Raw genomic sequence first — 57,671 nt, 5'->3', positions numbered from 1 at the left:
GAATCTCTTTGACAACAGTGTGAGGTACAGCGGGAAGGGGGTGTCCATCCTGGTCGGTGTCAGGGAGGACGGTGACCGGGTGGAGGTCATGGTCGAGGACGACGGGCCGGGGATTCCCGAGAAGATATGTGAGGATCTTTCTTCAAAGGTGCGCGGGCACGGGCTGTGTATTGTCAGGGATCTGGCCGCCTGCTATGGGGGTGGGGTCTCGATCGGAGACCGGGTGCCCGGGAGACCTAGGGAGGGTGCCGCCGTCGGGATCACCTTCAGGAAGGCGGAGGGAGGATGGTCTTCTTCTGTCGGGTTGTCGGGAGAAGATGTGGGCGTGCCGGAAACTCGCGTATGACATGGGAAGGGGCTCTCTTGAAATCTCTTCTTGAGTGTGAATCCGGTGCTGCCCCTCCCCTCCGCCCTGTCGCGAGGAGAAGGAACAAAGATCCTTCCACACCCCGAAGAATTGTGATGAGAGATTTTTACCCCTGGGAGTCAGAGAATTAATTCCATTGGAAGTTATTTTTTTCATAATATTTATGATGACTTACGCAAATTGAATGATACAACAAATTGTCCGGCGTTGATAAAATGACCGCACGGAGGCCTGTATGATCATAAAATCTCGATATATTTTACTTGCCCTATTGATTGTAATTATGGCTGCCGTACTGATTTCAGCCACCATCAAAGAAGACGATACCTCTGAAATTATAACGGTCAACAAAGACATAACCCGGACTACGGGTTTCAGTGTTCATTCCGATTCCACAGACCTGAATACATCAGCAAGAGGAACGATATTTGTCGGGGGGACCGGAGAAATTCCAGAAAATATCCGAATTTTTGCCCGGATTGAGGTAGACCCCGATGATTGGGGCGGCGTTGCCTTCTATATCCCTGCCGGGTGGTATGTTTCCGCTATTATGAGCAGTTATCCGGAAAACGATGCCCCGGCCATACCTGCGGACCATGTAACGACATGGACTGCTGCAGAACCGGAATCTGAATGGAGTGCGAGGGTAGAAGTCGGAAGAGATCGCGGTAATTTAACCGCAGGGAGAGGTACAGGGACTGTTGTAATTGATCTGTTGCCTGATAAAGATGCAATAGGTCAAACCGGGACATTGGATATTATGGTCGCAGTCGGCTCAGATGAAAAAAACGGTGTAAAGATATGCGGGACTGATTATATTGAAATACCCGTGTCCTGAATGGATGACAGGTAGTCTCCGCAATATAATTCTTAACAGGCGGCTTTTTTAGCCCCGGCACGGTGGCCGGAGGATGTGCTGACAATATACAAAAAACGGCTCTGTAGAATTTTTCATCCCGTATGCTTGAGCCCGGGGTTCATGCTGAATTCTACAAAGCCGAAAAAAGAGGCCGGGGAAAACCCGCAGTGGTCATCCCACCGCCGCAGGAACCTCTTCTCCCATCTCGGCCGGCACTTCCTCTTCCTTCACCAGGAACGAGAACCCGAGCGCCAGCACCGCGAGCGCCGCCCCGACCCAGAAGGCCATATCGAACCCGGCCGTGAGGACCGCGAGTTTCTGGTCGATGGTGACGGAAGCGAGCGACGAGGAGGTCACGCCTGCATGCGAGACGATCGAGAGGACGCCCTGGATGAGGACCAGTTCGAAGAGGACGATCCCCAGCGACTGCCCGCCGTAGCGTTCGGTGTTGAGGAGACTGGAGACCATCCCCCGCTTCTCAGCCCCGACCTTGTTCATCACCATGGTGTTGTTGGGGGCGACATAGAGGCCGATCGCAAAGCCCAGGAGGCCGAGCGCCCCGGCGACCACGATGACGGAGGTCTCGGGCTGCAGGCCGGCGAGGACGACGAACGCGAGGGCCGCCAGGACCGCCCCGACCAGCGTGAGCCGCCGACCGCCGACGCGGTTGAAGAGCGCCCCGGCCACCGGGCCGCCGATCATCATCGCAAAGGAGAAGGCGGTCATCACCATCCCGGCCGAGAAGGTCGGCATCCCTTTGACATATTCGAGGAAGAAGGGGAGGAGGAAGGCGGACCCGGCAAAGGCGATCATGATCAGGGTGACCGCCAGGTTTGCATAGAGGAAGGTGCGGTCCCTGAAGAGGCGGAGGTCGAGAAGCGGGTCTTCGACGCGCCGCTCATGGAATACGAAGAGGGCGGCACAGACCAGGGCGGCGCCTGCGGCCAGCAGGATCAGCGGCGAGGTGAAACCCATCGCGGTCCCCATGTTGAGGGCGAAGACGCCGGTCATCATCCCGGCGAAGAGAAGGGCCGCACCGGGTGCGTCGAACCCAGCCGTCCGCCCGGCGTCGGGCTGGTGGTGGGGGAGGACCCGCGCGCCCAGGATGACGGCGCCGATCCCGACCGGGACATTGATGAAGAAGATCCAGTGCCAGCTGAGGAACTCGGTCAGGAGCCCGCCGAGGAACGGCCCGGCTGCCGCGCCGAGGGAGGCGAAGGTGACCACCAGGCCCATGCTCCGCCCCCGCTCTTCGATGGGGATGAAGGTACTGACCATGGCCGGGGCGATGGCGGCGAGCATCGCTCCCCCGATCGCCTGGACGACCCTCGCGCCGATGAGGGCCCCGAAGGAGTTGAGGGCGACCGGCAGGAAGCCGCAGAGAAACGATCCCAGGGTGAAGACGACGAACCCGACGAGGAAGATCTTCTTGAGGCCCCTGATATCGGCGATCTTCCCGCAGATCAGCAGGCTGCTCGTCACCACCAGCAGATAGGCCGTCGAGACCCAGGAGACGAGGCCTGTTGAGATGTCGAACGCTTCCGAGATCGTCGGGAGGGCGATGTTCACGATGCTGCCGTCGAGCGCGGACATGAAGGCCGCGATGGCGATGGCAGAGATGATGAGGAGGGTGTGGTGTCCCTGTGCCGGAGGCTGACTCGGTTTCACAGAGTACCATGCCCTTTTCGGAAAAATAAATTTGTTTATATCTACTTTTGGATCCTGGATTCAGCAATCTGATCTGAAAAAAGGGAAAGGGGCCGATTTTGAAATTCCAGATTTCAGAATAGGCGAGATCTCGGCCCTGTTGATTCTCAGGATCAATCTCCTGCGTACATCAGCAGATGCCTGTTCCCCACCTCCACCCGTGAGAGATACCGCTTCGCCGCTCGCTCGCACGCCGCCACCTGCGAACGAGGAGTAATCGGGAGGTCTGCCATGGCGAAGTCGGGATGGAAGACCAGGAGGGAGTACGGGATCTCCGGGTCGATCGCCGCGATGAAGCGGGCGATTGCCGTCACCTCCTTCTCGTCGACATAGGAGGGAACCAGGAGCGTCGTCGCGGTCAGCACCTCCTTCTCGGGCACCTCCCTCGCAACCATTGCGAAGTTCTCGTACGCCCGCCTGTTCCCGACACCGCTGAGGGCGTAACCGATGTTCGGGTGGTACGCCTTGAGGTCGAACTTCACCGTCCCCCCGCTGGCGGCGGAGAGCCGGGCCGCCCGCCGCACCAGCGCGGGGTGGCCGCAGCCATTCCACTCCCAGCAGATATGGCGGGAGTTCTCGCTCTCCTCAACCACCCGACCGGCCACGCGGAGGGCGAAGGGCAGTTGAGGTTCAGGCGACCCGCCGAAGAAACAGACGCACCTGACATGCGCTGCACACGCCTGCTCGACCATATCCTCCTCCCGGACCGTCGGCGCCTCGCAGACCCGTTTGTGCGAGGCGTTCTGGCAGAAGAGACAGTCGAAGTTGCAGCCATAAAAGAAGACCGCGAGGTTGGAACCCCTCTCTCCCGACCCCTGGCAGAACCAGGCCGCACAACAGTTGGTGGGGAGCGGGTCGTAGTACGTCGCCGCAAGGGCAGCCCCTTTCGGCGCCGCCGTGATCAGTCGCCCCCCCTCGTTCCACCGCAGCCCGCAGAACCCTGTTTCACCGGGGCCCATCAGGCACTCGTTGGCACAGAGGGTGCAGGGCACCCCGCCGCGGCTCTTCGGCGGCCTCGCCGGAAGGCCGAACTTTTTCCTCACCGGCGAGTGGACGTCAGGCACCTCTCCGACGGGAAGCGCCCGGAGGCACTCGGCACAGAGCCCGATAACCTCCGCCGCCGGTCGTACCCCGCACTGCCGGCAGGGGATCATCTTCTCCTCCGTCCCTGCAGGCGGTCTCTTCTTCTTTTCACTCCCCGACCTGAATGATCTCCACCGGGCAGCCGTCGGCGGCGTCCGTTGCACAGTCCTCCATCTCGTCCGGAACCTCTCCTGCCTCCGGGCCGTCGGTCTGATACTCCTCCCTGATCTGCACGCGTCCGTCAGGACTCTCCTCGAAGATCTCCGGGCAGGTCTCCCAGCAGAGCGCACAACTCGTGCACTCCTCCCTCTCGATCGTGACCAGCACCATGGGGAGGCGAGTTGTCGCTCTCTCATATAGACCTATCGCACCGCGCCATAGACCGGGTCTCCGGGATGGAGGAAGGATGAGATCGATCGGTGTGAGGATAAAGTGCAGCGCAAGATCAGAGGAACGTCCCCCATCGCAGCATCTTCACCGCCGTCTCGCGCCGGGGGAGACCCCCGAACCCTCCACGACGAGGATAGGTGGGGGCGGCGATTGAAAAAGAGCGATCAAGCGGTGAGAAATTTTCATCCCATATGCTTGAACCCAGGGTTCATGCTCAACTCTACAAAGTCTATCGCGCCGCCATCCCGCGGCCGAACCGCCGTCCGAGTTCATACGCCGCGTCCATGATCTCGTCATGCCCTTTCACCGCGCCCCGCTCGAAGATCCCGGTGACCGGGAACCGTTCGACCACCTGGTACCCCAGGGCCTCGAGCGGCATCGAGAGCGCCTCCAGGGTGAACCCCTGCTCTCCGATCTCCGCCTGCTCGCTGACTGAAAAGACCAGCGCCCGGCGCCCTTCTCCGGCGAGCCGGCTTGAATATACTCCGGGCCGCTCTTTTGTGAAGATATAGTAGGGATACAGACGGTCGATGAACGATTTGGTCATGCTGGTTACATTGTAGTTGTAGGTCGGCGACCCGATCACCAGGCCCCCCGCCCCCTCCAGTTTCGGATAGAGCAGGTGCATGCCGTCCAGGAACCTGGTGCAGGTCAGGTCCCTCCGGCAGCGTTCGCATCCGGTGCAGGCCTCGAGGGTGTAGTCGCGGAGATGCACGCCCTCCACCTCCGCACCTCCCGCCGCCGCGCCCTCGAGGATCCGGTCGAGCAGGATGTCGGTGTTCCCCCCGCGGCGCGGACTGCCGCCGACGCCGAGGATGCCGTGGGGGTTATGCGGAGGCATCGATCCTCCCGGTCAGGGAACGCGTGCGGAACAAAGATCTGATGAATGCCAGACAACGGATAGATTGGCCCTGGCGGGCGGTTCGGTGCCAGAGTAGAGAGGAATAACCTGATGCCATATTCTCACCGCACGATGTGTGTCGGCGGGGGCAGGGAAATAGGGTTCCCTCTCTTCTGCTGCTTCGTCGACCGGGGGGAATCGTCTTGAGCGATCTCGTCGCCAGTATCTTCCGCGTGGCCTTCCTGCCTCAATTGCTATCACGGACGGATTCTGGAGAAGTCGCCTCTCCGACGCGAGCGTGTGGGAAGGCACATCGATCAGACCGGCCGCCCCCAATCACAGAATCTTCCCCGCCATCTCGCGCCGGGGGTTTCACCCCCGGACCCCCCCACGGACCGAAGATGGGTGGGGGCGGCGATGGAACAAAGTTTCCGCCAGTTCTCCTGTCTTGAAATAGAGCGATCAGGCGACGAGAAATGTTCATCCCGTATTTTTGAACCAGGGGTTCATGCCCGGTCCTACAAACCTGGTTTCATCACCCATTCTCAAAACCCGCTGAAGAAAAGATCAGAAACGCCCGCATCACCTCTCTAAGGTGAAGGGGCGCACGGGCGCGCCCCCAGGGTTATTTAAATTGTCTATGGACAAGTCACAGCCCGGATCGCGGCGCGATGTGGCGCATACACGCTGGGGATCTGGAGAAGTGGCTCGAAGATCACGACATCTCTTTCAAACGTTTGAGGGAACGTGCAGAAAAAAAAGAAGTCGTGGAATCTCAGTTCCTGGCTGAGATGATGAGCGAGCGCTCGCCTGCAGGCTCGAACTCGCGGATTGCACCCTTTGCGAACTCCTTCCTCGGCTCGGCGAAGTCGAACTTGAGGGACGGGTCGGCGAAGGTGATCTTGACCAGCGGAGCGTAGCAGAACGCGTCGCCGCGGCCGTAGTGGGCACCGCCGACGATAGCGGCGTACTCGCCCTGGTGACCGACGTTCATGGCGTAGTTCGGGTAGTTCGGGCCACGGAGTTCGCCCATCAGACCGCGGTCGGGCTCGATGGAGAGCGAGTTGGCGGAACCACACTGGTCCTGCAGGTCGTAGCCGAAGAACCCGAGCCTCGACCAGGCGTCCTTGTGCAGGAGCATGGAGAGGTACCAGCCGTTGAGACCGGCGTTGGAGTTTCCGGTACTGATCGAACAGGTCAGACCACAGGCTGCGGCCATGACACCGGCACGCTGGGAACCGCCGAAGTGGTCCTCCATCATGGTCGGGAACTGCTCATACTGCTCCATGGCATTGAGCGAAACCTCGGTGGCGAGGTCGTTGACAATGTCCTGGGTCGGGGTGAGCATGTTCTGGCCTGGCTGGGTGTAGTCGAAGCCGTACTTGTCCTTGACGTAGTCCATACCGTAGTAGGTGAACTCGTCGAGGATGTTGTCGGTGTACGCCGCGGTGGCGTACTGGGTGAACCCGACACCGCCGGACATGTAGGAACCAAGCCAGATCTGGTCGAAGAGCATGGTACCTGCGCCGACAACCTCGAGGGATGCCTTGGCGGGGTCGTTGGGGTACTTCCGGTTCGCCTGGACGATATCGGAGAAGAGACCGAACTTGATACCGCCCGGCTCGTTCGGACCACGGGCACGGCGGGCCGGCAGGATGGATGCCATCTGAACGACACCGGCGTGCTTTGCGGCGAAGGACAGGTCAGCGACGGCTGCCTCACCGGCGCACATGCGGTACGCGGCGATGAAGGACATACCGATCTGCATCGCAGACCACCTGGAGGTGGTACCGCCGTCGCACGTCCTGGAGACGATGGTCGGGATGTGGATTGCCTGGTACATCGACTTGCCGACTTCGGCCTTCAGATCCTCGGCCTGATCGGCCGGGAAGAGCTTCTCGATGTTGATGAGGAACTGGGGCTCGATGTCGTCGGCGAGTTCGTCGTCACCGGTGAAGACCTTGACGTAGCAGTCGTCGACAAGGCCCGGGTGGGTCTCGACCATGTGCTCCTGAACCACGGCTGCGCCCGGCATGGCGTGGTTGAGGGTGTGGAGGTACTCGTTGATCGTCTCAGGGGTGACCTCCTTGCCCAGCCTCTTCTGGAGGGTGGCGTGGGCCATGTCCATACCGACGATAACGGTCCTGCGGATGTCGTCCCAGAACTGCTGCATGGCAGAGTTGTTGACGAAGTGCAGGTCGTCGCCCTCGACGAAAGTGCCGGTGCCGGAGACCTCGTAGGTCATCAGCTGGCGCTGACCCATCGGGATACCGCCAAGGTGGCAGCGCTCGGGGTCGTACATGGAGATACCACGCTTGGCTTCGATTGCCTTGGTGGCTTCCATGAACTCGCGCTTTCTCGGGGACTGGCGAACACCGTCGAACTTGTAGAACTCGGTCTTCTCAGACTGGACGTCCTGTCCCTGGAACTTCTCTTTCAGTGATTTGAGGAAAAGCTTCTGTGCTCTCTCGATCTTTGCCATTGCAATCACTCCTCTTTGGGCATGAAGCCGTACTTGGTCCTCAGCGTGTGGATGCGCTGGATGTATTCGATGTATTCCTCGTCCTCGCGGAACCCGGTCCCGACAAGGGAGTGGAACATGGTGGTGTGCTCCTTGAGCCAGGCCTCGTCCATCGGCTTACCGACTTCGACCGGGCGGTCGAGGGGGACGCCGACCTGGTCCTTGACGTACTTGACGATACCGTCGTCGCCGAGGACACAGCGCTGGAGAGCGTCGAACATCATGCCGTCCTCTGCAAGACGGAGGGAGTGGCCGTGCACCGTCGCACCGCGGAGGCCCACGGTGGCCGGGTCGAACATCTCGGTCTCGATAAGGAACTTCGCGTACTGGTCGAGGTCACGCTCGCGGCACTCGACGATCTGACGGCCGGAGAGCGTACCGGGGTCGATAGCACGGAAGCGGTACATCTCGGCGTAGGTCCTCTGGTACGGCTGCGAGGGCGCGTTGAACATGGAGTCTGCAAACTGGACGTACCTGACACGGTCGCCGGCCTTGGCACCCTCGGTCGGCTTGACGAGCTTGCGCATCGGGTCTGCGGGTTCCTGCTGCTCGGCCAGGGGCGGGTGGGCGGTCGGGTATGCCGCACCGGGAGCGCGGTGGCCAAGGACAAGGACGACGTCCTCATCAGTAACTGAACGGAGTTTCTGGAGGTCGTATTCGGGGTTCATCTGGTTGCGCCGGTTCTGGGCCACAATCGAAGTTCCCGGACCATACTGTGGTGTGTATGCCATTTTGTCACCTCAATTGGAATAATTTGAAGTATGTTCTGTCTGCGTCTGATCAGACAGTCTTCCCCCATCGGTGTCGGGTGTTGCGGTCGGGATGATGACGGGGCTGTCCTTTCTCCTCGGGTCGGTGAGTCCGATGATGAACTCGTCGGCGTTGGGGCCGTACTTCGCGTAGTCAACCAGGGATGCCTGGCTTTTCATGAACTGACGGCCGGTCTGGAGGGTGTACGGGAATGCCGTAAAGACCTCGTCGCAGGCCGTGCGTATCTTCTCAACTACGGTGTCGTCTTCGACTTCGAGGGTGACCATGCCGGTCTGGACCCGCATCTCAAACTCAGTGCCGCGAACCTGGATCGTCCGTCTGTTGGTATTCGGGTTCTCTGTGCCCCGTGCCGGGCCGTATGGGACGGTGGCCGGGAGGGCGGGGCCGTTGATAACGGCCCGGCGCACGCCCGGAACCCCCGCGACCTGGTTGAGGAGAAGCTCCGTCGTCTCGGGGGAGAGGAGCCGCAGAGGGACAATCCTGCACTGGGGGAAGGCTGAATCAGGCAATAAGATCAACGCCCTTGGCGATCTGGTCAATCGGCTTGTTGAAGACGTCGATCTGGCCGTAGGTCTCGCCCATGACCTTGGAGGAGCCTTCAGGCGAGAACATCTGGGTGCCCGCATCGAGTGCACAGGCGGCAACGACGCACGGGATAGCGACGCCGTTTGCGTGCCTGGTCACAACGTGGTTCCCGTTGAAGATACCCGGACCACCGCCACCGTAGATGGAGTGGCTGAAGAAGGAGAAACCGACGGCGGTACCCATCATACGACCGAAGTCGCAGGACGGCAGGCCGGTCTCGTGCTCGATGAGGTCGTTGAAGTACAGGAGGGTCGAGGAGACCGCCTGGGCGAACCGGCCGGCACCACAGTTGACGACGGATGCGGCAAGGGAACCGGCTGCGACGTAGGCGTTCCAGAGCATCGGGTCGCTGGTGTTGTAGAACTGGAAGTACCCGCCCTTCTTGCCCGGTGCGATGACCTTGTCCTCGATCGCACGCTCGACCAGGGACTGGACGACCGTACCGACGGTACCGGTCTCGCCGTTGGCCTTGACCAGGTCGTAGACCATGTTGTTGGCGTTGAGGCCCTGGTAGGCGTAGCAGAGAAGCTGGTTGCGCTCGAATGCACCGATGGCCTGGCCCATCTCGAACTCACCGGCGGTCTCGAGGGTTGCCGCGAGGGCGGCGCCCTGGAGGGAGTTCCTGCCGGTCATCATCACGAAGTGGTTGACCGGGATGTTCCTCAGGGCAAACCCGAGGCCTTCGTTGTTCTGGGGGATGTTGAGGATGGAGGTGACGTTGCTGCCCTTCGTGTCCATGGTGTGCGGGTACCCGCCCCAGCATGCCGCCTTGACGGTGGACGCGTTGAACATGTCGACGTCGAACTCCTCGACGATCGCGTAGGTGGTCGCCGCAGAGACTGCGGTGATCGCGGCGTCGTAGGTGGCGGCGTTGTCGAGACGCTTTCTCGGCACCTGGACGAGGAGGAGCTGGCCGTTGTTGAACTCGAGGATCTCGGTGTCGTCACCCTCCTCGACCTGGACCATTTCCTTGATCCTGGCAACGATGGCTTCCTTGTTCTCCATGATCGGGAGGTTGAGCTCACGCCCCCTGATCTTCCCTCCGCCGAGCTTGCCGGCTTTGAGGGTGTTCTCAATGCCAGCGAGGTTGACATTGATCGTACGCTTGGTCAGGTCGATGATCTTGCTGGTCGCAGGGTTCACCAACGGGCTGACCTTATCGAGGGTAACACCGCTTTTCAGCAGTTTACCGTCATCTGAATAGAGATCGATGGTTTCTGAATATGCTGCCATATCAGTACATCCTTTTACCCTTTGTGTAGGAAGGTATCTTCACTAAGAATTCCACCCGGTAAATGGTATGGAATTCCTGAGAGTCACTACTGCAAGCCCCAATCTGGGACTATATATCTATCCGGCGAGGCTCATATAAAATTTCCTAATCTTTTTTAATAATTTAACATGATATTTTACATTAAAATAGAATATTATAACATTGTACTATTATTTCTGTACAAATTTTGTACTGAATATACGCTTTCCTCAATATGTTGGATTTCCCGGGTTTTATGTCTATTTCTTTTGATTTTAGAGAATAATTAATAAGAATATTGTTTCGAGAAATAATAATGTGTGTTAATATATTGGCCGGCAACGAAGGGTGGCGAGGAAAAAGGGGTGTCACATGGTGATGTTCGCAGGAGCATGGGCCTGTGTCGGCACTTTCTGGAATGCTCCAGAATAATTTGAGGTGACGATATAATGGCTTTTCGCAGGGAAGGGATCAAAAAAGGGTGTGAAGGAGGGGCGGCAGGGGAGAAATGGTCTGTTCACGCAGGGCATGAATGAACGATAGTATCAAGACGTCCCTCGCAGAGATCAGGGTGATCCTCATGAGAATTCTTGGCATCAACGGGAGTCCGAGGGGTGCGGCGAGCAGGACCCGCCGTCTCCTCGAGGCCGTCCTGCAGGGGGCCGCCGCTGCAGGGGCGGAGACCGGGTACATCGACATCGCCGACCACGAGATCAGACCGTGCACCGGCTGCACGCTCTGCTACCGGACCGGCGAATGCCCGAAGTCGGACGACTTCGCCGCGGTCTACGAGAAGATGCTCGCCGCCGACGCGATCGTCCTCGGCTCTCCCAACTACATCGACAATGTCTCGGCCCAGCTCAAACTCCTCCTCGACCGGATGGCCGATGCAATCCATTGCCAGCGGTTTGCCGGGAAGTACGGGTGTGCGGTCTCGACCGCCGGGGGCTCGGGTGCCGACGAGGTGGCCGCCTACCTGAACCAGACCCTCCGCGTCCTCGGGGCCACCACCGTCGGTGCGGTCGGCGTCGTCCTCGGCCCTGACCCGGACGCTCTTTTCCCGGCTGAAGAGCAGGCCTACCGGCTCGGCACCGACCTTGCAGCCGCCGTCCGCGAAGGGCGGCGGTACCCTGACCAGGAGGCCTTCCACCAGGGGATGGAGGAACGGATGCGTTTCCTCGTCGAAGCACACAAGGACGAGTGGACGCACGAATACGACACCTGGGCCGCCCGGCCGAAAGCGTGAAGGGGGCGGGTCATCCCCCGCTCTTCTCCATCTCCTCCCGCATCCGTCTGGTGTGCGAGCCCATCCAGTAGAGACGGTGACAGACCGGGCACCAGAAGAACGAGAGCCCGTCCCGGTTCCGGGGTGCGTACTCGGCCCCCTCGATCTCCCGGCGGCGCGCCGGCCTGAGCGGGGTGTTGCAGAGCGAGCAGCGGTCAAAGGAGAGGGCCGGCCTGACCAGGTCCAGGGCCAGGAGTTGCGCCACCTGTTCCTCGACCCGTTCAGACCTGATCCGCACCCCCTGCTCCCCGGCCCTTCGTGCGAGTTCGGCGTCTCTGGTGAGGAGTATGCGCCCCTGCGTCACGGCGATCTCCAGGAGCACCGTATCCTCCCGCCTGCTCCCCGGGAAAAGCGTGTTGGCACTGAGTGTGTCATAGCCCATCAGCCGCAGCCGCCTGGTGAGGGTGCCGAGCATCCGGTCCGCAAGGAACCGCACCTTCCGCTCTTCAGACCGACCTGACAACCGCGATCCGCTCCCCGCATTTCGTGCACCGGTCCCTGTCGAGCCCGACGATCCTGCTCGAAAACCCGAACCGCTCGATGAGCAGCGCCCCGCACGCGGGGCAATAGGTGTTCTCGTACGGGCCGGGCGGGACGTTCCCGAGATAGGGATAGCGCACCCCGAGGTCCCGTGCCATGGTGTAGATCTTCTCGAGCAGCGGGAGGGGCGTCGGGTTGCGGTCGGTCATCTTGTAGTCGGGATGGAATCGGGTGAAGTGCATCGGGGTGTCGGGGCCGAGGTTGTCGAGCACCCAGGTGATCAGCGCTCTCATCTCGTCCTCGGAATCGTTCAGGCCCGGGATGACCAGGGTCACCGTCTCGATATGCATCCCGCGCTCATGGGCGGCGAGGGTGGCGTCGAGCACCGGCTGGAGCCTGGCCCGACAGATCTTCCGGTAGAAGTCGTCGGAGAAGGCCTTGATGTCCACCCTGAAGGCGTTGAGCATGGGAGCGAGTTCGTCGAGCGCCTCCTCCGTGGCGTAACCGTTGGTGACATAGACCGTCCCGAGCCCTTGCTCGCGCGCCAGCGCCCCCATCTCCAGGGCGTACTCGTGCCAGATCGTCGGTTCGTTGTAGGTCCAGGCGATGCTCGCCGACCCCGAGGCCAGTGCCCGCTCGACGCCCCGTTCCGGGCTGATCTCCATCAGGGGCATCGCGTCCAGGGACGCCTGCGAGATATGCCAGTTCTGGCAGTGCCGACACCTGAAGTTGCACCCCACCCCACCGAGCGAGTAGGAGAGGGTGCCGGGAAGAAAGTGGAAGAGCGGTTTTTTCTCGATCGGGTCCACCGCCTCTGCGGCCACTCTGGCAAAGTTCGCCGCGTAGAGCGTGCCGCCCCGGTTGATGCGCACCCCGCAGATCCCGTGCTTCCCCTCGGCGATCGTACAGCGGTGGGCGCAGAGCGAGCACCTGACCGCGTCCCCTTCAGTCCTGGCATACTGGTGCGCCTCGTACATATGCCCGATAATGCACCGGGGTATAATTGAAGATTGTGGGGAAATGGGATGCGTCAACAAGATATATCAGAGGCCCGAAGAAACGAATAAGCTTAGATCTATATGGCGAAGATAGTACTCTCCCTGGGAGGTTCGATACTGGTGCCTTCCCTTGAATCCCATACCGTATCCGAGTATGTGGCAGCGCTTACCGAGATGGCAACCCGGGCACAGGTCTTCGTCGTGGTCGGCGGCGGGGGTGAGGCGCGCCGTTACATCAGGGCCGCCCGTTCTCTCGGGATCAGCGAGGCTTCCTCCGACGAGATCGGGATCATGGTCACCAGGATCAACGCCACGCTTTTGATGCTCGCCCTCGGCGATGCCGCCTATCCGGCGATCGCCACCTCGTACCGGCAGGCGCGGGAGTTCGGCGAGTCAGGCAAGATCGTCGTGATGGGCGGGGTCACCCCCGGGCAGACGACCGACGCCGTCTCGGCCGTGCTCGCTGAGACCGTCGGGGCCGACGTGATCATCAACGGCACCTCGGTCGACGCCATCTACAGCGCCGACCCGAAGGTCGAGAAGGACGCCCGTCGCTACGACCATCTCACCCCGGCCGAACTCCTCGGCATCATCTCGTCGGCCCGCCTCGACGCCGGGTCCAACACGGTCATCGACATCGTGGCCGCCAAGGTCATCGAGCGCAGCGGCATCCCGCTCGCGGTCATCGACGGCAGAAACCCGAGGAATCTGGTTGTGGCGGTCTGCGAGGGGAAGTTCGAGGGCACCATCGTCAGCGAGGGCGCCTGCAGCCCGTTCCCCCTGTGAGATCGCGCAAGCGTTGGACGATCCCGCCCTGGAGGGCGGGTCATTTTTGTTTTTTTCTGTTTTTGTTGGGGTCTGTAGAACCCGGCATGTTGTGGGTTTTTGTGGTGTGCGTGGATCCGTGCTCCTCCCTCGGAACCGGATACCCGGTGGGACCCTCGCCGGGACCCGTGCCCGATTGCCGCCCCCTCTTCACTGGATCTGGCCTGTCGTCTCGCGAGAGGATAGGGGGGACGGCACGGCGCGGGGTTCTCCCGCTGAAAAAAGATCGTCGCTCTCCCGTCCGGGTTCTATCTCCAGGGTCATGACAGCGGGACGGCGTGATGATCAGAATATGCCGTCTTTGATCAATGAATCTGTTCTGCCTTCTCGCGAGAAGATAGGGCAGTGGACGGCACCACGTGCGATCTCTCTGAAAAAAGATCGTCGCTCTCCCGTCCGGGTTCTATCTCAGGGGTCACGACAACGGGACGGCGTGATGATCTGAATGTGCCGCCCCCTATCACGGGATCTTTTCTAACGTCTCGCGAGAGGGGAGAACAGGGGACGGCACGGATGCGTGATGCTGCTGAGAAGGGATCGTCACTCTCCCGTCCGGGTTCTATCTCCGGGGTCATGACAGCGGAACGGCGTGGTGATCTGAATGTGCCGTCCACTATCACGAGATCTTTTCTAACGTCTCGCGAGAGGATAGGCGGGGGACGGCACGGCGCGGCGTGCTCCTGCTGAAAAAAGATCGTCACTCTCCCGTCAGGATTTTATCTCCGGGTTCATGACAACGGAACGGCGTGGTGATCTGAATGTGCCGTCCTCCTGTCACTGAATATTTTCTGTTCTTTCGCGAGAAGATAGGGCGGGAGACGGCACAGCGCGGCGTGCTCCTGCTGAAAAAAGATCGTCACTCTCCTGTTCAGGGTCTATCTTCGGGGTCACGAAAACCGGGCCGCATGATGATCAGACCATGCCGCCCCCCCGTCACTGAATCTTTTCTGATATTTCGCGAGAAGATAGGGCGGAGGGCGGCACGGATGTCTGATCTCGCCGAAAAGAGATCAGCCATCTTCCCGTCCCGATTCTATCTCATGGGCCATAAAAACAGGACGGCGTGACGATCAGAACACGCCGTCCTCATCACTGAATCTTTCCTGCCGTCTCGCGTGAGGATCGCCGGGGAACGACGACGAGGCGATGTTCCCCCGGTGCCGCGTCATCTCCACACCGGGTTGCCGTGGCCTATCCCCGCCGCAAGATAATTATTTTAGCCTGGAAGACCGATATAGTGGTTCAAGCACGGGGTAGTAGGGTAGCCTGGTCCATCCTAGAGCGTTTGGGACGCTTTGACGGCAGTTCGAATCTGCCCTACCCCACTTTTCTTATGATGGACAGAAAATCCGCCTGCGCCATCTATCAGGCACTCAACGCCAGATATCCTCGCATCATCGAAGGCGGGATCAGTTACGGCGGTCCCTTCGAGGTGCTGGTGCTCACCATCCTCTCCGCACAGACCACCGACCGCACCGTCGCGGCGGTCGGGCCACTCCTGTTCTCCAGGTACCCAACGCCGGGTGCGCTTGCCGCCGCCGATCCCGACGAGGTGGAGGAGATCATCCGTCCGACCGGGTTCTACCGGGTCAAGGCGCGGCATATCATCGGGGCCGCCAGGATGATCGTGGACGAGTGCGGCGGGGAGGTGCCCCGCACCCTCCAGGGCCTGACCCGCCTCCCCGGTGTCGGGCGCAAGACCGCAAACATCGTCCTCTCCAATGCCTGCGGCACCGACGAGGGGATCGCCGTCGACACCCATGTGCGGCGGATCAGCAGACTGCTCGGCCTCACCGACGAGACCGACCCGGAAAAGGTGGAACGAGACCTGACCGCGACCTTCCCGCGGGAGGTCTGGGGCGATATCAACGCCTTCCTGGTCCAACACGGGCGGGCGATCTGCATCGCCCGCCGGCCCAGGTGCGAGGAGTGTATGCTCACGCCCTGGTGCCGATATTTTAGAGAAGAGGTTCAGGGGAGCAGGGGTGCGAAGACCAGATAGCACCCCCAGGCCACCGCCGCCGAGGCCGGGACGGTCATGACCCACGCGGCGACGATGTCCCGCACAATCCCCCACTTTACCGCAGAATACCCTTTTGTCGCACCGACACCCATGATCGACCCGCTCATCGCGTGCGTGGTCGAGACCGGCACACCGAAGGCGGTCACCACCGAGAGGACGGTACCCCCCGCTGCCGAGGCGCAGAAGCCCTGGTACGGCTGCATCTTGGTGATCTTGTTGGCCATCATGTCCACGACCCGCCACCCGCCAAGAAGGGTGCCGAGCGAGATCGCGGTGCATGAGAGAAGGATGACCCAGACCGGCACCTCGAACTCGGTCAGGAACCCGGCGGCCACCAGCATCGCCGTGATGATCCCCATCGCGTTCTGCGCGTCATTGCTCCCGTGCCCGATCGCCTGGAAGGCAGCGGCCACGATCTGGAGTTTTTTGAAGGCATGGTCCAGAATCGGCGACTGCGATCTCGCAAACCGCCTGATGATGATGATCCCGAAGAGGTAGGCGACCATGAACCCGAGCATCGGGGAGACGACCATGAAGACCACCACCGCCAGGACCCCTGAGAGCGGGAGGAGGCCGGCGCCCACCATGATCGGAATGAGCACGGCAACTCCCGAGAGGGCGCCGAGTCCCAGGTACCGGTCCCATGCCTCGTCGAAGTGGGTGGCAAGATAGACCGCCACCGCCATCCCCCCGACGGCCCCGATGACGAGCATCACCAGAAGTTTGAGGACAAGCATCTCCGAAGGCCAGAGGATGGCGCTGATTCCGCAACAGGCGGTCGCGGCCCCGAGCAGTCCGCCGATCAAAGCGTGGCTGCTTGAGACCGGGATGCCAAAATACGAGCAGAAAAAGACCCATATCACCGCGCCGACCATGGCCATCAGGATGATCTGGGGGTTGAGCAGGATCGGGTCGACGATGCCGCGCCCGATCGTCTGGGCGATCGCCGTCGTGAAAAGAAGGGGGCCGACCAGGTTGAAGAACGATGCAAGCAGGACGGCCTTGAAGGGAGAGAGCACCTTGGTGGCCACGACCGTTGCGATCGAGTTTGCGGCATCGTTGAGCCCGTTGACGAAGTTGAAGAGGAGCGCCAGGACGATGCCGAGGATGATGACGATTTCCATGCTCCTCACGAGTGCCTGATCGCGATGTCCGAGAGGACATTTGCCACGTCTTCGCACTTGTCGGTGGCTTCCTCAAGGTTCTCGTAGATGTCCTTGAGTTTGATGATGGTGATCGCGTCGTTGGTGGAGAAGAGGTTCTTGATAGCGTCTGCAAGGACCGCATCGGCAAGGTTTTCAAGCCGGTTGATCTCGATGCAGTGTTTCTCGACGGCCCTGGGATCGTCCATCGTCCTGATCAGCCGTACAGCCGTCTGGATCTCCTGCGTGGAGAGGTAGATGAGCCGGGCAAGTTCTCTCATCAGGTCGTCGGTCTCGGTGACGCCGTAGCCGTACATCTGCTGTGTCGTGCCATCGATGTAGTCCAGAACGTCGTCGAGCGCAGTGGCGAGCCTGGAGATCTCCTCGGGCTCGAGGGGCGTGATGAAGGTAAGGTTGAGCTGCTCGTAGACCTCGTGAGCGATCTCGTCGCCCTTGTGTTCGATCTCTTTGATCTTGTGGCACTGATTTTTAACGTCCACATAATCATTGACGAGGGCGTGAAGGAGCATAGCACCCTCGTTAACCGTATCTGCCTGCTTTTCGAACAAGTCAAAAAAAACCTTGTCTTGCGGCACGATCCACTCTTTAAGACCCATTGCACCCAAGTGTTATCGGTTCTCACTGGACAAAAACCATTCCATCTTGCGGGAAGCGCCGGCCGTGGCGACACTTCTTGCCTATTTTTATTCCCGGTGTCTCTGTTGCTGGCCGTATGGTCCGTTTCATGGCGTTCAGATCACGTCGCGCCGGAATTTTCACGAAATTATATATATATGCTGAAGGCCGAGGATGACCGTCTCGTCGGGAGCGGGTGTGCTGATTGCGTGCCTGCTCTCCGGGATTCATGGGGGGATGAAGAATGAGAAGATTGTTGGTTCTTCTGATCGCAGCCGTACTGAGTGTCGGTGCCGTCGGCCTGGCCTCGGCGGTGAATGAGTCCGAGAATGTCACCGCGCCGGAAGACGGGATCGAGGCCGAACCGATTGCCGAGCCGGAGAATGGTAATGAGTCGGAAAATGTAACGCCGCCGATACCTGCATTCAGCTTTGCCCGACTTTCGAGCAGCATCACGCAGCAGCCCAACAGCACGGCCCCGGTCCCGGTCGTGATGGACCAGACCGATGCGGCGTTCGGGGTCATGCTTGATGAGGAGAATATCACGGTTGAGAACGACGGGGTGTACTTCGTCGTCTTCACGCCGCAGGTGGGCATGCTGAATGCCACCGAGAATGTGACCGAACCTGCCTATGTCGACTTCTGGCTCACGGTCAACGGGGTGGACATCCCGAACAGCAATATCCGCTGGCAGTCGACGAAAGAGGACGAAGGCCATAGGACCGTGATCGTCGGCCAGATGGTCGTCATGCTCCAGGCGGAGGATGTGCTCAATCTCAGGATGGCGGTCTCCGACCCTGAGGCCGGCATCGGTATCGAGGCGGTCCAGCCTGAGGAAGAACCGCTGGTGCCGAGTATCAGTCTCTCGATCTTCGGGTTTGGCCAGTAGGCCGGATCCTGCGCTCTTCTTTTTTGAGTGTCCGGGTGGTCGGAGGGTACATTGGGGTCTGCACAGACAGAAAACACCTGATCAAGACGTCGCAAAACAGTGATGGACCGAGCGGGAATTGAACCCGCGGCCTCTTCCATGCCAAGGAAGCGATCTTCCCCTGATCTATCGGCCCGATGCTACCCTATACTATTGATCGTGATCCCATAATAAAGATTGGGGCCGGCCGCTCCCCGAACCCTCCCTCGTGAGGTCCAGGAGTCGGGAGGGCTCCTGATCCCGCGCATCATCCCGGTTCGGACGCGCCACAAAGGCGCCCTCCCTGACACCGGGGGCGAAGAACGCCACCGCGACTCCCGACCATACCTTCAATTGCGCTCAATGAAAATCTCTAACGATGTCAATCCCCGGCCCGTTTCAGGGGCATCCTACGGCTGATGAGAGGGAGCCCGCTCACGAGATCGGTGCAGGAGGCGGGGGCTATCGAAGGCTGAACCGGAAGTGCATGGTCTCGATGTACATCGGGTACGCCATATCATACGCCGTACTCCTGGTGGGCTACCTCCTCCTGAAGACCTTCTCGCAGGAATTCCTGGGTCAGTTCTACGATCTCGTTCAATACGCCGGGCTGGTGGTCCTGGCGGTCGCCCTGGTCTATATCGTGGCGGCCCCGCCGGTCTACTACGCCCGGTACAGATACCAGATCACGGCGGACAAGGTGGATGTCCGCTACGGAATCCTGGTGATACGGCACATCCTGGTACCGATCGAACGGGTGCACCAGGTGGAAGTCTCCAGGGGCCCGATCAACACCATGCTCGGGCTCGGGGATGTCACCATCACCACCGCAGGCGGAGATGCGACCATCGAATACCTGGAGATCGAGGAGGCGGAGAAGGTCGCGGACCGGCTCAACACCCTGATGGGCCGGATGCTCCAGGGCCGGATCGCAGGGGCGAGTGAAGAGGGGAACTGAATATGGGCGGCGATAAAGTCAGGTGCCACCCGAGTGTCATCTTGGAAAATTCGGTCAGGTCGTTCATCTCGGTCGTGGTGCTGCTGATCTTCCTCGGTGCATGGATCGATCTCTCCGCGCTCCCGGCCATGCTCGCGCTCGCTCCGGTCGCACTCCTGCTCTTCTACTACCGGCAGTGGAAGAGAACGACCATCCGGTTCAACGAGACCGATGTCGTGGTCGAGAGGGACACCCTCTTTCAGATGAAAAAGACCCTCCCCTACGCGAAGATGGCATCGGTCAACGTGAACCGCGACGTACCGAACAGGCTCTTCGGGACATCGAAGGTGCTGATCAATATCAACTCGGGGACCAGCGCCATGGCACCGGAAGCGGTCCTGACGTTCAGGCAGGACGTGGCGGAGAGGATACGCTCCGAGATGTCGCAACGTCTCTATGACCATGCGATCTCCCGGGACGAGGAGGAGACGATCGAGTCCCTGGCAACGTTCACCCCGCTGGACGTGATCATCCACGGTCTGTTCAGCGTTTCGACTTACCAGACCGTACTGGGCTCGATGTTCCTGGCCTACTCGGTCTTCGTACTCTCCCTCTCGATGGTTGCGGGGGCCGGGGTGGGGGCCGGAGCGATGGTCTCACTCTTGATGTTTGTCACAATCCAGATCATACCATCGATCTCGCTGATGCTCAGGTACTATGACTACAAGGTCTACCGCCGGGGCGACACGATCTATCTGCAGCACGGTATGATCAGGACCTACCGGACATCGTTCAACGTCTCGCGGATCAATGCCGTCCGCGTCAAGCGCACGCTCGCGGCCAGGCTTCTGGGGCGCTCGTGCATCGAGGCTGAGGTGGTGGGGCTGGTCTCGGAAGATGGCGAGGGTTCGCGCCCTGTCCTCTGCCTGCTCAAAGACGATGCAACCCAGCGGAGACTCCTCGAGGAGCTGGTACCGGAGTTCGTCTACGAACGCGATCCCGAGACACAGCCGGAAGGCGCAAAGCGCGTGCTCATGATCAGGGCGGCCGTAGCGTCCCTGGTGGTTGCCGCGGTGATGGTCGTCCCTTCGCTCTACGTCTTCCGCGAGGCTGCCGCCCTGACCGGGATCACCGGCATCCCGGCCGTGGTCGTGCAGTACGTGCTGCCCCTGGGTACGGCGCTGGCGGTCCTCGCGATTGTCTATGCTGCGCACGTCTCCTACAGGGTCACGGAGTTCGACGCCGGTGAAGACCTCTTCACGTTCGTGAACGGCGCCGTCGACCGCGAGACCGTGGTCATGAACTACGATAAGGTGCAGATGGTCTGGATCGCGGAGGGCCCGGTCGCCAGGGTGTTCGGGGTCTCCAGGGGAAGCGTGTATATGCTCTCCTCGACCGGGAGTTCGAGCATCATGTCAGGGTATTTCCCCGAGAGTCACCTCAACAGGATCAACGAGATCGTGATGGGCCGTATCGCCGGTGGGCGGTACGATTACCGCCTGAACAGTATCTGATCCTCGCCCGTTGCAGGGCCGTCACCGCCATCTCGCGACGGGGGGTGAGTGCCCCCCGCCCTATCCTCTCGCGAGACAGCAGAACAGGTTCGGTGATGGCGGGACGGCATCCTTTGATCACCATGCCGTCCCATCGTCATGACCCCGAAGATAAAGCTGGGATGGGAATGGGGCGATCTATTCTCGTCGGGATCACGCGTGATGCCGTCCCCCGTCCTATCTTCTCGCGAAATCGCGGAACAGATCTGGTGATAAGGGACGGCATCCTCTGATCACCATGCCGTCCCATCGTCATGACCCCGAAGATAAAGCTGGGATGCGAATGGGGCGATCTATTCTCGTCGGGATCACGCGTGATGCCGTCCCCCGTCCTATCCTCTCGCGAAATCGCGGAACAGATCTGGTGATGAGGGACGGCCCATTCTGATCACCACATCTTCACCATCGGCATGACCCCGAAGATAGGAACGCCCGACCGCTTCCGTCACAGACATACAGCAGTTATGAACGCCGCCCCATGCCGTCCCGCCGGAGAAGAGAACAATCACAGGCTCTGTAGAATTTGGCATGGGGCGAGCGCGCGCCTCAAGCATACGGGATGAAAATTTCTCGTCGCTTGCTCTCTCTTTTCAAGACCGGAGAATTGGTGGAGACCTCAATCCATCGCCGCCCCTCGGCTATCTTCTCGCGAGACGGCAGGAAAGATCGTGCGATGAGGGCGGCACGCCTGATCGTTCTGAGGGTGGTTTTGTTCTCCGTATATCGGGTATGAGGGAAATTGATGTCTTCGAATTCTCATCCATAACTCCAGAATTGAACGTCTGGATCATTTTCATGGTAAATCATCTTGATGGTTCTCTTCGACGGGGGTTGAGGTGATGAAAAGAGGATGTTTTCTACAGAGCCCAATCACGAAGATTTTTCCAGAGCCGTATCAGCGCATTCTCAAAAAAATCATGCGCCTGAAAAAAATTCAAAAACGAGTGGACCGAGCGGGAATTGAACCCGCGGCCTCTTCCATGCCAAGGAAGCGATCTTCCCCTGATCTATCGGCCCGGTGCTACCCTATACTATTGAATGCCATCAGATAAATGGATTTGGGCCGGGATACTCCGCAGGTCATGCTGATCCTGCGATCCCGGCAAGATATGCGAGGACGCGCGCCCTTGCCGCCGCGGTCTCCGCAGCCATTGTTATCGTCCCGTCCCGTATCGCCGGGACCAGGAGCGGTTCGGCCCCTGCAGGGGCGGGCGCGGCACGAGGGAGGAGTTTCCGCCCGCCGTCAGGGAGGGCATAGACCTGCTTGACCCCGCTCCACTTGCCGCGCTTGGCGACGCCCCGCCCCTCAACCTCGACGATGTCCAGGGAGAAGTCGATGACCGGAGCATTGGCGATCGATCCGCCGACGCCGAATGCCTCGACGATATCCCGGTAGGCGAGGATGTCATCCCTGGTGATCCCGCCGGAGAGGAAGATCTCGATGTCCTCGTGGCCGTGGCTGTCGAGTTCCCAGCGCACCTCCTCCAGAATGGAACGCATGTCTCCCCGGCGCGAGCGCGGGGTGTCCAGGCGCACGCCCTTCGTGAACCCGAGTTCGGCCGCCTTGAGACACTCCTCCTTCTCGTCGCCGAAGGTGTCGCAGAGCATCAGGCGCGGCACCCCGGGAGCGGCGTAGCGGTCGAAGGCCGTCCATGCCTCCTCCGGGCTCTCATGACACATCACAAAGGCGTGGGGCATCGTCCCGACGACCGGCATCCCCTCCGGGGCGGTGGTGTTCGAGACGCCGTCCACGCCTCCGATCCAGGCAGATCGCTCGATCATCGGGGCGATCGCCGGGTGCTGCCGTCTCGAACCGAAGGAGTAGATCTTCCGCTCGCCTGCCGCCTGCTTGATGTGGGCGGCGGCGGTGGCGATCCCTGAGGCATGGCAGAGAAAACCGAGGAGTGCGGTCTCGAAGATACCAAAGTCACGGTACCGTCCCGTGATCCTGAGCACCGGCTCTCTCGAGTGAAAGACGCGCCCCTCAGGCATAGCGTCGACGTCCACCGGCAGGCCGGAGAGGAGGGTGAGGACGTCGTCAAGCCCGCAGAAGATCCCCCATTTGTAGGGCATACCCGCGGTCGTCACCTCTGCCGTGACCATGGGGTTTCTTCCCTCTTTCTCGAGCACCTCTTCGCAGCGCGCAAAATAGATGTCCGTGCACCCGCCGCGCCCGATCGTCTCGTCGTCTACAATATGAAACCGGCTCATGTGAATCCCGACTCTGCGATATGAGACTGCAGAGGGTAAAAAGGGGTGGTCCCGGTTTTGTAGAATCAGGCATGAAGCGAAAGCACGCTTCAAGCATACCGGATGAAAATATCATCCCAGAACTGGATCGATTCATGATCCTCATCCGTGCGTTCGAGGAGTGAATCGAAGTCGAGCATCATGCCGCCCCACCCCGCTATCTTCGTCGTGGGGGGGGGCCGGGGGATTTCCCCCCGGCGCGAGATGGCAGGGAAATCTCGACGATTGGGGGCGGCCGACCCATCAGAAGAATTATCTATACTCTTCGTATTGGCTTCAACCGGATATGGCGAGTTCAAACGCTCATGCAAACCTGAAGAGAGGATCGTCAGGATCATTTTCAGAGTAACCAGGCACGAACCCCTGGCTCCAGCATACACGATGAACATTTCCTGAGCAGCGCTTCAGCGTGTAGGCGGAGAGGAGATCGTGAAAAGCGTGGATATGCCCTGGTGAAATCTCCTGTCATGGTGACCCGCTGATCCCCTGCCTTCCGCTCCCCCAGCACCGACGCGCTGCCGGCGTCAAGGAGATCATTTTTATGTACTGCGTCCGGTAATGACTCCTGACCCTTGCGGGCAGATCGCCCGAGAGGGAGCATGGAGGAGAGCATTATGGTCGGGATCACACACAATAAGATCGACCCCAGCGCCCCGATGCGAGCATCGAGCGCCGCGCTGGCGGGTTCGGTCGTCACCTATGTCGGCCGGGTGCGGGCCGAGGAGGGCGCCACCGGGCTTTCGATCGAGGCGGATGTCCAGCAGGCAACCGATACGCTGGCATCGATCAGGGACGAGGCGGTCAGGCGTTTCGGGCTGAGCTGTGCCCATGTCGTGCACCGCGTCGGCGAGGTCAGTGTCGGAGACGTCGTCCTTCTGGTGGCCGCGGGTGCACCTGAGAGGGACGTGGCCTTTGAGGCGTGCGAGTACATCGTCAATGCCGTCAAGGAGGAGAAAGTCGTCAGGAAACAACCCATGCTCGCGGCCTGAGCACCGAGAGGGGTGTCGGGTCCACCTTGAACCACCATTTTTCCCCTGCGTAAGAGAAGGAGAGAACTTTTAAACGGGTACCGCACCACCCGGACGCATGCCCTACACCCTCAGCCTCATCACGGTCGAGAAGAAGGAAGAACTGGCCGAACGGTATGCCGATCTGATCGACCATGAGGTGAAGTCGGAGGTCTTCGGGTGCTGCATCAAACTTCTCACCGACGATAAAGAGACGAAGGAGCGGTGGGAGGAGAACTTCTACTTCATCTCCCAGAACATCCGGTCCCACGGCCGCCTCTACCATCTCGGGGATCCCGCGCTCCCGCGAGACACCCTGTACTACGACCCGCAGTCCAGGACCGCCTTTCTCATCAATGTCGCCTATTATGGTCTGGTCAAGTCCCTCGCCCTCTCGGTCGCAGGAGATGTCCTGGAAGAGGAGCACGGAACCCACTCGGTCCACGGTGCCTGCATCGATGCCGACGGCCGGGGCACCGCGGTCCTCGGCGAGTCGGGGGCGGGCAAGACCACCCAGACCTACGGCCTCCTTCTGGACGGGCGGATCCGGGTGGTCTCGGACGACTGGTTCTTTGCCCGGGTCTACGGGAGCGATGTCTTCGCCTATGGTTCGGAGAAGAACTTCTATATCAGGGCCGACCTGGCCGGGGCATGGCCGGCGTTCGCCGACCTTGTCGGCCAGGCCGACCTCGACGCCGAGGAGCGGGCGGTGGTCGACCTCCGCTCGGTGGTGGGGAAGGGGCGGGTTCTTCCGATGACCACGTTGAGGACGGTGATCTTTCTCAGGCGCCATGAAGGGGGTCCGGTACGGTGCGTACCCCTCGAACCTGATGAGGCCCTCGAGGCGGCATCGGCCGCCGGGTACTTCAATCCTCATCTCCTCGTCAGGACACCCTTCAGGGAAGGGATACGCCGTCGCTTCTTCGCCGCACTCCTCGGGGCGACCAGGGTCTTCGAGGTCACGGCCGGGCCGACGCCTGCCGAGACGCAGGAGGTGTTGCGGGAGATCGTTATGGGGGAGCGGCGGAATTGAGAGATCCGGCGGTGCAGAAAACCTCGTCTCTTCCCGGGGCGAGCGTGAGGGAAGGCACGTCGATCAGCCGGGCCGCCCCAACCGGAGGATCTTTTCTGGAATCTCGCGCCGGGGGGTTGCACCCCCGGACCCCCCACGGACGAAGATAGCCGGGGGCGGCGATTGAGTGATCCCCCTGTCGCGAGGGGCGGGATCCGCCCACACGCTGGAGCGCTGCTCAGAGCAATTTTCATCGGGCATGCTTGGACCCAAGGGTCATGCCTGATTCTACAAAGCCAAAAATTCTGGTTTTAGAAAAAATCTCGATGGGGAGATGAGATGCCACTCCCCCGGCCAGGATTCACTCCACAGCCTTACTCAGACACCGATGCCTGGTGCCGCTCAAGCAACCCGGCGATCGCCTGCCGTGCGCCGTCCAGCACCTCGGCCTCGCCCGGCACGACGCCGTCCTGCATCAGGACGCGGCCGTCGCAGAGTACGGTGGTGACCGCGCCGCCGTTGCAGGCATAGACTGCGTTGGAGACCGCGTTATACAGCGGGGTGTTGCAGGCGGCCCGGCGATCGAGGAGGACCAGGTCGGCCGGAGCACCGACCTCAAGCCGTCCGCCCTTGAACCCGAGGGCCTCGGCGCCGTTTGCCGAGGCCATGGCAAGCGCCTCGCCTGCCGGGAGGATCGTCGGCGAGTGCCAGAAGAACTTCTGGAGGAGGGCGGCGAACTTCATCTCCTCGAACATGTCCAGGTTGTTGTTGGAGGAACATCCGTCGGTCCCGAGACAGAGCCCGGCACCCCGTTCCTTCAGCAACCCGTACGGCATCGCCCGGCCGACGGCGAGTTTCATGTTGCTTGTGGGATTGTGGGAGGCGAAAACGCCGCGGTCGCCAAGGAGAGCGCAGTCGTCCGAATCAAGCCAGCAGCAGTGGGCGGCGACGGTCCGCGGGGTGAGAAGCCCGCACCGGTCCAGGACTTGCGTGGGGCGCACCCCGGTCTTGGCGACGCAGTCGGTCACCTCCTGCTCGGTCTCGGCCAGGTGGACATGGATGCCGATGTTCTGCTGCCGGGAGAACTCGGCGCACCAGGAGAGTCCCTCCTCAGAGACCGTATAGACGGCGTGCGGCCCGACCGCCGCCTTGATCCCGGGATTGTTCATCGCCTGGATCGAAGAGACCAGCGCCTCGGTCGCCTTGATCTCTTTTTCCCGCTTCTCCTCGTCGAAGAGGTCGATGAAGCCGTACGCGAGCTGCGCCTTCATCCCCATCTTATCGACGGCCCTGGCCGCCTCGTCCATGAAGAAGTACATGTCGTTGAAACCGACCGTTCCCGACCGGATCATCTCAAGACATGCGAGCTGCGTCCCCCAGTAGACGTCCTCGCCGGTCAGATGCGCCTCAAGCGGCCAGATCTTCTCTGAGAGCCACGCCTGGAGGAGCATGTCGTCGGCGTACCCCCGCAGCAGGGTCATCGCCGCATGGGTGTGGGTGTTGTACAGCCCGGGCAGGGCGACCGCACCGCGACCCTCGATGACGACATCGGCCTCGCCGCCGGCTTCCTCGCCGATGGCCGCAAACCGTCCGCCTTCGACCTTGATGTTCACCCGTCTGCCCTGTACCTCGACGTCCTTTATCAGGACGTCCTCTCCATTGTATGATTCTTTCATCATCTTACTCCCCCAGTGCGTGCACGACCGCACCGACCAGGTCCTCGGTCCGCCTCGCATATTTCTTCGAGGTGGCGAGGATATGCTCGTAGGTGAGCACCTCGTCGGAGAGGCCGTTTGCATAATTGTCAACCGTACAGACGGCGGCGAACGGAATTTCGAGCTCGCGCGCAAGCGTCGCCTCGCTCGCCACCGTCATCCCGACGACGTCCGCGACCTTTGCCAGGGCCTGCACCTCAGAAATGGTCTCGATCCTGGGCCCCCGCGTCTGGACATAGATCCCCCCGACCTCGGCGGTGGGGATGGCCCCGGAGATCTGCCTGACCAGGTCCTGGTCCATGGCCGGCATCACATGCTCGATGGCATGGTTGTGGAAGGACGGGATATCGGTGAGGCTGAGATAGTCGGTCGGGAGCACCACCGTTCCGGGCTGGATGAGGGGCTTTAACGACCCGACCGACCCGAAAGCGACGACCCGGTCCACACCGCAGAGGGCGAGCGCCGCCATCTGGGCGCGGTAGTTGATCTGGTGGGGCGGACGGTCGGCCTGGTGCCTGAGCATCAGGGCGATCTCGCCGACATGCACCGAAGCCGGACCATAGGGGGTCCAGACCGTTTTTTCCTCCAGTGCCGGAAGGTCACAGTACAGGAGGCTGGTGCCGCCGATGATCCCGAGCATCAGCGGCTCCTCCTCTGCTCAGCAAGCGTGCCTGCCATCACGAAGAGTTGGATCTTCTGAGGGTTAAAATCCACGGCCCTGGATCGATTTCCGTGCTGCGGGCCGGTCGTCAACCCGGGCCCTCGAAAATCGAAGAATATTTTCATGGAGTTCATCCCAGAACTCTCCAGCCTTGATATGTTACGGGAAGGGCTCTGTAGAAAACATCCTCTTTTCATGAACCGAATCTATCGCCTTCCCTCATGCGTATGCCGGGGGCTCCGCCCCGAACCCCAATGATGAAGATTGGGGCGGAAGGCGGAGCAATGACCCTGAAAGGGGGGTTGCAGTCCGCCGCCTATCGCTCGCGCGGGGTTGGGAGGGCAGCCAACCCCCCGTCGAAGAGAACCATCACGATGATTTACCATGAAAATGATCCAGAATATCCTCTCTTCATGTTTGCATGAGAGTTTGAACTCTTTATATCACGTTGAAGCCGATACACAGAGGATAGAATATTCCTCTGATAGATTGGCCGCCCCAAATTGTCAAATCTTTCCCACAATCTCGCGCCGGGGGAAACCCCCGGACCCCCACGACGAAGATAGGTGGGGGCGGCGATGGAACACGATCGCCCCAGATTCTCCTGTCTTGAAAAGAGAGAGAGCAAATGACGAGAAATTTTCATCCCGTATGCTTGAGCCCGGGGCTCATGCCTGATTCTACAAAGCCAAAAAAAAGAGTGCCGATCGTTTCAGGCCGTCTTGACCTCTGAGGCCTCTCCAAGCCCGAGTTCTTCGACGGCGATATCGCGCATCTTGAACTTCTGGATCTTGCCGGTGACCGACATCGGGAAATCGTCGACGAACTTGAAGTACCGCGGGATCTTGAAGCGGGCGATCTGGCCGGTGCAGAACTCGACGATCTCCTCGGGCGTGATGCTCTGCCCTTCCTTTGGCTTCACCCAGGCCATCAGTTCCTCGCCGTATATTTTGTCAGGTACGCCGATCACATAGGCGTCGGCGATCCTGGGGTGGTGGTGGAGGAACTCCTCGATCTCTCTGGGATAGATGTTCTCGCCGCCCCGGATCACCATCTCCTTGAGGCGCCCTGACATCTTCACGTACCCCTCCTCGTCCATCACTCCGAGGTCGCTGGTATGGAGCCACCCGTTGTGGTCCAGGGTGGCGCGGGTGGCCGATGGATTGTTGTAATAACACTTCATCGCCATATATCCGCGGGCACAGATCTCGCCGACCACGCCACGGGGGACGATCCTCTTTGTATATGGATCGATGATCTTGATCTCGGTGTGTGGGAAGGCCCTGCCCACCGTCCCCACCCGGCGCTCAAGGGGATCGTCAACGGTGGTCATGGTGATGCCCGGCGAAAGTTCGGTCTGCCCGTAGACGATGACGATGTCGCGCATGTTCATGAGGGTGTTGACCTGCTTCATCACCTCGATGGGGCAGGGGGAACCGGCCATGATCCCGGTGCGCAGGGTGGAAAAATCATATTTTGCAAATTCAGGGTGCGAAAGTTCGGCGATGAACATCGTCGGCACCCCGTGGACGGCGGTACACCGCTCGTTCTGGACGGTCTTCATGACCGCCTCGGCATTGAAGTACGGGGCGGGGATGACCATCGTCGAACCGTGGGTAACCGAGGCCATGTTCGAGAGGACCATGCCGAAGCAGTGGTAGAAGGGTACCGGAATACAGAGACGGTCCTTCTCGGTGAACTTCATCCCCTCGCCGATGATGAACCCGTTGTTCATCACGCCGTGATGGGTGAGCACCACGCCTTTCGGGAACCCGGTCGTCCCGCTCGTGTACTGGATGTTGATGGCGTCGTCGAAGTTGAGGGACTCCTCGCGCTCTTCCAGTTCGTCGGGACTGATCGCCTCTCCCCGCTTGATCATCTCGTCCCAGGTGAACATCCCGTTGTACGGGATGTCGCCCATGAAGACGATGTTTTTGAGGAACGGGAACTTCTCAGTCGAGACCCTGCCGGGCCGCGCCTCGATCGCCTCGGGGCAGGCCTCGTAGACCATGCCGACATAGTCGGAGGTCTTGAACCGCCCCTGCACGATGAGGGTCGAGACCTCGGCCTGCTTGAGGGCGTATTCCAGTTCGAAGACCCGGTAGGCCGGGTTGATGTTGACCAGGATGGCCCCGATCTTCGCGGTCGCAAACTGGGTGAGGGTCCACTCGGCGTAGTTCATCGCCCAGATCGCAACCCGGTCGCCGCGCTCGACGCCGAGTGCCATAAGGCCACGTGCAAGGGAGTTTACCTGAAGAAGGAACTCCCGGTACGTCCAGCGGATGTTCTGGTGCACAGATACCAGGGCCTCGTTCTCCGGGTATTGTGCGGCTATACGGTTGAGCATGGCGCCGATGGTCTCGCCCATCAGCGACAGCCCTGAATGTCCGCATGCATAGCTGCCCGTGACCATAGGTTTTCGTAAGTACTGGTGCGAGAAGATCTTATATCATTAGTGCTCGCCGATCACAATTTTTAAGTCGGAAGAGGACGCATATAAGTGATACATTCGGGGTCGTGGCCTAGTCCGGAATGGCGACGGGCTCCAGCGGTCTTTGCGTGTGATGAACAATGGGTCTACTGATCTGATGATGACCCGTTGGAGCGCTGATGCAGATCTCGCTCCCCGCGCATGTCGGAGAGACCCGTCGATCGTGAGTTCAAATCTCACCGACCCCACGTTTTCTGATCCATTCCGATGGCTTCATCTCTTTCTGCTCTGATTTCGTATCTGATGAGCGATGACACTGCCGTCTCCGAAACCCTCGGGACTGTTCTCATGGTCTTTCTGGTCGTACTCCTGGCAGGGATCTCGTTCGCGCTCTTCTCCGGAATCTTCAGTGAGGCTCATGTTGAAAAGCCCCCGCTGACCGCCAATCTCGCAAAGGCCGTCCATGTCGGTGCGCCGCACGGCGACGGCCGGGTGATCGAGGTCACGAACGTCGCCGGCGACACCCTCTATTTCTCCAAGGATCGCGCCGGGGTGCATGAAGACCTGAAGGAAGTGAAGATCTATGTCATCCCTCCGGACGGCCAGGTGATCGAACCGGTCACGTCCGAATCGATGGAGGAGGACCGTGGGTTCAGACCCGGGGAATGCCTGTACATCTTCTATGACGGGAACGCCGGTGCCGTGAACTGGACCCGGAACCGGGGGTTCTGGTTGACCAACGACATCGAGAGGCGCAAGAGCACGACCCCGTATTTCTACGACCTGAGCCAGTACCCACAGTACTGGAACGGCAGCGCACACATATGGCAGGACAACCCGCAGGGCACGCCTGCCGGCAAGGGTACGTGGGGGTTGCGGGTGGTCGATGTGCGGTCGGGGACGGTCGTGACCGAGACGACGTTTCCGGTCTCATAGTGGCATGTCGGGAACAGAGGGCACCGATCGAAACTCTGTTGAAATCATCCGGATTGTTCTCACTGCGGGGGGCTTGCCGCCCCTCATCGCAGGATCTTTTCTGCCGTCTTGCGCCGGGGGTGCACCCCCGGACCCCCACGACGAGGATAGGCAGGGGCGGCATCAATCCCCTTCATGATCTCAAGTTCTGCCTTCCCACCCCTATCGCCGTCCCGGGGGTTCGGGAGCAGCGCCCCCGGCGAAAAGATGGGGGGGAAGGCGGGTGGGTCAGAGGTGGTATCTTTGATCACGATGTTTCTCCACCTCGATCGCCCCGAAGGGCGTTGCCTCCCAGGATGGTGTTTGATAGAGATATTCTCTCCAGAAGATGGTGAAGATCTCTGCAAGGCCGATATCAGGTGTATCCCGGGGCACGCGCGGGCCTTCCGCTCCCAGGTGCTTCTCCGGTTTTCCTGCCACCCCCGTCACTTTATGTATAAGCGTGTGCCATCTATATGCAGCATTATTGAAGGGATTTCCATGTATTTGATAGGTGAAGCTCTCGTTGGAACTGGCGCGGAACTCGCGCACATCGACCTTGTCATGGGGGACAAGAACGGCCCGGTGGGGATGGCCTTTGCAAACGGTATGTCACAGCTCTCTGCGGGCCACACCCCGCTCCTTGCGGTGGTACGCCCGAACCTGCTCACCAAACCGGCCACCCTCATCATCCCGAAGGTGACCCTGAAGACGGGCGAGCAGGTGAATGAGATCTTCGGCCCGGCCCAGGCCGCCGTCGCCAAGGCCGTCGCCGACTCGGTCGAAGAAGGAGTCTTTGAGGGGATCGACCTTGACGAGACCGTCATCCTCGCCAGCGTCTTCATCGCACCCGACGCGGAGGACTACAGCAAGATTTACCGGTACAACTATGGCGCCACCAAACTCGCCATCCGCCGTGCCATCCAGAAGTTCCCTGACACCGAGACCCTCCTCTACGAGAAAGACCGGTCCACCCACGCTGTCATGGGCTTCAAGGTCCAGCGTCTCTGGAACCCCCCGTACCTCCAGGTCGCCATGGACCTCGTGGACATGGCAAAGGTCGAGGCCGTGCTCACCGCGGTCCCGAAGAACGATCACGTCCTCTTCGAGGCCGGCACCCCGCTGATCAAGCAGTTCGGGCTGAACGTCCTCTCCGAGATCAGGAAGATCCGGCCGGACGCCTTCATCATCGCCGACCTCAAGACCCTTGACACTGGCAACCTTGAGGCCCGGATGGCCTCTGACGCCGGTGCCGACGCCGTCGTCATCTCCGGCCTCGCCCCGACCGCCACCATCGAGAAGGCGATCGAGGAGACGAAGAAGACCGGCATCTACTCGGTCATCGACATGCTCAATGTCGCCGACCCGGTGGCGCTGATCAAAGAACTGAAGGTCAAACCGGACATCGTCGAACTCCACCGCGCCATCGACACCGAGGGCGACGAATATTCCTGGGGCAACATTCCGGCGATCAAGGAAGCCGCGGGCGGCAAACTCCTCGTCGCCACCGCCGGCGGGGTCAGGCAACATGTTGTGCGGAAGGCCCTGGACTCGGGCGCCGACATCCTGGTCGTCGGCCGTGCGATCACCGCGAGCAAGGACATCGGTCATGCCGCGGACGAGTTCATCGAGCGGATGGACAACCCGGAGATCGATCAGTTCAGAATTATGACCGATTTCTAATCGGTCAATCTGAATAATCTCCAGAACTCTTTTTTTCGGCTCTGTTGTATTTCTCGATTCCTTGCCTCTGGTAGAGGAGCGATTGGTTTCTGAACCCCTGGAGATTCTGCGGTGAGGGGCGGCTCGTTCTGATCGTCACGCTGTCCCGCCCTCATGACCCCGAGGATAGAACAGGACGGGAAAGAGGCGATCTCTTCTCAGCGGGATCACGCGTGATGCCATCCCCTGTCTTATCTTCTCGCGAGACGGCAGAACAGATCCGGTGAAGGGGGACGGCACATCCGTTCAGCACGCCGTCTCGTCCTCATGACCCCGAAGATTGGAGTGGGGCGGAAGAGAGGCGATCTCTACTCGGTGGGATCACGCGTGATGCCATCCTCTGTCCTATCCTCACGCGAGACGGCAGAACAGATCCGGTGAAGGGGGACGGCATGATATGATCATCACGCGGTCCTATTTTCATGACCCCGAGGATAGAACCGGACGGAAAAGAAGCGATCATTACTCGGCAGGATCACGCGCCGTGCCGTCCCCCGTCCTATCCTCTCGCGAGATGGCAGAACTGGTCTGGTGAAAAGGGGACGGCATGGTCTGATCATGACCTCGTCCTGTTCCCATGACCTCGAAGATTGGAGCGGGACGGAAAAGAAGCGATCATTACTCGGCAGGATCACGCGCCGTGCCGTCCCCCGTCCTATCCTCTCGCGAGATGGCAGAACTGGTCTGGTGAAAAGGGGACGGCATGGTCTGATCATGACCTCGTCCTGTTCCCATGACCTCGAAGATTGGAGCGGGACGGAAAAGAGGCGATCTCTACTCGGCAGGATCACGCGCTCCGTGCCGTCCCCCGTCCTATCCTCACGCGAGATAGCAGGACAGATCCGGTGAAGGGGGACGGCCGATCTGGATCGTCACCCCCCGCCGTGCCGTCCCGCAGAGAGAGCAATCCAGATGATTTACCATGAAAATGATCCAGAAAACTGTCTCTCCAGATTTTCATGAGGATTTGATCCATCCGCGCTCCCCCATAGTTGATACACAGAGGAAATATCCACTTTCTGAATTATTGACCCTCTGTCTTCCCCGCCCTATCTTCATCCTGGGGGTCCGGGGGCAGCGCCCCCGGCATGGTGTTGTGGGAAGGCGTGATGATCAGACGTGCCACCCTCATCGGAGAATCTTTTCTGAAATCTCGCGCCGGGGGGAAACCCCCCGGACCCCCCACAATGAGGATGGGCGGGGGCGGCGATTGAACAAGGTCTCCATCGATTCTTCAATCTTTGAAAAGAGAGAGCAAGCGACGAGAAATTTTCATCCCGTATGCTTGAGGCGTGCTCCCACCTCATGCCCGATTCAACAGAACTTTTTTGAGTTCTTCTTCTGCTGTGTTCTTCCCTCTGAAAGTGATCCCTGTAATCCTCAGAAAGGCATGGACGGAGAAGAGACGGCAGATCGATCGGATGAGATGATCATACCATACGGAAACCGAAGCCCGACCCCCCCACCACATCCCGTCTCGAAGGGTTATTTTTTCCATCATCAAAAGACAATGGGAATAATCAAAGGGAGAGATATGAGCGAAAAGATCCATTACTTCGACCACGCCGCCACGACCCCGACCCATCCCGAGGTCGTCGCCGCAATGCTCCCGTACTTCACCGAACACTTCGGCAACCCCTCTTCCCTGTACGGCCTTGCCGACGAGTCGCGGGAGGCGGTGGACCGTGCCCGCGGGCAGGTCGCCGCCGCCCTCGGCGCTTCGCCCGCCGAGATCTTCTTCACCGCCGGCGGGACCGAATCGGACAACTGGGCGCTGAAGGGCGTCGCCCTGGCGAACCGGGAGAAGGGCGACCATATCATCACCACCGCCATCGAGCACCACGCCATCCTCCACACCTGCGAGTTCCTGGAGAGGCAGGGCTTCTCGGTCACCTACCTGCCGGTCGACCGGTACGGCATGGTCGACCCGGCCGCCGTCGAGGCGGCGATCACCGACCGGACCGTCCTCGTCTCGGTGATGACCGCCAACAACGAGGTCGGCACCATCCAGCCCATCGCCGCGATCGGTGCCGTCGCCCACGAGCACGGCGTCCTCTTCCACACCGACGCCGTCCAGGCCGTCGGGAACGTGCCGATCGACGTCGACGCGATGCAGATCGACCTCCTCTCCCTCTCCGGCCACAAGTTCTACGGGCCCAAGGGGACAGGAGCGCTGTACATCAGGGACGGCGTCGCCATCGAGACCCTCGTCCACGGCGGCGGGCAGGAGAAGGGCCGGCGCGCCGGGACCGAAAACCTCCCCGGGATCGTCGGCCTGGGTGCGGCCATCGAGCGGGCGTGCGGTGACATCCCCGGCCACGCGGCGCGGGTGGCGGCGCTGCGCGACCGCCTCCTCGACGGGATCCTGGAGCGTGTGCCCGAGGTCACCCTTAACGGCCACCCGACCGAGCGCCTCCCCGGCAACATCAACATCTCGTTTGCGGGGATCGACGGCGAGGCCCTCCTCACCCTCCTCGGGATGCAGGGCGTCTGCGCCTCCACCGGGAGCGCCTGCTCATCCGGCGAAGAAGCGCCTTCCCATGTCCTCACCGCCATGGGCGTTCCCCCCGCCCTCGCCCGCGCCTCGCTCCGTCTCAGCCTCGGCGACCTGACCACCGGAGCAGACATCGACTTCCTCCTCGACGCTCTCCCCGACGCCGTCGCACGCCTGCGCAGACTCTCGCGTGGCCATGCCTGAGAGCGAAGGGTTTTGTGAATCCCATACCAAGAGGTGATCAGATGCAGTTCACAGAGACCGTCATGGACCACTTCACCAACCCGCGCAATGTCGGGGTGCTGGAGGACGCAGACGCCTTCGTCGAGGTGGGGAGTTCGGAGTGCGGGGACACCACCGCCCTGTACCTCAAGATCGAGGACGACCGGATCGTGGACGTCAGGTTCAGGACCCTGGGATGCGCCGCGGCCATCGCCTCCTCCAGCATGGCGACCGAGATGATCAAGGGCAAGAGCCTGGAAGAAGCCTGGGCGCTCACCAATCGTGAGGTCGCCGCCGCCCTCGGCGGCCTCCCTGAGCCGAAGATGCACTGCTCAGTCCTGGCCGAGGACGCGATCAGGCAGGCAATCAACGCCTATCGGGAAAAACAGGGGCTTGAACCCTGGTGAATCTTTTTTTGGTCGGCATTTCGGTTCTGGAGAAAACTTCACTTTCTCTGGATCGAGTATGACCCGGCGGCCCGTCCTATCGTCTCGCGGGGGGCGACGGCACGTTCTGATCATCGTGCCTTTCCTGCCAGCATGACCCCGAAGATAGACCACAGACGGGAAAGGGCCGATTATTATTCCGGGGTGCATATGTGATGCCGTCCCCCGCCCTATCTTTTCGCGAAACGGCGGAATAGATCCGAAGATAAGGGGGACGGCAATTCAGATCATGACGCCGTCCTCTTTTCATGACCCCGAAGATAGAACCGGGACGGGAAGAGGTCGATCCATTTTCAGCGGGATCACGCGCTCCATGCCGTCCTCCGTCCTATCTTCTCGCGAGACGGCAGAAAAGATCCGAAGATGTGGGGGACGGCACGTTCTGATCATCGTACTCGCCCCGTCTTCATGTCCCCGAAGATAGAACCTGGCCCAGAAAGAGGCGATCATCATTCAACGGGATCACGCGCTCCATGCCATCCCCCACCCAATCTTTTCGCGAAACGGCAGAACAGATCCGAAGGTGGGGGGGACGGCACGTTCTGATCATCGTACCTTCCCTGTCGGCATGATCCCGAAGATAGAACCCGGGACGGGAACAGTTCGATCCATTTTCAACGGGATCACGCGCTCCATGCCGTCCCCTGTCCTATCTTCTCGCGAGACGGCAGAACAGATCTGAAGATAAGGGGACGGCGCGTTCTGATCATCGTACTCGCCCCGTCCTCATGACCCCGGAGATAGAACCGGGACGGGAACAGTTCGATCCATTTTCAATGGGATCACGCGTTCCATGCCGTCCCCCGCCCTATCTTTTCGCGAAATGGCAGAACAGATCCGAAGATGTGGGGGACGGCACGTTCTGATCATCGTACCTTCCCTGTCGGCATGACCCCGAAGATAGAACCGGGACGGGAACAGGTCGATCCATTTTCAGCGGATCACGCACTCGTGCCGTCCCCCGTCCTATCTTCTCGCGAGACGGCAGAACAGATCCGAAGATAAGGGGGACGGCACATTTTGATCCCCACACCGTCCCATCCCCATGACCCCGAAGATTGGAACAGGAAGGCGTCGTCGATGACCATGAAGAGGGGGTGGCCGGACCCCTGGCAAAATCATCGATCAAGAGAACTTCACCGCAGTTCTTTCCTCAGACCTCAAGACTCTCGCCAGGCGCAAGAAGCGCCACTTTGATGTCGGTCGTCCGCTCGATCGCCGCCTTGAATCCTGAAAGGTCCTGGGCGATCACCGGCCAGGTGTCGTAGTGCATCGGGACGACGGTCTTCGCCCCCACGAACTCAGCCGCCACCATCGCCTCCCTGGGCCCCATCGTGAACCGCCCGCCGACCGGGAGGAGGGCGACGTCGGGACGGTAGAGTTCCCGGATCAACTTCATGTCTGAGAAGAGGCCGGTGTCGCCCGCGTGGTAGACGGTGACGCCGTCCATGGTGATGACGAACCCGGCCGCCGCGCCGCCATAATACCCGCCGCCTGCCTCCTCAAGCCACGAAGAGTGGAGCGCGGGCGTCATCGTGAACGAGACGCCGTCCACTTCGACCGTCCCGCCGATATTCATCGGTTCGGTCGGGACACCCCGTGCGGCGAGATACTTTGCGATCTCGTTCATCGTCACCGTCGGCTTTTTGATCCTGACCACCTCCCCGAGATGGTCGGCATGACCGTGGGTGACGGCCACGATGTCGGGATCGGTCGGGATCTCGCCTGAAGGAACGAACGGGTCGATAAGAATAGTCCTGCTCCCTTCGAGCAGGAAGCATGCATGGCCGAGCCACTGGATCTTCATGCACGCTGATCTGTGCCCTGACGTAAAAAAGGTGGTACTGGGAGGGCCACCCGGCACGTCTTTTACGTTACGTCGATCATCTCGGCTTCGGTCGCGTCGATCGCCTCGGAAAGCCCGTCGTTGGTGACACCGCGGGTCATCTGCTCGGTGAGGTCGCGGTCCTCGATCACGTCTTTGATCCGTTCCAGGTAGGGATCGAGCGTGGCGTCCTCATCCATGGCGATCACGTGTCGGTACTCGCGCAGAGACGAAGAACTGATCCCCAGGGACTGGGAGATCTCGTTCATCGTCTTCCCCGAATCGACCAGGTCGGTGAGCTCGGTGCGCTCGAAGGGCATGTCAAAGTCAGACTCACGGAAGAGTTTGATCCTGACCCGTGCCCTGGCAACAGTCTTCGCCAGTTTTTCGTTTCCAAGCTCGCGGGCGATCTCGGTGTCATTCTTACCTTCGTTGAAGGCGATGACGAGCGTCGCCAGCTGGCGGGGGGAGAGCTTGGTCTGGAAGAAACCCTGGTCAAGGATCTCGCGCATGATGAGGGCGATCTCGCGCCCCACCGCATCACGGTCCCTGAGACTTCCATGGATCTTCTTCATCGGCTCGACGATCTCCGTCTTGCTGGTGAGGTCCTGGAAGAGTGCAAGGAGTTCCTTTTTTCTGTGTTCTGCTGGCATGGCAATACCACACTAGGTCTGAAATAGAATACGTCTGATCATATTTAAAAATTATTAATTAATCCCCGGCAGGACCGGAGTGATTCAATTGGAGATATTAGAATATTTTTGATGTATGGGGTAAAAAGGGCACCGCGTAAAAAAAGATATGCTTATTATATTGCCGTATGTTTTCAGATTTTTCCACCCCTGTGCGCAGATCATTCTGACACTAGAAGGGGTGTGATCCAGCCTCTTCGCCTGGAACGCTCTTCTGAGTGCGTCGGGCAACGCGCGATCTTTTGCGCGGTTCTGCGACAAACCTCGCATGCCCCCTCCATCCTGTCCGGTCCGTGCCGCTCCATCCCAGGCAGGGAAAGCGGGACTATATAATCCTGTGGCCAAAATATTACACCAGGATTGATCGCAGTGAGTGACATCTACGATAAAGTCATAGAACTCGCAAAGCGCCGCGGCTTTGTCTGGCCCTCGGCAGAGCTCTATGGTTCAGTTGCAGGCTTCATCGATTACGGGCCGCTCGGCGCCATGATGAAGCGGCGGATCGAAAATATCTGGAGACACTATTACGTCATCAGAGAGGGCTATTACGAGATCGAATGCCCGACCGTCGGGACCGAGTCCATATATCTCGCCTCGGGCCATGTGAAAGGGTTTGCCGACAAGATGTGCCAGTGCCCTCACTGCAACGAATATTTCAGGGCAGACCATCTTGCCGAGGCCTGCGGGATCGAGAACGGCGCCGTCCTCTCGAAGGAAGAACTGGCGGCGGCGATCATCGACGCCGCGTGCCCCTCCTGCGGCGAGACCTTCGGGCAGACCGAGGTCTTCGACTTCAACCTGATGTTCCAGACGAACATCGGCCCGGGTTCGCAGCGGAAAGGCTACCTCAGGCCCGAGACCGCCCAGGGGATCTTCACCGACTTCTCCAGACTCCTGCGTTTTTACCGGCAGAAACTCCCCTTCGGCGCCGTCCAGATCGGCAAGTCGTACCGGAACGAGATCTCCCCGCGCCAGGGCATGATCCGCCTGCGCGAGTTCACCCAGGCCGAGGCCGAGATCTTCGTCAACCCGCAGGAGAAGACCCACCCGGCCTTCGCACGCTACGCCGATTACCCGGTCGACCTCTGGGCGATCGAGCAGCAGCAGAACAACACCGCGGCGATCACCAGGACGATGCGCCAGGCAGTGGACGAGGGGATCATCGCCAACGAGTATATCGCCTACTATCTCGCCCTCACCCACGAACTCCTCACGTCCATCGGGATCGACCCGAAGCGGACGCGGTTCAGGCAGCACCTCCCGGATGAGCGGGCGCATTACGCCATCGACTGCTGGGACGCTGAGGTCTACTCCGAAAGGTTCGGCTGGGTCGAGATCGTCGGGATCGCCGACCGGACCGACTACGACCTCAGGGCGCATGCGGCCGAGAGCGGGGACTCGATGACCGTCTTCGTGCCCTTCGACGAGGCGCGCAAGGAGACGAGAAAGCGGATCGTCGCCAACATGGGCGTGCTCGGTCCCAAGTATCGCGGCAAGGCCGCAAAGATCGCCGCCGCCCTGGCCGAGGCGATGCCGGGCCCGGACGGCGCCGAGGTGGTCGTCGACGGCGAGACGATCTTCGTGCCCGGCGACCTCTACACCGTCACCGAGGAAGAGGTCGAGGTGCGGGGCGCCGAGGTGATGCCCCATGTCATCGAACCCTCGTACGGGATCGACCGGATGATCTACTCGGTCCTGGAGCATGCCTATGACGAGGAGGAGGTCGACGGCGAGGTGCGCAAGGTGCTCCGCCTCGCCCCCTGCATCGCTCCGGTGCAGGTGGCGGTCTTCCCGCTCGTGAACAAGGACGGCCTCGACACCATCGCCAGAGAGATCACCGTCGACCTCCAGGACGCCGGGGTCCTCGCCGACTACGACGACAACGGTGCGATCGGCCGCCGGTACCGCCGGCAGGACGAGGTCGGGACGCCGTTCGCGGTGACCGTCGACACCGAGACGAAGGAGGCGGGCACGGTCACCCTCCGTGACCGCGACTCCATGACGCAGGTGCGGGTCATGATCGACGACCTGGTCCCGACGATCCTCGCACTCATCAGGGGCCGCACCACCTTCGCCGACCTGAAGTCAGAATGAAGTACATCAGCCACCCTCTCATCAGGCCCGAGTGTCTGGAAGAGCGGCGATACCAACTTGCCATCGCGCTCCAGGCCCTCGACGCCTGCACGATGGTGGTCCTGCCCACCGGCCTTGGCAAGACCGCCGTCGCCCTGATCACCGCGGCGTCCAGGCTGTACCAGGAGGGGGGCCGGCTCCTGGTGCTTGCCCCGACCAAACCGCTCGTCGAGCAGCACCTCCGTTTCTTCTCAGAGCGGCTCAGGCTCCCTGACGGCGCCTGCGCACTGTTTACCGGGGATACCGCGCCCGACGAACGCACGGCGATCTGGGAACGCGCACAGGCGGTCTTTGCCACTCCGCAGGTGGTGAAGAACGACCTCATCGCCGGGCGCTACGACCTGAGTGGGGTCACGCTCCTGGTGGTGGACGAGTGCCACCGGGCGGTCGGGAACTATGCGTATGTCTTTCTGGCGCGCCGGTACCTGACGACAGCCGGGAAACCGCTTCTTCTTGCGATGACTGCCTCGCCGGGAGGAGACCACGGGAAGGTGGAGGAGGTGATGGCAAACCTCGGCGTCGTGCAGGTGGAGACGCGGACCGAGCAGGACGACGATGTTCGTCCGTACATCCACGAGCGCGAGGTGGACTATCTCTCGGTCGACCTCCCCGACGAACTTGCCGCGGCCGTCGGCGACCTCAACCGTCTCCTGGACTCGCGCCTCAACGCCCTCGGCGAGGCGGGGTTCAGGGTGCCTGCGCGCGAGAAACTCTCGATGAAGGCGCTCAACGCCCTCAACGCCCAGGTGCAGGCTAGGATCGCACAGCGCGATCCCGCAGGATTCATGGCGGCCTCGGTGTACGCCGAGGTGATGAAGGTGAGGCACGCCGTCTCCCTCGCCGAGTCGCAGGGGAGTGCGGCCCTGCGGACGTATCTGGAGAAACTGTTCTCAGAGGGGCGGTCGGGTTCGGGGACGAAGGCGAGCAAACGGCTTGCCGGAGACCCGGTCTTCCGCCGGCTCTGCACCCGCGCCGCCGGGTGGGAGACCGAACTCCACCCCAAGGTGGGGCTGACCGTCGACCTGGTCCTCGAGGAGGTGCGCGAGCACCCGGAGAGCCGGACCATCGTCTTTGCCAGTTTCAGGGACACGGTCGGCCACCTGGTCGACGCCCTTACAGCGGCCGGCGTCCATGCCGAACGCTTCGTCGGGCAGGCGACCAAAGACGCCGAGAAGGGACTTACCCAGAAGCAGCAGATCGAGGTGTTGCGGCGGTTCCGGGAGGGCGAGTTCCCGGTGATCGTTGCCACCTCAGTCGGGGAGGAGGGCCTGGACGTCCCGTCCACCGACCTGGTCATCTTTTATGAGGCGGTCCCCTCGGAGATCCGGAGCATCCAGCGGAAGGGGCGGACCGGGCGGAGCGGTTCGGGACGAATCGTGGTGCTCACCACGAAGGGCACCTCGGACGAGGTCTACAAGTACGTGAGCCTCAACCGCGAGCGGCAGATGCTCAGGGGGATCAAGAAACTCGGGAACAACGGCGGGCCGATCTCGCCCGTCTCGCCGGCATCCGGGCAGACGAGCATCGGCGCCTTTGCCGCCGCACCCGCTCCCGACCCGGAACCCGAAGGTCCGTCGATCACCGTCGACGACCGCGAGACCTCCTCGCGGGTCGCGGAAGTCCTCTCCGACCTGGGGCTTCGTCTGACGCTCACCCGCCTGGAGGTCGGCGACTACGCCGTCGGCGACCGGGTGCTGGTGGAGCGCAAGACGGTGCGGGACTTTGCCGACACCCTGGTCGAGCGCGACCTCCTGGGACAGGTGCGGGCCCTGGCCTCGGCGGCCGTCCGCCCGGTCCTCATCGTCGAGGGCGAGGAGGACCTCTATGCGGCGCGGGACATCCACCCCAACGCCATCAGGGGTGCGCTCGCCGCGATCACCCTCGACCTCGGCGTCTCGGTCCTCTTCACCAGGAGCGCCGACGAGACCGCGGAGATGCTCGCCGTCATCGCCAGGAGAGAGGGGAGCGAGCGGACCGAACGGACAGTCCAGCCGAAAAAGTCGTACCGGACCGCGCGTGAGGAGCAGGAATACGTGGTCGCGGCCTTCCCCGAGGTCGGGCTCAAACACGCGCGCGCCCTCCTCGAACATTTCGGATCGGTGCAGGCGGTCATCGACGCCGGCGTCGACGACCTGAGCCAGGTGAAAGGGATCGGGAAGAAGAGGGCCGAGGGGATCAGGGACGTTTCCAGTCGGCCTTATGAGTGACGAAGGAGTTTGAGCGCCTCGGCGCCGGCGAGCACCGCCTGCATCAGAGTAAGGCACCGGCGCTCGTCGGTTTCCCCTTCGACCCGCTCGCAGAGGGCGGCGACCGCCGCCTCGATCCCGGCCTCGGCCGTGCCGGCCCTCGCGGGGGGTGCGGTCGGCGGTGCGGCAGGGACGGCAGGCACCGGTGCGGTCGGCGTGCGCTCCTCCTGTACCGCCCTCTCTGCGCAGACGACACAGAGCGTCTCCCCCTTGTACTCGAACATCGGAGATCCGCAGGTCTTGCACTCTTTAGCAAGCATTTTACCTCCTTTCAGGAGGTATTCGGCCATGATATCCTCTGGTTTTCGCTCTGTCATCACTGTCACCGGGGGGTCTGATAAATCAATGTATATAAGAACCTGGGGTATATAGTAATAAAGGGTGATTGTCAATGGCCACACCAGAGGAAACCATAAATGTGTGTATTCAGATGCTTCAGCATATTTCTGAAGACAACACCATCCCTCGTAACATCCGCAGGGTTGCTGACGAAACCAAGTCTCTTCTCATGAACGAGAACAAGAGCATCGGCCTGCGTGCGGCTGAGGCCATCTCGACCATCGACGAGGTCTCCAACGATCCCAACATGCCGGTTCACGCCCGCACCCGGATCTGGGAACTGGTCTCACAGCTTGAAACGATTCCGCTTGACTGAACAGAATACCCCGGAAACTCTTTTTCCGGGCTCAATCTGAGATCCATTTTTCACGGCAGCACCGTACAGACCACAGTTCTTTCACGGCGCTGCCTGATATCAAGTTCCAGGAGGACGACCTGCTGCCAGGTGCCGAGCACTGGCGACCCGTTCTCCACCGGCAGGGTGAGCGAAGGGCCGACGAACGAGGCACGCACATGCGACCGTCCGTTGCCATCGCCCCACCGCCGGTCATGGGCATAGACGATGTCCGAAGGAGCGACCCGCTCGAGGGCGCCCCGCAGGTCGTCGAGCACCCCGTCCTCGTACTCGATCGTCGAGATCGCCGCCGTCGAACCGACGACGAAGAGGGTGCAGACCCCGTTCTCCGTCCCGCTTGCCTCCACGCACCGGTGCACCGCCGGGGTGAGGTCGACGATGTCGCCCTCGCCCCTGGTGGTCACCGTGATCCGTTCGTGATAGACCATGCGTGAGCATCCGGCGGCCTGATAGAAAAGGATACCTCTGTCGGGGCCGGTGATCGCTCTCCTCGTGAGATGGTGTGAGGGGCATGTTGATCAGGTAATATCGTCATCGCCCTGCATCCCCGGTTCGATCTTCGGGGTCACGGTGACGGGACGGCGTCATGATCAACCCTGCTGTCCCCCTCTTCACCGATTCGTCACCAGTATTTCGCGAAAAGATAGTGCGGGGGACGGCACGGAGCGCGTGATCCCGCTGAAAATGGATCGACCTGTTCCCGTCCCGGTTCTATCTTCGGGGTCATGAAAACAGAACCGCATAATGATCATATCATGCCGTCCCCTCATCTTCGGATCTGTTCTGCCGTCTCGCGAGAAGATAGTGCGGGGGACGGCACGGAGCGCGTGATCTCTCTGAAAATTGATCGACCTGTTCCCGTCCCGGTTCTATCTTCGGGGTCATGCCGACGGGGCGAGTACGATGATCAGAACGTGCCGTCCCCCTCATCTTCGGATCTGTTCTGCTATTTCGCGAAAAGATAGTGCGGGGGACGGCACGGCGCGTGATCTCTCTGAAAATTGATCGACCTGTTCCCGTCCCGGTTCTATCTTCGGGGTCATGAAAACAGAACCGCATAATGATCATATCATGCCGTCCCCCTCATCTTCGGATCTGTTCCGCCATTTCGCGAGAAGATAGTGCAGGGGACGGCACGGCGCGTGATCTCTCTGAAAATTGATCGGCCTGTTCCCGTCCCGGTTCTATCTTCGGGGTCATGAAAACAGAACCGCATAATGATCATATCATGCCGTCCCCTCATCTTCGGATCTGTTCTGCCGTCTCGCGAGAAGATAGGGGGGGACGGCACGGAGCGCGTGATCCCTCTGAAAATTGATCGACCTGTTCCCGTCCCGGTTCTATCTTCGGGGTCATGAAAACAGAACCGCATAATGATCATATCATGCCGTCCCCTCATCTTCGGATCTGTTCTGCCATTTCGCGAGAAGATAGTGCGGGGGACGGCACGGAGCGCGTGATCCCGCTGAAAATTGATCGACCTGTTCCCGTCCCGGTTCTATCTTCGGGGTCATGAAAACAGAACCGCATAATGATCATATCATGCCGTCCCCCTCATCTTCGGATCTGTTCCGCCATTTCGCGAGAAGATAGTGCGGGGACGGCACGGAGGGCGTGATCCTGTTGAATGATGATCGCCTCTTTCTGGGCTGGGTTCTATCCTCGAGGTCATGCCGACAGGGAAGGTACGATGATCAGACCGTGCCGTCCCCCTCATCTTCGGATCTGTTCTGCCATTTCGCGAAAAGATAGTGCGGGGGACGGCACGAACGCGTGATCCCGCTGAAAATTGATCGACCTGTTCCCGTCCCGGTTCTATCTTCGGGGTCATGCCGACAGGAAAGGTACGATGATCAGACCGTGCCGTCCCCCTCATCTTCGGATCTGTTCTGCCATTTCGCGAAAAGATAGTGCGGGGGACGGCACGAACGCGTGATCCCGCTGAATGATGATCGCCTCTTCCTGGGCCGGGTTCTATCTTTGGGGTCATGCCTGCGGGAGGGGCGAGATGATCAGAATGTGCCGTCCCATCGTCACCGAATCTGTTCTGCCGTCTCGCGAGAAGATAGGGGGGGACGGCTCCTGCTTCGTCATCATCGCCCCGCCTGAGACGAGACGGAGGCGGCAATCCGGCGATGCACCTGATCGAGTTCATGCCCGATGCAACGAATCCGAAAAAAAGAGGAGAACCGGATTTTCGGTCGGTCCCCGAAGAAGACCGCTTCTTCAGTTTTCGTCTTCTTCTTCTTCTTCGCTCTGGACGAGGGCGAACCCCACGAGTTTATCGCCCTCGCCCATCTTCATCACCCGCACGCCGCGGGTGTCCCGCTTCTGGATCGAGATCTCAGAGACTCTGGTCCGCATCGCGATCCCCGAGGCGCTCATCAGGATGATCTCGTCCTCTGCCGAGACCGCCTTCGCCGCCACGACCCCGTCGCCATAGGCGGCCCTGAGGTTTCTGATCCCCATCGTGCCGCGGTGGCGGCCCTTGAACTCGTCGAAGAGGATCAGTTTGCCGGCGCCCCGGCCGGTGACGGCGAGCAGATAGTCCTTCTCCACCAGGGCAAGGGAGACGAGACAGTCTCCGGGCCGCAGCCTGATCCCGATCACGCCCTGACCGTTGCGGTGAAGACTCCTGATCTCCTCTTCCTTGAACCTGAGGCCCAGACCCTTCCAGGTCGTCAGGAAGATCTCCTGCTTCCCGTCGGTGATCTTCACGTCCACCAGTTCGTCGTCGTCCTTCAGTTTGATCGCGAGGATCCCGCTCGGCCTGGGCCTGGAGAATTCTTCGATCGGGATCTTGACGACCATGCCGCCCTTTGTCGCAAAGAAGAGGAATCTTCCGGGCTCGAAATCCCTGACCGGGATGACGGTGGTGACCCGCTCGTCCCCGCTCAGGTTGAGGAGGTTGACGATTGCCTTCCCCTTCCCGGTGCGGGCTGCTTCAGGGATATCCCAGACCCGCATCCAGTAGATCCTGCCCAGGTTGGTGAAGCAGAGGAGGTAGTCGTGGGTGGAAGCCACGAAGACGTCGGTGACCACATCGTCCTCTTTGGTGGCCATCCCGATGATGCCCCGACCGCCCCGGCGCTGCTTGCGGTACGTCTCCAGCGGGAGGCGCTTGATATAATTGGTGGCAGTGAGAGAGACCAGGGCCGGTTTGTCCTCGATGAGGTCGGCCTTGGAGATCTCCTCCTCGGCCGCCGCGATCTGCGTCCGCCGCTCGTCGCCGAACTCCTCCCTGATCGCCGCGACCTCTTTCTTGATCTCTCTCAGGATGTGAGCCCGGTCGGAGAGGATCTCCTGCAGACGTGCGATCTCCCTGCCGAGGGCCTCGCGCTCGTCGAGCACCTTCTGCTGCTCCAGGGCCGCGAGGCGGCGGAGCTGCATCTGGAGGATGGCGTTTGCCTGGACCTCGTCGAGACCGAACCTGGATATCAGGGCCTCGCGGGCGTCCTCGGCGCTCTTTGACGCCCTGATCGCCGCGACGACGTCGTCGATGCTCTCGAGGGCAACGACCAGTCCGTTGAGGACATGGACCCGCTCCTGGGCCTTGCGCAGGTCGAACTCCGTCCGCCGGCGGATCACTTCCACCCGGTGATCGAGGAAGTAGCCGAGCAGCGCCGGCAGGCCGAGCACCATCGGCCGCCCGTCGACGATGGCCAGGTTGTTGATCCCGAAGGTGCTCTCAAGCGGCGTGTGCTTGTAGAGCTGGTTCAGGATCACCTGGGGCATGGCGTCGCGCCGCAGATCGATGACGACCCTGATCCCGTCCTTGTCGGACTCGTCGCGGATGTCGGTGATCCCCTCGACCCGCTTGTCCTTGACGAGGTTCGCGATCTGCTCGACGAGGTTTGCCTTGTTCACCTGGAAGGGGATCTCGGTGATGATGATCCTGGGGCGTTTTCCCTCTTCCTCGATCTCGGCGACCCCCCTGACGACGCACTTGCCCCGTCCGGTCAGGTAGGCCGAGCGGACGCCGGCCGTGCCCATGATCACCCCGCCGCCCGGGAAGTCGGGGGCCGGGATCGTGTGCATCAGTTCCTCGACCGTGACGCCCGGGTCGTCGATGTAGGTGCAGAGCGCGTCGCAGACCTCGCCGAGGTTGTGCGGCGGCATGTTCGTCGCCATCCCGACGGCGATCCCTGACGACCCGTTGACCAGAAGATTCGGCATCTTTCCCGGGAGGACGGTCGGCTCTTTCGTCGACTCGTCGAAGTTCGGGATGAAATCCACCGTCTCCTTCTCCAGGTCGTCGAGCATCGCCTCCGCGAGAGGCGTGAGCCGCGCCTCGGTATATCGCATCGCCGCAGCCGAGTCGCCGTCGATGGAGCCGAAGTTGCCCTGCCCTTCGACCGGCATGTACCGATACGAGAAGGGCTGCGCCATCTTCACCATGGTGTCGTAGATCGCGGCGTCGCCGTGCGGGTGGTACTTCCCCATCACATGGCCGACGATGCTCGCACTCTTCTTGGTGGGTTTGTCGTGGGTGTTGCCGATCTCCCACATCCCATACAGGATACGGCGGTGGACCGGCTTGAGGCCGTCCCGCACGTCGGGGATGGCCCGGCCGATGATGACGCTCATGGCGTAGTCGATGTACGAGGACTTCATCTCGGTCTCGACCGTGACCGGGATCACCCGCTGCTTCCCGGCTGTCTCAGATGTCAAGGTTCTTCACCTCCTGTGCATGCTTCTTGATGAACTCGCGCCGCGGCTCGACGGCGTCGCCCATCAGTTTCTCGAAGATCTCGTTCGCATAACTTGCGTCCTCGATCTGCACCTGCTTGAGCACCCGGTGCTCGGGGTCCATCGTGGTCTCCCAGAGCTGGCCGGCGTTCATCTCGCCGAGACCCTTGTACCGCTGGACGCTCACGCCTTTCTCACCCATATCGGCGAGGATGACCTTCATCTCCTCCTCGCTGTAGGTGTAGCGCTCTTTTTTGCCCTTACTCACCCTGAAGAGCGGTGGTTGGGCGATGTAGACATACCCGCGCTCGATGAGTTCGGGCATGTACCTGAAGAAGAAGGTGAGGAGCAGCGTCCTGATGTGCGCCCCGTCCACATCGGCATCGGTCATCAGGACGATGTGGTGATAGCGTGCCCGATCGGCGTCGAAGTGCTCCCCGACGCCGGTACCGATCGCGGAGATGAGTGCCTGGATCTCGGCGTTCTTCAGGATCTTGTGGGGCGAGGCCTTCTCGACGTTGAGAATCTTGCCCCGCAACGGAAGGATCGCCTGGAACCTGCGGTCACGCCCCTGTTTGGCCGAACCGCCTGCCGAGTCTCCTTCCACAATATAGACTTCGCTCTTTGCGGGATCGCGTTCGGAACAGTCGGCGAGTTTGCCCGGGAGGCCGGTGCTCTCCAGGGTACTCTTGCGCCGCGCCAGTTCGCGGGCGCTCTGGGCGGCCTCGCGTGCCCGTGCGGCAAGGAGGGCCTTGCCGACGATCGCCTGAAGGACCTTCGGGTTCTCCTCGAAGTATTCGGTGAGCGAGGCGTAGGCGAGGGAATCGACGATGCCCCGCACATTGGAGTTGCCCAGGCGCATCTTGGTCTGCCCCTCGAACTGGGGATTGGCGACCTTGAGGGAGATGACGGCGCAGAGCCCTTCTCTGACATCTTCGCCCCGCAGAGACTTGTCGCCCTTGAGGAGGTTGTTCTTCCTGGCCGAGGTGTTCATCGCACGGGTGATGGCGCTCCTGAACCCCTCGAGGTGCGTGCCGCCTTCCCTGGTGTTCACCGAGTTGACGAAGGTGAAGATCTGTTCCTTGTAGGTGGCGGTGTACTGGAGGGCGACCTCCACCTCGATCTTGTTCTCCTCGTCTTTCCGGTCGAAGGTGATGACGTCCTCGTGGATCTTCTCGGTGCTGGCGGTGAGGTGCCTGATGAACTCGCTGATCCCGCCCTTGTAGCAGTGGCGCTCCTCCTCCCCCGTCCGCTCGTCCTGGATCGTGATGGTGATCCCTGAGTTGAGGAAGGCGAGTTCGCGCATCCGGTGGGCAAGGACCTCGAAATCGAAGGTGACGGTCTCGAAGATCGCCGGGTCGGGGAGGAACCGGATCTTCGTCCCGGTGAGCCGATCCCCGAACTCCATCAGGAAGCGGTCCCGGTCGTCCCCGATCTCTTCCCAGTCGCCCTCGGTGCCGTAGATCTGGACGTACCTGGCCTTCAGCTCGTCGAGGCTCTCTTCCCGTCTGGTCAGGCGCCTGGTCACGATGCCCCGGGCAAAATCCATCTCGTGGATCTTCCCGTCGCGGTAGACGGTGGCTGTCAAACCGGTCGAGAGGGCGTTGACCACCGAGACACCGACGCCGTGAAGGCCGCCGGAGACCTGGTAGGTGCTCTTGTCGAACTTGCCGCCGGCGTGGAGGACGGTGAGCACCACTTCGAGAGCGCTCTTACCGCCGTCCATCCTGTCGACCGGGATACCCCGGCCGTTGTCCACGACGGCACACGAACCGTCGACGCCGAGGACGAGGGTCACGTGGTCACAGTACCCGGCGAGCGCCTCGTCGATGGCGTTGTCCACCACCTCATAGACCAGGTGGTGCAGCCCCCTCGTGTCGGTGCTCCCGATGTACATGGCGGGGCGCTCGCGCACCGGCTCGAGCCCCTTCAGTACGGTGATATGGGAGGCATCATACGTTTCTTTCATCGATGACCTCCGTTATAATAAAGGAAGCAAAAGATCGTGGATTCACAATCTCATATATAGGTTGTATATCCTCATTAAGGTACTCTTGTTCTTCAATCGTAGACCCCGATCTGTGGGTCTTCTACCCCCAGAGCCCGGTCGATCTCGGCGAGCAACCGGTCCAGCGTCTTCTTCACCGCCTCGGCATCTTCGGCGTCCGCGGTCCCGGGTTGGTGCCAGATCACCTGTTTGCGGAGCTGGGTGACGAGGTCTTCGATCCTGGTACCCCTGAACTGATCAGGGAGGGTCAGTTCGGTGAGATGGTCGGCCGCACCCAGGAAGGCCTTCTCAGGTTTGAGGGCGAAATGTTTGCTGAGGGCGACGATCGGGATCACAAACCCCCTGCCGAATTTGCTTTCCATGAGGAGAGGAACGATGCCGTTCCTGAAATAAGGTGCGGTTCCCCTGCCTCTCTTGAAACCCACGCCCCGGTGTCGTGTCTCTCTGATTGTTCGCTTCCTCGTCGCGTGTTGTCAGGGGGTGCAACCTCCGGCCAGAGATTGTGGTGCAATTCCCTCCAGGATGGCGGGGGTCGCGATAGGCAAGAGGTATGGGGCCGACCCTCAAATACGCCCATATCGTCCCCGGTTTCATGGGCGGGGGGCCCAATCCGGGGCTGTCCCGGGCGTTATTTTCGATCGAGCCATAGGGACGCTTATTCCTGCAACGCGGTAAGGAAACCAGGCCTCATCCCGCACCAAGAGCCCTTGTATGATTGTCAGTAATGATAATCATCATGGCTCCCCGGTACGCCCGTGAAAAGGGCGGGATAGGAGACTGGATTATGGGCGGATTTCCGGAGGGTCCGCAGCATTGAATTCCTGGTCAGGGTTAAATCGGCTCTTTGGAAATCATCCGGACGGTTATCTCTGTGCGGTGCTGGCAACCCGCCGGAACCCCCACGGACCGAAGATAGGCGGGGGAGGCACCTGAACAAGGCCCCCACTGATTCTCCTCTCTTGAAATAGAGCGATCAAGTGAAGATATATTTTTATCCCGTATGCTTGAGGTGTTCTTTCGCCTCATGAAAAATTCTAAAGGGCCGAATTATTCCTCAGGCGATCCACCCGAGGAGTCCGATGGCCGGGACGAGGACGAGACTCACGGCCAGGAAGGCCCATTCACCCATCTTGAGCGGTTTTTTGGTGATGAAGAGGTGCGAGTCCCGGCCATACCCGCGGCAGAGCATGCTTGTATACGTCCGCTCCCCCTGCTCAAAGGAGCGGAGAAAGACCGTCCCGATGGTGTAGGCGAGCATCTTCATGCGGTAGCGGTACGGGAGGGAACGGTCGAAGGCGTCGAAGCACCTGGTCTGGAGGGTTGCACCGATCTGCAGGTACATCCTGGCAAAGAGGAAGAGATAGCGGATCATCATCCCGATGATCAGGGTGAACTCGGCCGGGAGGCCGAGCCTTCCGGCTCCTTCGAGCATCCCCTGCATCGTCGTCGTCGAGGAGAGAAGGATGATGAAAGAGATGCATGCGAGAAACTTTATCCCCAGGATGGACGCGAACTCCACCGACTCGGCATAGATATGGATCCCGAGGGGCAGGGTGACGAGCGGGTGGAACTCGGCATAGTGCGGGTTGGTGAAGAAGATCTGGAAGACGATGAGGAAGAACCCGAAGGGCAGGACGAGAAGGAGACGCTTGAGATAGATTGTTGGAGAGATACGCGCGGTCGCCCAGAGGATCGCGAAGAAGACGAGGAAAAGAGCGGACGGGAGGTAGGCCGCCGTCGTGTAGGGGAGGGCCACGGCGGCGATGATCACGGCAAAGGCGACGATGAGTTTCACCCGTGCGTCGCAGCGGTGGACCGGGCTGCTACCCCGCGCCACCTCCTCGATATCAAAGAGATGCTCGATCATGCCCTGCCCCGGTATGCCGCTGTGAAGGCCTCCCTGACCTCCTCATAGGTGTAGCCCTCACCGATCGGCACCCCAACATCGCGCAGGTCGCGCATCAACCGCTGGAGGGCCGGGACGTCGAGGCGGGTCTGCTCGAGCAGGTCCGGCCGCGAGAAGATCGCGGGCACCGACCCGTGGGCCACCACCCTGCTGTGGTCCATCACATAGACCGAGTCGGCGAGTTCAGGGACCAGGTCGAGGTGGTGGGTGGAGAAGATGACAGTCATCCCGAACGCTTCGGGCAGGGTGTTTACGAACCTGATCAGGTCGGCGACGCCCTGCGGGTCGAGTCCGGCAGTCGGTTCGTCGAGGATGAGCACCTGGGGCTCCATGGCCAGCACCCCCGCGATGGCCACCCGCTTCTTCTCCCCGCCGGAGAGGTGGTGGGGTGGACGGTCACGCAGGTCTTCGAGGGCCATGAGTTGAATGGCGCTCTCCACCCGGTGGGCGATCGTCTCCTCGTCAAGGCCGAGGTTGGCCGGTCCGAAGGCGATGTCCTGCTCGACGGTAGGTGAGAAGACCTGATCGTCGGGGTTCTGGAAGACGAGTCCGACGGCTTTGCGCACCTCGCGCAGGTTTCGTTTCGTGACAGATTCCCCGTGGACAAGCACCTCACCCGAGGAGGGTGTCAGTATCCCGTTCAGGTGTTTGAAAAGCGTGCTCTTCCCGGCACCGTTCGCCCCGATCACCGCGACCCTTTCTTTGCGGCCCGCGGTGAAGTTCACGCCGCTGAGGGCGGGAGGGCGGTTGGGGTAGGCGAAGGTGAGATCCCGGGTCTCAATGATATGCATTGTACAGAATTTCTCCAAAAAAGAATAAAGATTCAGTGTTTTGAGGCGGCGACCGCCTTGCCGACACCGAAGACGATGAGAAGCGCGAGGATGATCCCGACGACGACGGCGATCACTTCACCCATCTTGCCGCCTTCCTCTCCCATTGAGTAGTCGGGCATCGGGGCCTCATACTCGAAACTGCCCTCGTGGCCGACTGCTTCGGGATCGGCGTCCTCGGGGGTGGGGCCGAAGAGATCTTTCTCGCCCAGAATGACGATGGCCGTGCTTTCCAGGCCGTCGGGGTCGCCTGCAGCGAAGAAGACGGCCGTGACCCCGATGAGGATGGCCACGACGAGTCCGATCGCCACGAACTGATTGGTCTCCATCAGGCCGTCGCCCCCAGAGACGATTGCATCAGTTCAGGACGGGCCGATGCGATGAGGTAGATCGCGCCCGCCGTGATGACGGCCTCGATGACTCCGATGGCGGCGTGGTAGACGCCCATGGCGATCATACCCTCGACGAGTGGGTAGGTACCGGCAAGAGCCATCTCGACCGATGCCGCAAGGGCCGGGATGAAACAGGCGAGCCACGCGGCGATCCCTGCGGAGAGGTAGGGGTTCTTCGCGTATTTCAGGATCCCCTGGTAGGAATAGAAACCGACGAACCCGCCGATGACGCCCATGTTGATGATGTTCGCACCCATCGTGGTGATCCCGCCGTCGCCGAAGACGACCGCCTGGACCAGCAGAACCAGGGTGAGGACGAAGACCGCCGCATAGGGCGAACCAAGGACGATGGCCGCAAGGGCGCCGCCGACCAGGTGGCCGGTCGTGCCCATGCCGACCGGGAGATTGAATGCCTGGATGGCGAAGATCCCGGCGGCCAGGACGGCGATGAGGGGGACTTTTTCGTCGTCCAGTTCATTGCGTGCCCACCGCAGTGCGAGGGCGATGAATATGAGGGCGATCACCCAGTAGATCGCACTCTGCCAGAGTGGAATGAAGTTATCAGGTATGTGCATGCCTATCGATTAGCAGTAACATCCTATAGGATATAAGTGTTACTTGTTCACTCCGAAGTTAAGGTCTTTCAAAATAACGCGTACCGAGGGCCCGGCTACTGTCACGATATTGCGCAGGACTTTCGGCTTCGTCATAAGATGCCTGATCAGCCTTCCGGGCCGGTCCATGTCCCCGTACTTCACGATAAGATCGGTGATGTCGGGGTCGGCGAGGGTGCTGAGGAGTGAGTCTATATTCTCTGCAGAGAGTTCCTGTCTCAGTCTGAAGAGGCGCATCCCGAGAGTGAGTTCCCGCCCGAAGTCTGCCTGCCACCGCCGCTCGTATGCGGCAAGGACGCGGTCCGAGAAGTCGTCGGCCTCGCAGCAGGAGACGGCGACGGCAGCGGCGTGCCGCGCGGCGCGCACGCCGGTATAGACCCCGCCCCCGGATGTGGGTTTGGCCATCCCGGCGGCATCGCCGACAAAGAGGGTCCGCTGCCCGTAGGTCCGCGGCATCGTGCCGAGCGGGATAGTGCCGGTGACCAGGTGGGTACAGCCCGCGGGGTACCGGGCCGCGAAGCGTTCGAAGGCCTCGCGCACCCCTCCGGTCCCGCAAAGCCCGACCCGCGCCCGCCCCTCGCCGGTCGGGATCACCCAGGCGAAGAACTGCGGGGCGGCGTTCGGGTGAACCTCCACATACCTGGTGTCGAGGTCAAGGGGAAGATCGGCCTGGATCCCGGAGAGATAGACCGGGGCGCGGGCGAGGCCAAGCATCCGCGCCATGCCGCTGCGCGGTCCGTCGGCGGCGATGACCATCCGCGCCTCGACGTCCCGGCGACCCGACGCGCCGCGGGTGATCAGCCGTCCGCCCTCGCGCCCGACGACCGCGGTCTTCGGCCAGATCTCGGCCCCCGCGCAGGCGGCGTCCCCGGCCATCTCCTGGTCCAGCAGGGCGCGGTCGACGACATAGGCCTTTGTCTCTTGTGCGTCGAAAAAGACCTCGGCGCCGCGGTCGGAGACGACCCGCGCCCCCTGAACGGTGTTGAGGACCGAGCGGTCGGAGACCTCGCAGCCGGCAAATGCGCGGCACGAGAGGAGGCCTGCACACTGGACCGGGAACCCCGGTGCGGCGTGTTCCTCGATGCAGAGGACGGAAAGCCCGGCCTCCGCGCACGCCCGTGCCGCCGCCGCGCCCGAAGGTCCGGCACCGACCACCGCTACGTCATACATGTGGTGGTTATCTCTCCCTTGCCTCTACATGAATGTCCCGATGCCCATGCCTTATTGCTCCCCCGCGCCAACAGGGTGTGGATGTCCAGAGAGCCCGAGTTCAAGTGGAAGCAGTGTCTGATCATCAGGACCGATGTCAAGATGAGCTGTGGCAAGAAGTGTGCGCAGGTCGCCCATGCAGCCGTCATGGCCTACGAGCATGCTGGGAAAGAGGCGAAGAAGGCATGGCTCTCCGAAGGGCAGAAGAAGGTCGTGCTCAAGGCTTCGAGCGAGCGCGCCCTCTATGAACTGAAGACCGCCGCCGAGTTCGCGGGGATCCCGACCTCGCTCATCCAGGACGCGGGGATGACCGAGATCCCGCCCGGTACGATCACCGCTCTCGGCCTCGGCCCGGCAAAGAGCGAAGTCCTCGACCAGATCACCGGAGACCTCACGCTCTTATGATCCGGACACCCTACCCCCTGGAGGCCGATCTCGGGATGGGGTGGTACGTCACCGACACCCCGGGGACCGGTGGGGTGCTGCGCGCCACCCCTGAAGACTTCCAGGTCGAAGAGGTCCCGCTCGACGCACCCGCGGACGAGGGGCCGTACCTCATCTGCCGGCTTACCAAGCGGAACTGGGAGCACCAGCACGCGATGAAGTCCATCGCCTCGGCGATGGGGATCTCCCACCGGCGGATTGCCTGGGCCGGGACCAAGGACAAAAACGCCGTCACCACCCAGTATATTTCCATTTATGGCGTGGACGAGGAGACGGTCGCGGGGGTGCACCTCAAGGAGATCGAACTCGAACCGGTCGGCCGGAGCCAGCACCAGCTTGCCCTGGGCGGGCTTACCGGCAACCGCTTCTCCATCACGGTGCGCGGATGCACCGGCCCCGACCTCCGGGCCACCGTCGAGGCTTGCACCGCGGCGGCCGCCGCCGGTTTTCCCAACTACTTCGGGCTCCAGCGTTTCGGCGTGGTCAGGCCGGTCACCCATCTGGTGGGCCGCGAGATCCTGCGCGGCGACTATAGGGCCGCCGTCGAGACCTATGTCGGCCTCGCCTTCCCCGACGAGTCGCCCGAGGTGCAGGAGACGAGACGGACATTTCTCGAGACCGGCGAGCCCGGCCCGGCGATCGCCGCCCTCCCCAACCACCTCGGGTTCGAGAAGGCCGTGCTCTCCGGGCTTGCCGGAGCGCCCGGGGACTATGCCGCGGCCCTCAAGAACCTCCCGCCAAAACTCCTCTCGATGTTCGTCTCGGCCTACCAGTCCTGGCTCTTCAACCGGGTGCTCTCGATGCGCCTTGCCGACGGCACCGATCTCGACGACCCTCTCCCCGGCGAGCGTCTCCTCTTTGCGAACGGGCGCGAGGACACGGTGACCGAGAAGAACAAAAGGATCGTCTCGGTCCATATGAAGAGAGGGCGGTGTGCGGTCGCGCTCTTCATGCCTGGTTCCGAACCGAGAGAGTCAGTCGGGAGAGACGACGAGCGGATGATCGCCCTCCTCGATGAGGACGGGATCACCGCGGAAGACTTCGCGAGGGCGGCCGACTTTGTCGGACTGCGCTATAAGGGAACACTCAGGCCCATCGCCGTCAGGGCCGACGTTACGGCGGAGGTCGTCGGGCAGGACGTCGGCCTTGCCTTCTCCCTTCCCCCCGGTCACTATGCCACCACCGTGTGCCGGGAGTTCATGAAGGCCGACCCGCACGCGATGATCTAAGAGTGACAGGTCTGGAATCGGACGGCCTTCCCCACCTGATGGACTGGTCGTCTCACTCTCTCGAACCGGGGGGTTCACCCCCGGACCCCCACGGCAGTGCCCACGGCGCGATTGATATGGGAAGGCGTGCTGATCCGACGTGCCGCCCTGAATCGTAGAACTTTTCTCGCCGTCTCACATGAGGATAGCGGGGGCGGCGATGACGTGGTGGTCCCGTGTAGTTTCCTGCTCCAGAGAGAGAGAGCAGGGATCCATGCCCGCCGGAGACCGACGGGAATAACGAACCTCACAGAGGTGCCGTCCCCTCATCACCGGATCTGCCTTGCGGTCTCGCGAGAAGATCGGGTTGGGGACGGCATCACGCGTGATCCCGCTGAATGATGATCACCACTCTTCCGTCCCGCTCCTATCTCCGAGGTCATGACAACAGAACAGCGTCGTGATCGAAAGCATGCCGTCCCCCTCATCTTTGGATCTGTTCTGCCGTCTCGCGAGAAGATTGGACAGGGGACGGCATCACATGCGATCCCGCCGAGTGATGATCGCCACGCGTCATGATAATCCGCGCCGTCCCCTCATCATCGAATCTTTTCCGGCATCTCGCGAAAAGATTGGACAGGGGACGGCATCACGCGTGATCCCGCGGAATGATGATCACCACTCTTCCGTCCTCCACCTATCTTC

The 57,671-nt window shown here is 61.1% G+C and carries 48 protein-coding genes and 4 tRNA genes (1 of these 52 running past the window's edge); 21 read left to right on the top strand and 31 right to left on the bottom strand.

The features are described 5' to 3' along the window. Positions 1–346 carry the final stretch of a hybrid sensor histidine kinase/response regulator gene (locus E2N92_RS03895; protein WP_220682383.1) on the top strand. The gene continues 1,985 nt to the left of window position 1, outside the view, so 346 of the gene's 2,331 nt are visible here — the last part of the coding sequence; its start codon lies off the left edge, out of view; its stop codon occupies positions 344–346. A 304-nt stretch (positions 347–650) separates the two neighbouring features. After that, positions 651–1,205 carry a hypothetical protein gene (locus tag E2N92_RS03890; protein WP_220682382.1) on the top strand — a complete coding sequence of 185 codons (555 nt, stop codon included), beginning with the start codon at positions 651–653 and terminating at the stop codon, positions 1,203–1,205. A gap of 192 nt (positions 1,206–1,397) precedes the next feature. Here E2N92_RS03890 and E2N92_RS03885 read toward each other — a convergent pair whose 3' ends face one another. From E2N92_RS03885 to mcrB, 8 genes are all read right to left on the bottom strand, one after another. After that, positions 1,398–2,894 (bottom strand): MFS transporter, encoded by a 1,497-nt coding sequence (locus E2N92_RS03885; protein ID WP_246589303.1) that lies wholly within the window; start codon positions 2,892–2,894, stop codon positions 1,398–1,400. A 152-nt stretch (positions 2,895–3,046) separates the two neighbouring features. Beyond that, positions 3,047–4,087, bottom strand: a complete 1,041-nt coding sequence (locus tag E2N92_RS03880; RefSeq protein ID WP_220682381.1) for a radical SAM protein — start codon at positions 4,085–4,087, stop codon at positions 3,047–3,049. A 37-nt stretch (positions 4,088–4,124) separates the two neighbouring features. Then, the gene (locus E2N92_RS03875; RefSeq protein ID WP_220682380.1) at positions 4,125–4,346 is read right to left on the bottom strand and encodes a ferredoxin; all 222 of its coding nucleotides are present in this window, start codon (positions 4,344–4,346) and stop codon (positions 4,125–4,127) included. Between the two features lie 289 nt (positions 4,347–4,635). Further along, a complete protein-coding gene (locus E2N92_RS03870; protein WP_220682379.1) occupies positions 4,636–5,247 on the bottom strand; it encodes a flavodoxin family protein in 612 nt (203 codons plus the stop codon). Positions 5,248–6,022: 775 nt separating this feature from the next. Next, complete coding sequence (gene mcrA / locus E2N92_RS03865) at positions 6,023–7,729, bottom strand: coenzyme-B sulfoethylthiotransferase subunit alpha (RefSeq protein WP_220682378.1); 1,707 nt, start codon at positions 7,727–7,729, stop codon at positions 6,023–6,025. Positions 7,730–7,734: 5 nt separating this feature from the next. Continuing rightward, the gene (gene mcrG, locus E2N92_RS03860; protein WP_220682377.1) at positions 7,735–8,499 is read right to left on the bottom strand and encodes a coenzyme-B sulfoethylthiotransferase subunit gamma; all 765 of its coding nucleotides are present in this window, start codon (positions 8,497–8,499) and stop codon (positions 7,735–7,737) included. A gap of 9 nt (positions 8,500–8,508) precedes the next feature. Further along, positions 8,509–9,048: a methyl-coenzyme M reductase operon protein D gene (gene mcrD, locus E2N92_RS03855; RefSeq protein WP_220682376.1), complete on the bottom strand. Its 540-nt coding sequence runs from the start codon at positions 9,046–9,048 to the stop codon at positions 8,509–8,511. After that, a complete protein-coding gene (gene mcrB, locus E2N92_RS03850) occupies positions 9,041–10,357 on the bottom strand; it encodes a coenzyme-B sulfoethylthiotransferase subunit beta (RefSeq protein ID WP_220682375.1) in 1,317 nt (438 codons plus the stop codon). The genes mcrD and mcrB overlap by 8 nt, the downstream gene beginning before the upstream one ends. Before the next feature lie 599 nt (positions 10,358–10,956). Between mcrB and E2N92_RS03845 the strand changes: the two genes are divergently transcribed. Next, positions 10,957–11,622: a flavodoxin family protein gene (locus E2N92_RS03845; RefSeq protein WP_220682374.1), complete on the top strand. Its 666-nt coding sequence runs from the start codon at positions 10,957–10,959 to the stop codon at positions 11,620–11,622. 10 nt (positions 11,623–11,632) lie between these two features. On the opposite strand, the gene E2N92_RS03840 is transcribed toward E2N92_RS03845, so the two are convergent. After that, entirely contained in the window at positions 11,633–12,097 is a 465-nt protein-coding gene (locus E2N92_RS03840; protein ID WP_281425794.1) for a Mut7-C RNAse domain-containing protein, read from the bottom strand. Positions 12,098–12,107: 10 nt separating this feature from the next. Further along, the gene (gene amrS, locus E2N92_RS03835) at positions 12,108–13,118 is read right to left on the bottom strand and encodes an AmmeMemoRadiSam system radical SAM enzyme (RefSeq protein ID WP_220682373.1); all 1,011 of its coding nucleotides are present in this window, start codon (positions 13,116–13,118) and stop codon (positions 12,108–12,110) included. 102 nt (positions 13,119–13,220) lie between these two features. Here amrS and pyrH point away from each other — a divergent pair, with 102 nt between their 5' ends. From pyrH to nth, 3 genes are all read left to right on the top strand, one after another. Continuing rightward, a complete protein-coding gene (gene pyrH, locus E2N92_RS03830; RefSeq protein WP_220682372.1) occupies positions 13,221–13,925 on the top strand; it encodes a UMP kinase in 705 nt (234 codons plus the stop codon). A gap of 1,289 nt (positions 13,926–15,214) precedes the next feature. Next, positions 15,215–15,289 (top strand) — tRNA-Pro (locus E2N92_RS03825). A gap of 11 nt (positions 15,290–15,300) precedes the next feature. Further along, positions 15,301–15,966, top strand: a complete 666-nt coding sequence (gene nth / locus E2N92_RS03820; RefSeq protein WP_220682371.1) for an endonuclease III — start codon at positions 15,301–15,303, stop codon at positions 15,964–15,966. Here nth and E2N92_RS03815 read toward each other — a convergent pair. Both E2N92_RS03815 and E2N92_RS03810 read right to left on the bottom strand, forming a co-directional pair. Continuing rightward, positions 15,936–17,111, bottom strand: coding sequence for an inorganic phosphate transporter (locus E2N92_RS03815; protein ID WP_220682370.1), 1,176 nt, complete (start codon positions 17,109–17,111; stop codon positions 15,936–15,938). The genes nth and E2N92_RS03815 overlap by 31 nt on opposite strands. A gap of 5 nt (positions 17,112–17,116) precedes the next feature. Continuing rightward, positions 17,117–17,746, bottom strand: coding sequence for a DUF47 domain-containing protein (locus E2N92_RS03810; RefSeq protein WP_220682369.1), 630 nt, complete (start codon positions 17,744–17,746; stop codon positions 17,117–17,119). Positions 17,747–18,009: 263 nt separating this feature from the next. On the opposite strand from E2N92_RS03810, the gene E2N92_RS03805 reads away from it, so the two are divergent. Beyond that, the gene (locus E2N92_RS03805; RefSeq protein ID WP_220682368.1) at positions 18,010–18,654 is read left to right on the top strand and encodes a hypothetical protein; all 645 of its coding nucleotides are present in this window, start codon (positions 18,010–18,012) and stop codon (positions 18,652–18,654) included. A 103-nt stretch (positions 18,655–18,757) separates the two neighbouring features. Here E2N92_RS03805 and E2N92_RS03800 read toward each other — a convergent pair. Then, positions 18,758–18,829 (bottom strand) — tRNA-Ala (locus tag E2N92_RS03800). 330 nt (positions 18,830–19,159) lie between these two features. Here E2N92_RS03800 and E2N92_RS03795 point away from each other — a divergent pair. Both E2N92_RS03795 and E2N92_RS03790 read left to right on the top strand, forming a co-directional pair. Then, complete coding sequence (locus E2N92_RS03795) at positions 19,160–19,630, top strand: PH domain-containing protein (RefSeq protein WP_246589302.1); 471 nt, start codon at positions 19,160–19,162, stop codon at positions 19,628–19,630. A 2-nt stretch (positions 19,631–19,632) separates the two neighbouring features. Next, complete coding sequence (locus E2N92_RS03790) at positions 19,633–21,123, top strand: PH domain-containing protein (RefSeq protein ID WP_220682366.1); 1,491 nt, start codon at positions 19,633–19,635, stop codon at positions 21,121–21,123. Between the two features lie 984 nt (positions 21,124–22,107). On the opposite strand, the gene E2N92_RS03785 is transcribed toward E2N92_RS03790, so the two are convergent. From E2N92_RS03785 to E2N92_RS03775, 3 genes are all read right to left on the bottom strand, one after another. After that, a tRNA-Ala gene (locus E2N92_RS03785) sits at positions 22,108–22,179 on the bottom strand. Between the two features lie 63 nt (positions 22,180–22,242). Further along, entirely contained in the window at positions 22,243–23,373 is a 1,131-nt protein-coding gene (locus E2N92_RS03780) for a nicotinate phosphoribosyltransferase (protein WP_220682365.1), read from the bottom strand. Between the two features lie 89 nt (positions 23,374–23,462). Beyond that, complete coding sequence (locus E2N92_RS03775; RefSeq protein ID WP_220682364.1) at positions 23,463–23,801, bottom strand: hypothetical protein; 339 nt, start codon at positions 23,799–23,801, stop codon at positions 23,463–23,465. 225 nt (positions 23,802–24,026) lie between these two features. Between E2N92_RS03775 and E2N92_RS03770 the strand changes: the two genes are divergently transcribed. Both E2N92_RS03770 and E2N92_RS03765 read left to right on the top strand, forming a co-directional pair. After that, positions 24,027–24,401 (top strand): molybdenum cofactor biosynthesis protein MoaE, encoded by a 375-nt coding sequence (locus E2N92_RS03770; RefSeq protein ID WP_220682363.1) that lies wholly within the window; start codon positions 24,027–24,029, stop codon positions 24,399–24,401. A gap of 97 nt (positions 24,402–24,498) precedes the next feature. Beyond that, positions 24,499–25,452 carry an aldolase gene (locus E2N92_RS03765; protein ID WP_220682362.1) on the top strand — a complete coding sequence of 318 codons (954 nt, stop codon included), beginning with the start codon at positions 24,499–24,501 and terminating at the stop codon, positions 25,450–25,452. A 353-nt stretch (positions 25,453–25,805) separates the two neighbouring features. On the opposite strand, the gene E2N92_RS03760 is transcribed toward E2N92_RS03765, so the two are convergent. The 3 genes from E2N92_RS03760 to E2N92_RS03750 form a co-directional block, all read right to left on the bottom strand. Then, positions 25,806–27,107 (bottom strand): amidohydrolase family protein, encoded by a 1,302-nt coding sequence (locus E2N92_RS03760; protein ID WP_220682361.1) that lies wholly within the window; start codon positions 27,105–27,107, stop codon positions 25,806–25,808. Positions 27,108–27,111: 4 nt separating this feature from the next. Next, complete coding sequence (locus tag E2N92_RS03755) at positions 27,112–27,786, bottom strand: MTAP family purine nucleoside phosphorylase (protein WP_220682360.1); 675 nt, start codon at positions 27,784–27,786, stop codon at positions 27,112–27,114. Positions 27,787–28,519: 733 nt separating this feature from the next. Then, positions 28,520–30,220 carry an AMP-binding protein gene (locus E2N92_RS03750; protein WP_220682359.1) on the bottom strand — a complete coding sequence of 567 codons (1,701 nt, stop codon included), beginning with the start codon at positions 30,218–30,220 and terminating at the stop codon, positions 28,520–28,522. 98 nt (positions 30,221–30,318) lie between these two features. Between E2N92_RS03750 and E2N92_RS03745 the strand changes: the two genes are divergently transcribed. From E2N92_RS03745 to E2N92_RS03725, 5 genes are all read left to right on the top strand, one after another. After that, positions 30,319–30,486 (top strand) — tRNA-Trp (locus E2N92_RS03745). A 55-nt stretch (positions 30,487–30,541) separates the two neighbouring features. Next, positions 30,542–31,174 (top strand): type IV pilin, encoded by a 633-nt coding sequence (locus tag E2N92_RS03740; protein ID WP_220682358.1) that lies wholly within the window; start codon positions 30,542–30,544, stop codon positions 31,172–31,174. Positions 31,175–31,693: 519 nt separating this feature from the next. Continuing rightward, positions 31,694–32,875 carry a bifunctional 5,6,7,8-tetrahydromethanopterin hydro-lyase/3-hexulose-6-phosphate synthase gene (locus E2N92_RS03735; protein WP_220682357.1) on the top strand — a complete coding sequence of 394 codons (1,182 nt, stop codon included), beginning with the start codon at positions 31,694–31,696 and terminating at the stop codon, positions 32,873–32,875. A 1,573-nt stretch (positions 32,876–34,448) separates the two neighbouring features. After that, the gene (gene nifS / locus E2N92_RS03730; protein WP_220682356.1) at positions 34,449–35,612 is read left to right on the top strand and encodes a cysteine desulfurase NifS; all 1,164 of its coding nucleotides are present in this window, start codon (positions 34,449–34,451) and stop codon (positions 35,610–35,612) included. Between the two features lie 41 nt (positions 35,613–35,653). Next, a complete protein-coding gene (locus E2N92_RS03725) occupies positions 35,654–36,037 on the top strand; it encodes an iron-sulfur cluster assembly scaffold protein (RefSeq protein WP_220682355.1) in 384 nt (127 codons plus the stop codon). A gap of 1,192 nt (positions 36,038–37,229) precedes the next feature. Here E2N92_RS03725 and E2N92_RS03720 read toward each other — a convergent pair. Beyond that, the gene (locus tag E2N92_RS03720; protein WP_220682354.1) at positions 37,230–37,883 is read right to left on the bottom strand and encodes a metal-dependent hydrolase; all 654 of its coding nucleotides are present in this window, start codon (positions 37,881–37,883) and stop codon (positions 37,230–37,232) included. Positions 37,884–37,945: 62 nt separating this feature from the next. Further along, a complete protein-coding gene (locus E2N92_RS03715; RefSeq protein WP_220682353.1) occupies positions 37,946–38,554 on the bottom strand; it encodes a response regulator receiver protein in 609 nt (202 codons plus the stop codon). Between the two features lie 408 nt (positions 38,555–38,962). Between E2N92_RS03715 and glyS the strand changes: the two genes are divergently transcribed. Further along, complete coding sequence (gene glyS / locus E2N92_RS03710) at positions 38,963–40,687, top strand: glycine--tRNA ligase (RefSeq protein ID WP_220682352.1); 1,725 nt, start codon at positions 38,963–38,965, stop codon at positions 40,685–40,687. Next, on the top strand, positions 40,684–42,933 hold the full coding sequence (locus E2N92_RS03705) for a DEAD/DEAH box helicase (protein WP_220682351.1): 2,250 nt from the start codon (positions 40,684–40,686) through the stop codon (positions 42,931–42,933). The genes glyS and E2N92_RS03705 overlap by 4 nt, the downstream gene beginning before the upstream one ends. Here the strand turns inward: E2N92_RS03705 and E2N92_RS03700 are convergent. Continuing rightward, positions 42,924–43,289 (bottom strand): Sjogren's syndrome/scleroderma autoantigen 1 family protein, encoded by a 366-nt coding sequence (locus E2N92_RS03700; RefSeq protein WP_220682931.1) that lies wholly within the window; start codon positions 43,287–43,289, stop codon positions 42,924–42,926. The two genes, E2N92_RS03705 and E2N92_RS03700, sit on opposite strands and share 10 nt — an antisense overlap. Before the next feature lie 74 nt (positions 43,290–43,363). Between E2N92_RS03700 and E2N92_RS03695 the strand changes: the two genes are divergently transcribed. Beyond that, positions 43,364–43,627 carry a stationary phase-response protein gene (locus E2N92_RS03695; RefSeq protein ID WP_220682350.1) on the top strand — a complete coding sequence of 88 codons (264 nt, stop codon included), beginning with the start codon at positions 43,364–43,366 and terminating at the stop codon, positions 43,625–43,627. A 50-nt stretch (positions 43,628–43,677) separates the two neighbouring features. On the opposite strand, the gene E2N92_RS03690 is transcribed toward E2N92_RS03695, so the two are convergent. From E2N92_RS03690 to E2N92_RS03650, 9 genes are all read right to left on the bottom strand, one after another. After that, positions 43,678–44,094: a secondary thiamine-phosphate synthase enzyme YjbQ gene (locus tag E2N92_RS03690; RefSeq protein WP_220682349.1), complete on the bottom strand. Its 417-nt coding sequence runs from the start codon at positions 44,092–44,094 to the stop codon at positions 43,678–43,680. Positions 44,095–45,892: 1,798 nt separating this feature from the next. Continuing rightward, positions 45,893–48,337 (bottom strand): DNA gyrase subunit A, encoded by a 2,445-nt coding sequence (gene gyrA / locus E2N92_RS03685; RefSeq protein ID WP_220682348.1) that lies wholly within the window; start codon positions 48,335–48,337, stop codon positions 45,893–45,895. Then, positions 48,327–50,324 (bottom strand): DNA topoisomerase subunit B, encoded by a 1,998-nt coding sequence (locus tag E2N92_RS03680; protein WP_220682347.1) that lies wholly within the window; start codon positions 50,322–50,324, stop codon positions 48,327–48,329. The genes gyrA and E2N92_RS03680 overlap by 11 nt, the downstream gene beginning before the upstream one ends. Positions 50,325–50,416: 92 nt before the next feature. Then, positions 50,417–50,725: a hypothetical protein gene (locus tag E2N92_RS03675; protein ID WP_220682346.1), complete on the bottom strand. Its 309-nt coding sequence runs from the start codon at positions 50,723–50,725 to the stop codon at positions 50,417–50,419. 692 nt (positions 50,726–51,417) lie between these two features. Continuing rightward, entirely contained in the window at positions 51,418–52,230 is an 813-nt protein-coding gene (cbiQ, locus tag E2N92_RS03670; RefSeq protein ID WP_220682345.1) for a cobalt ECF transporter T component CbiQ, read from the bottom strand. Further along, positions 52,227–53,060, bottom strand: a complete 834-nt coding sequence (locus tag E2N92_RS03665; RefSeq protein WP_220682344.1) for an ATP-binding cassette domain-containing protein — start codon at positions 53,058–53,060, stop codon at positions 52,227–52,229. Before E2N92_RS03665 ends, cbiQ begins: the two co-directional genes overlap by 4 nt. A gap of 32 nt (positions 53,061–53,092) precedes the next feature. Next, a complete protein-coding gene (locus E2N92_RS03660) occupies positions 53,093–53,428 on the bottom strand; it encodes a PDGLE domain-containing protein (protein WP_246589300.1) in 336 nt (111 codons plus the stop codon). Beyond that, the gene (cbiM, locus tag E2N92_RS03655) at positions 53,428–54,066 is read right to left on the bottom strand and encodes a cobalt transporter CbiM (protein WP_220682343.1); all 639 of its coding nucleotides are present in this window, start codon (positions 54,064–54,066) and stop codon (positions 53,428–53,430) included. The genes E2N92_RS03660 and cbiM overlap by 1 nt, the downstream gene beginning before the upstream one ends. Before the next feature lie 39 nt (positions 54,067–54,105). Beyond that, on the bottom strand, positions 54,106–55,275 hold the full coding sequence (locus tag E2N92_RS03650) for an NAD(P)/FAD-dependent oxidoreductase (protein ID WP_220682342.1): 1,170 nt from the start codon (positions 55,273–55,275) through the stop codon (positions 54,106–54,108). A gap of 81 nt (positions 55,276–55,356) precedes the next feature. Here E2N92_RS03650 and pth2 point away from each other — a divergent pair, with 81 nt between their 5' ends. Further along, a complete protein-coding gene (pth2, locus tag E2N92_RS03645) occupies positions 55,357–55,719 on the top strand; it encodes a peptidyl-tRNA hydrolase Pth2 (protein WP_220682341.1) in 363 nt (120 codons plus the stop codon). Beyond that, complete coding sequence (truD, locus tag E2N92_RS03640) at positions 55,716–56,987, top strand: tRNA pseudouridine(13) synthase TruD (protein ID WP_220682340.1); 1,272 nt, start codon at positions 55,716–55,718, stop codon at positions 56,985–56,987. The genes pth2 and truD overlap by 4 nt, the downstream gene beginning before the upstream one ends. Positions 56,988–57,671 lie beyond the last annotated feature (684 nt).

The organism is Methanofollis formosanus, from assembly GCF_019633745.1.
Classification (GTDB): Archaea; Halobacteriota; Methanomicrobia; order Methanomicrobiales; family Methanofollaceae; genus Methanofollis; species Methanofollis formosanus.
Note: the sequence above shows the minus strand (reverse complement) of the source record. Positions and strands in the feature narration are given on the sequence as shown.

Excerpts from the sequence above, each read along its gene's own strand:
- E2N92_RS03890 (WP_220682382.1), top strand. The coding sequence starts at position 651 with ATGGCTGCCGTACTGATTTCAGCCACCATCAAAGAAGACGATACCTCT.
- E2N92_RS03880 (WP_220682381.1), bottom strand. The coding sequence starts at position 4,087 with ATGATCCCCTGCCGGCAGTGCGGGGTACGACCGGCGGCGGAGGTTATC.
- E2N92_RS03875 (WP_220682380.1), bottom strand. The coding sequence starts at position 4,346 with ATGGTGCTGGTCACGATCGAGAGGGAGGAGTGCACGAGTTGTGCGCTC.
- E2N92_RS03870 (WP_220682379.1), bottom strand. The coding sequence starts at position 5,247 with ATGCCTCCGCATAACCCCCACGGCATCCTCGGCGTCGGCGGCAGTCCG.
- mcrA (WP_220682378.1), bottom strand. The coding sequence starts at position 7,729 with ATGGCAAAGATCGAGAGAGCACAGAAGCTTTTCCTCAAATCACTGAAA.
- mcrG (WP_220682377.1), bottom strand. The coding sequence starts at position 8,499 with ATGGCATACACACCACAGTATGGTCCGGGAACTTCGATTGTGGCCCAG.
- mcrB (WP_220682375.1), bottom strand. The coding sequence starts at position 10,357 with ATGGCAGCATATTCAGAAACCATCGATCTCTATTCAGATGACGGTAAA.
- E2N92_RS03845 (WP_220682374.1), top strand. The coding sequence starts at position 10,957 with ATGAGAATTCTTGGCATCAACGGGAGTCCGAGGGGTGCGGCGAGCAGG.
- amrS (WP_220682373.1), bottom strand. The coding sequence starts at position 13,118 with ATGTACGAGGCGCACCAGTATGCCAGGACTGAAGGGGACGCGGTCAGG.
- pyrH (WP_220682372.1), top strand. The coding sequence starts at position 13,221 with ATGGCGAAGATAGTACTCTCCCTGGGAGGTTCGATACTGGTGCCTTCC.
- nth (WP_220682371.1), top strand. The coding sequence starts at position 15,301 with ATGGACAGAAAATCCGCCTGCGCCATCTATCAGGCACTCAACGCCAGA.
- E2N92_RS03815 (WP_220682370.1), bottom strand. The coding sequence starts at position 17,111 with ATGGAAATCGTCATCATCCTCGGCATCGTCCTGGCGCTCCTCTTCAAC.
- E2N92_RS03810 (WP_220682369.1), bottom strand. The coding sequence starts at position 17,746 with ATGGGTCTTAAAGAGTGGATCGTGCCGCAAGACAAGGTTTTTTTTGAC.
- E2N92_RS03805 (WP_220682368.1), top strand. The coding sequence starts at position 18,010 with ATGAGAAGATTGTTGGTTCTTCTGATCGCAGCCGTACTGAGTGTCGGT.
- E2N92_RS03795 (WP_246589302.1), top strand. The coding sequence starts at position 19,160 with ATGGTCTCGATGTACATCGGGTACGCCATATCATACGCCGTACTCCTG.
- E2N92_RS03790 (WP_220682366.1), top strand. The coding sequence starts at position 19,633 with ATGGGCGGCGATAAAGTCAGGTGCCACCCGAGTGTCATCTTGGAAAAT.
- E2N92_RS03780 (WP_220682365.1), bottom strand. The coding sequence starts at position 23,373 with ATGAGCCGGTTTCATATTGTAGACGACGAGACGATCGGGCGCGGCGGG.
- E2N92_RS03775 (WP_220682364.1), bottom strand. The coding sequence starts at position 23,801 with ATGTTCATCGTGTATGCTGGAGCCAGGGGTTCGTGCCTGGTTACTCTG.
- E2N92_RS03770 (WP_220682363.1), top strand. The coding sequence starts at position 24,027 with ATGGTCGGGATCACACACAATAAGATCGACCCCAGCGCCCCGATGCGA.
- E2N92_RS03765 (WP_220682362.1), top strand. The coding sequence starts at position 24,499 with ATGCCCTACACCCTCAGCCTCATCACGGTCGAGAAGAAGGAAGAACTG.
- E2N92_RS03760 (WP_220682361.1), bottom strand. The coding sequence starts at position 27,107 with ATGAAAGAATCATACAATGGAGAGGACGTCCTGATAAAGGACGTCGAG.
- E2N92_RS03755 (WP_220682360.1), bottom strand. The coding sequence starts at position 27,786 with ATGCTCGGGATCATCGGCGGCACCAGCCTCCTGTACTGTGACCTTCCG.
- E2N92_RS03750 (WP_220682359.1), bottom strand. The coding sequence starts at position 30,220 with ATGGTCACGGGCAGCTATGCATGCGGACATTCAGGGCTGTCGCTGATG.
- E2N92_RS03740 (WP_220682358.1), top strand. The coding sequence starts at position 30,542 with ATGAGCGATGACACTGCCGTCTCCGAAACCCTCGGGACTGTTCTCATG.
- E2N92_RS03735 (WP_220682357.1), top strand. The coding sequence starts at position 31,694 with ATGTATTTGATAGGTGAAGCTCTCGTTGGAACTGGCGCGGAACTCGCG.
- nifS (WP_220682356.1), top strand. The coding sequence starts at position 34,449 with ATGAGCGAAAAGATCCATTACTTCGACCACGCCGCCACGACCCCGACC.
- E2N92_RS03725 (WP_220682355.1), top strand. The coding sequence starts at position 35,654 with ATGCAGTTCACAGAGACCGTCATGGACCACTTCACCAACCCGCGCAAT.
- E2N92_RS03720 (WP_220682354.1), bottom strand. The coding sequence starts at position 37,883 with ATGAAGATCCAGTGGCTCGGCCATGCATGCTTCCTGCTCGAAGGGAGC.
- E2N92_RS03715 (WP_220682353.1), bottom strand. The coding sequence starts at position 38,554 with ATGCCAGCAGAACACAGAAAAAAGGAACTCCTTGCACTCTTCCAGGAC.
- E2N92_RS03705 (WP_220682351.1), top strand. The coding sequence starts at position 40,684 with ATGAAGTACATCAGCCACCCTCTCATCAGGCCCGAGTGTCTGGAAGAG.
- E2N92_RS03700 (WP_220682931.1), bottom strand. The coding sequence starts at position 43,289 with ATGACAGAGCGAAAACCAGAGGATATCATGGCCGAATACCTCCTGAAA.
- E2N92_RS03695 (WP_220682350.1), top strand. The coding sequence starts at position 43,364 with ATGGCCACACCAGAGGAAACCATAAATGTGTGTATTCAGATGCTTCAG.
- E2N92_RS03690 (WP_220682349.1), bottom strand. The coding sequence starts at position 44,094 with ATGGTCTATCACGAACGGATCACGGTGACCACCAGGGGCGAGGGCGAC.
- E2N92_RS03680 (WP_220682347.1), bottom strand. The coding sequence starts at position 50,324 with ATGAAAGAAACGTATGATGCCTCCCATATCACCGTACTGAAGGGGCTC.
- E2N92_RS03675 (WP_220682346.1), bottom strand. The coding sequence starts at position 50,725 with ATGGAAAGCAAATTCGGCAGGGGGTTTGTGATCCCGATCGTCGCCCTC.
- cbiQ (WP_220682345.1), bottom strand. The coding sequence starts at position 52,230 with ATGATCGAGCATCTCTTTGATATCGAGGAGGTGGCGCGGGGTAGCAGC.
- E2N92_RS03665 (WP_220682344.1), bottom strand. The coding sequence starts at position 53,060 with ATGCATATCATTGAGACCCGGGATCTCACCTTCGCCTACCCCAACCGC.
- E2N92_RS03660 (WP_246589300.1), bottom strand. The coding sequence starts at position 53,428 with ATGGAGACCAATCAGTTCGTGGCGATCGGACTCGTCGTGGCCATCCTC.
- cbiM (WP_220682343.1), bottom strand. The coding sequence starts at position 54,066 with ATGCACATACCTGATAACTTCATTCCACTCTGGCAGAGTGCGATCTAC.
- E2N92_RS03650 (WP_220682342.1), bottom strand. The coding sequence starts at position 55,275 with ATGTATGACGTAGCGGTGGTCGGTGCCGGACCTTCGGGCGCGGCGGCG.
- pth2 (WP_220682341.1), top strand. The coding sequence starts at position 55,357 with ATGTCCAGAGAGCCCGAGTTCAAGTGGAAGCAGTGTCTGATCATCAGG.
- truD (WP_220682340.1), top strand. The coding sequence starts at position 55,716 with ATGATCCGGACACCCTACCCCCTGGAGGCCGATCTCGGGATGGGGTGG.